55 protein-coding genes, 2 tRNA genes and 3 pseudogenes (1 of these 60 only partly in view) are annotated in these 55,920 nt (G+C 68.9%); 21 read left to right on the forward strand and 39 right to left on the reverse strand.

Annotated elements, in window-relative coordinates:
* Positions 1–30: 30 nt before the first annotated feature.
* Positions 31–645 carry a hypothetical protein gene (locus ACWGI8_RS01115; protein WP_453657433.1) on the reverse strand — a complete coding sequence of 205 codons (615 nt, stop codon included), beginning with the start codon at positions 643–645 and terminating at the stop codon, positions 31–33.
* 314 nt (positions 646–959) lie between these two features.
* On the opposite strand from ACWGI8_RS01115, the gene ACWGI8_RS01120 reads away from it, so the two are divergent.
* Complete coding sequence (locus tag ACWGI8_RS01120; protein WP_453657435.1) at positions 960–1,535, forward strand: hypothetical protein; 576 nt, start codon at positions 960–962, stop codon at positions 1,533–1,535.
* A gap of 158 nt (positions 1,536–1,693) precedes the next feature.
* Here the strand turns inward: ACWGI8_RS01120 and ACWGI8_RS01125 are convergent, their stop codons facing one another.
* The 3 genes from ACWGI8_RS01125 to ACWGI8_RS01135 all read right to left on the reverse strand — a co-directional run bounded on the left by ACWGI8_RS01125 (position 1,694) and on the right by ACWGI8_RS01135 (position 5,634).
* Entirely contained in the window at positions 1,694–3,343 is a 1,650-nt protein-coding gene (locus ACWGI8_RS01125) for a protein kinase domain-containing protein (protein WP_453657437.1), read from the reverse strand.
* Between the two features lie 55 nt (positions 3,344–3,398).
* On the reverse strand, positions 3,399–4,400 hold the full coding sequence (locus tag ACWGI8_RS01130) for a hypothetical protein (RefSeq protein ID WP_453657439.1): 1,002 nt from the start codon (positions 4,398–4,400) through the stop codon (positions 3,399–3,401).
* Positions 4,401–5,151: 751 nt separating this feature from the next.
* Positions 5,152–5,634, reverse strand: a complete 483-nt coding sequence (locus ACWGI8_RS01135; RefSeq protein ID WP_453657441.1) for a hypothetical protein — start codon at positions 5,632–5,634, stop codon at positions 5,152–5,154.
* A 92-nt stretch (positions 5,635–5,726) separates the two neighbouring features.
* Between ACWGI8_RS01135 and ACWGI8_RS01140 the strand changes: the two genes are divergently transcribed.
* Positions 5,727–5,821 (forward strand) — tRNA-Ser (locus ACWGI8_RS01140).
* A 240-nt stretch (positions 5,822–6,061) separates the two neighbouring features.
* Positions 6,062–7,223, forward strand: a pseudogene (locus ACWGI8_RS01145) (tyrosine-type recombinase/integrase); the annotation flags it as partial.
* Positions 7,224–8,526: 1,303 nt separating this feature from the next.
* Here ACWGI8_RS01145 and ACWGI8_RS01150 read toward each other — a convergent pair.
* A pseudogene (locus ACWGI8_RS01150) lies at positions 8,527–8,940 on the reverse strand (pyridoxal-dependent decarboxylase); the annotation flags it as partial.
* Positions 8,941–9,024: 84 nt separating this feature from the next.
* Between ACWGI8_RS01150 and ACWGI8_RS01155 the strand changes: the two are divergent.
* Entirely contained in the window at positions 9,025–9,867 is an 843-nt protein-coding gene (locus ACWGI8_RS01155; RefSeq protein ID WP_453657443.1) for a hypothetical protein, read from the forward strand.
* A gap of 346 nt (positions 9,868–10,213) precedes the next feature.
* Here ACWGI8_RS01155 and ACWGI8_RS01160 read toward each other — a convergent pair whose 3' ends face one another.
* The 5 genes from ACWGI8_RS01160 to ACWGI8_RS01180 form a co-directional block, all read right to left on the reverse strand.
* Positions 10,214–10,525: a hypothetical protein gene (locus ACWGI8_RS01160; RefSeq protein ID WP_453657445.1), complete on the reverse strand. Its 312-nt coding sequence runs from the start codon at positions 10,523–10,525 to the stop codon at positions 10,214–10,216.
* A gap of 111 nt (positions 10,526–10,636) precedes the next feature.
* Entirely contained in the window at positions 10,637–10,999 is a 363-nt protein-coding gene (locus ACWGI8_RS01165) for a glutamate ligase domain-containing protein (protein WP_453657447.1), read from the reverse strand.
* Entirely contained in the window at positions 10,999–12,072 is a 1,074-nt protein-coding gene (locus ACWGI8_RS01170) for a D-alanine--D-alanine ligase family protein (protein ID WP_453657449.1), read from the reverse strand. Before ACWGI8_RS01170 ends, ACWGI8_RS01165 begins: the two co-directional genes overlap by 1 nt.
* A 71-nt stretch (positions 12,073–12,143) precedes the next feature.
* Entirely contained in the window at positions 12,144–13,595 is a 1,452-nt protein-coding gene (locus ACWGI8_RS01175) for an AAA family ATPase (RefSeq protein ID WP_453657557.1), read from the reverse strand.
* A 415-nt stretch (positions 13,596–14,010) separates the two neighbouring features.
* Positions 14,011–15,408, reverse strand: coding sequence for a DUF2786 domain-containing protein (locus ACWGI8_RS01180; RefSeq protein WP_453657451.1), 1,398 nt, complete (start codon positions 15,406–15,408; stop codon positions 14,011–14,013).
* A 103-nt stretch (positions 15,409–15,511) separates the two neighbouring features.
* Here ACWGI8_RS01180 and ACWGI8_RS01185 point away from each other — a divergent pair, with 103 nt between their 5' ends.
* On the forward strand, positions 15,512–16,333 hold the full coding sequence (locus ACWGI8_RS01185; protein WP_453657453.1) for a hypothetical protein: 822 nt from the start codon (positions 15,512–15,514) through the stop codon (positions 16,331–16,333).
* Between the two features lie 274 nt (positions 16,334–16,607).
* Here the strand turns inward: ACWGI8_RS01185 and ACWGI8_RS01190 are convergent.
* From ACWGI8_RS01190 to ACWGI8_RS01210, 5 genes are all read right to left on the reverse strand, one after another.
* Positions 16,608–16,683: transfer RNA gene (locus ACWGI8_RS01190), tRNA-Arg, on the reverse strand.
* 177 nt (positions 16,684–16,860) lie between these two features.
* Positions 16,861–17,403: a hypothetical protein gene (locus ACWGI8_RS01195; protein ID WP_453657455.1), complete on the reverse strand. Its 543-nt coding sequence runs from the start codon at positions 17,401–17,403 to the stop codon at positions 16,861–16,863.
* Positions 17,385–18,263, reverse strand: a complete 879-nt coding sequence (locus ACWGI8_RS01200; protein WP_453657457.1) for a hypothetical protein — start codon at positions 18,261–18,263, stop codon at positions 17,385–17,387. The genes ACWGI8_RS01195 and ACWGI8_RS01200 overlap by 19 nt, the downstream gene beginning before the upstream one ends.
* 74 nt (positions 18,264–18,337) lie before the next feature.
* Entirely contained in the window at positions 18,338–18,661 is a 324-nt protein-coding gene (locus ACWGI8_RS01205) for a hypothetical protein (protein WP_453657459.1), read from the reverse strand.
* A 200-nt stretch (positions 18,662–18,861) separates the two neighbouring features.
* The gene (locus tag ACWGI8_RS01210) at positions 18,862–19,785 is read right to left on the reverse strand and encodes a hypothetical protein (RefSeq protein ID WP_453657461.1); all 924 of its coding nucleotides are present in this window, start codon (positions 19,783–19,785) and stop codon (positions 18,862–18,864) included.
* A gap of 216 nt (positions 19,786–20,001) precedes the next feature.
* Between ACWGI8_RS01210 and ACWGI8_RS01215 the strand changes: the two genes are divergently transcribed.
* Entirely contained in the window at positions 20,002–20,292 is a 291-nt protein-coding gene (locus tag ACWGI8_RS01215; RefSeq protein WP_453657463.1) for a helix-turn-helix domain-containing protein, read from the forward strand.
* Between the two features lie 230 nt (positions 20,293–20,522).
* On the opposite strand, the gene ACWGI8_RS01220 is transcribed toward ACWGI8_RS01215, so the two are convergent.
* The 4 genes from ACWGI8_RS01220 to ACWGI8_RS01235 all read right to left on the reverse strand — a co-directional run bounded on the left by ACWGI8_RS01220 (position 20,523) and on the right by ACWGI8_RS01235 (position 24,703).
* Complete coding sequence (locus ACWGI8_RS01220) at positions 20,523–21,149, reverse strand: hypothetical protein (protein ID WP_453657465.1); 627 nt, start codon at positions 21,147–21,149, stop codon at positions 20,523–20,525.
* A gap of 689 nt (positions 21,150–21,838) precedes the next feature.
* Positions 21,839–23,062: an MFS transporter gene (locus ACWGI8_RS01225; RefSeq protein ID WP_453657467.1), complete on the reverse strand. Its 1,224-nt coding sequence runs from the start codon at positions 23,060–23,062 to the stop codon at positions 21,839–21,841.
* A 5-nt stretch (positions 23,063–23,067) separates the two neighbouring features.
* A complete protein-coding gene (locus ACWGI8_RS01230; protein ID WP_453657469.1) occupies positions 23,068–24,441 on the reverse strand; it encodes an NAD(P)-binding domain-containing protein in 1,374 nt (457 codons plus the stop codon).
* 49 nt (positions 24,442–24,490) lie between these two features.
* Positions 24,491–24,703 (reverse strand): hypothetical protein, encoded by a 213-nt coding sequence (locus tag ACWGI8_RS01235; protein WP_453657471.1) that lies wholly within the window; start codon positions 24,701–24,703, stop codon positions 24,491–24,493.
* Between the two features lie 106 nt (positions 24,704–24,809).
* On the opposite strand from ACWGI8_RS01235, the gene ACWGI8_RS01240 reads away from it, so the two are divergent.
* The 3 genes from ACWGI8_RS01240 (at position 24,810) to ACWGI8_RS01250 (ending at position 26,739) form a co-directional block, all read left to right on the forward strand.
* On the forward strand, positions 24,810–25,868 hold the full coding sequence (locus tag ACWGI8_RS01240) for a flavin-containing monooxygenase (protein WP_453657473.1): 1,059 nt from the start codon (positions 24,810–24,812) through the stop codon (positions 25,866–25,868).
* A gap of 51 nt (positions 25,869–25,919) precedes the next feature.
* A complete protein-coding gene (locus tag ACWGI8_RS01245) occupies positions 25,920–26,288 on the forward strand; it encodes an ArsR/SmtB family transcription factor (RefSeq protein ID WP_453657475.1) in 369 nt (122 codons plus the stop codon).
* 124 nt (positions 26,289–26,412) lie between these two features.
* Positions 26,413–26,739 (forward strand): ArsR/SmtB family transcription factor, encoded by a 327-nt coding sequence (locus ACWGI8_RS01250; protein ID WP_453657477.1) that lies wholly within the window; start codon positions 26,413–26,415, stop codon positions 26,737–26,739.
* Positions 26,740–26,786: 47 nt separating this feature from the next.
* Here the strand turns inward: ACWGI8_RS01250 and ACWGI8_RS01255 are convergent.
* A pseudogene (locus ACWGI8_RS01255) lies at positions 26,787–27,212 on the reverse strand (DinB family protein); the annotation flags it as partial.
* Positions 27,213–27,566: 354 nt separating this feature from the next.
* Between ACWGI8_RS01255 and pstS the strand changes: the two are divergent.
* The gene (gene pstS / locus ACWGI8_RS01260; protein WP_453657479.1) at positions 27,567–28,640 is read left to right on the forward strand and encodes a phosphate ABC transporter substrate-binding protein PstS; all 1,074 of its coding nucleotides are present in this window, start codon (positions 27,567–27,569) and stop codon (positions 28,638–28,640) included.
* Between the two features lie 40 nt (positions 28,641–28,680).
* Here the strand turns inward: pstS and ACWGI8_RS01265 are convergent, their stop codons facing one another.
* From ACWGI8_RS01265 to ACWGI8_RS01275, 3 genes are read right to left on the reverse strand one after another with little or no spacing between them, the layout of a single operon-like run.
* Complete coding sequence (locus ACWGI8_RS01265) at positions 28,681–29,739, reverse strand: ArsO family NAD(P)H-dependent flavin-containing monooxygenase (RefSeq protein ID WP_453657481.1); 1,059 nt, start codon at positions 29,737–29,739, stop codon at positions 28,681–28,683.
* The gene (locus ACWGI8_RS01270; protein ID WP_453657483.1) at positions 29,736–30,542 is read right to left on the reverse strand and encodes an aquaporin; all 807 of its coding nucleotides are present in this window, start codon (positions 30,540–30,542) and stop codon (positions 29,736–29,738) included. The genes ACWGI8_RS01265 and ACWGI8_RS01270 overlap by 4 nt, the downstream gene beginning before the upstream one ends.
* 40 nt (positions 30,543–30,582) lie before the next feature.
* The gene (locus ACWGI8_RS01275; protein ID WP_453657485.1) at positions 30,583–30,897 is read right to left on the reverse strand and encodes an ArsR/SmtB family transcription factor; all 315 of its coding nucleotides are present in this window, start codon (positions 30,895–30,897) and stop codon (positions 30,583–30,585) included.
* A 117-nt stretch (positions 30,898–31,014) separates the two neighbouring features.
* On the opposite strand from ACWGI8_RS01275, the gene ACWGI8_RS01280 reads away from it, so the two are divergent.
* From ACWGI8_RS01280 to trxA, 3 genes are read left to right on the forward strand one after another with little or no spacing between them, the layout of a single operon-like run.
* Complete coding sequence (locus tag ACWGI8_RS01280) at positions 31,015–31,428, forward strand: arsenate reductase ArsC (protein WP_453657487.1); 414 nt, start codon at positions 31,015–31,017, stop codon at positions 31,426–31,428.
* A complete protein-coding gene (gene trxB / locus ACWGI8_RS01285) occupies positions 31,425–32,411 on the forward strand; it encodes a thioredoxin-disulfide reductase (RefSeq protein ID WP_453657489.1) in 987 nt (328 codons plus the stop codon). Before ACWGI8_RS01280 ends, trxB begins: the two co-directional genes overlap by 4 nt.
* 36 nt (positions 32,412–32,447) lie before the next feature.
* Complete coding sequence (gene trxA / locus ACWGI8_RS01290) at positions 32,448–32,771, forward strand: thioredoxin (RefSeq protein WP_453657491.1); 324 nt, start codon at positions 32,448–32,450, stop codon at positions 32,769–32,771.
* A 104-nt stretch (positions 32,772–32,875) separates the two neighbouring features.
* Here trxA and ACWGI8_RS01295 read toward each other — a convergent pair whose 3' ends face one another.
* Positions 32,876–33,244 (reverse strand): ArsR/SmtB family transcription factor, encoded by a 369-nt coding sequence (locus tag ACWGI8_RS01295; RefSeq protein WP_453657493.1) that lies wholly within the window; start codon positions 33,242–33,244, stop codon positions 32,876–32,878.
* Between the two features lie 161 nt (positions 33,245–33,405).
* Here ACWGI8_RS01295 and ACWGI8_RS01300 point away from each other — a divergent pair, with 161 nt between their 5' ends.
* Complete coding sequence (locus ACWGI8_RS01300; RefSeq protein ID WP_453657495.1) at positions 33,406–34,077, forward strand: arsenate-mycothiol transferase ArsC; 672 nt, start codon at positions 33,406–33,408, stop codon at positions 34,075–34,077.
* A gap of 105 nt (positions 34,078–34,182) precedes the next feature.
* On the opposite strand, the gene ACWGI8_RS01305 is transcribed toward ACWGI8_RS01300, so the two are convergent.
* The 5 genes from ACWGI8_RS01305 to ACWGI8_RS01325 form a co-directional block, all read right to left on the reverse strand.
* Entirely contained in the window at positions 34,183–34,968 is a 786-nt protein-coding gene (locus ACWGI8_RS01305; protein WP_453657497.1) for a response regulator transcription factor, read from the reverse strand.
* A gap of 51 nt (positions 34,969–35,019) precedes the next feature.
* Positions 35,020–35,871 (reverse strand): phosphate ABC transporter ATP-binding protein PstB, encoded by an 852-nt coding sequence (gene pstB, locus ACWGI8_RS01310; RefSeq protein ID WP_453657499.1) that lies wholly within the window; start codon positions 35,869–35,871, stop codon positions 35,020–35,022.
* Between the two features lie 62 nt (positions 35,872–35,933).
* Complete coding sequence (pstA, locus tag ACWGI8_RS01315) at positions 35,934–36,836, reverse strand: phosphate ABC transporter permease PstA (RefSeq protein ID WP_453657501.1); 903 nt, start codon at positions 36,834–36,836, stop codon at positions 35,934–35,936.
* Entirely contained in the window at positions 36,833–37,783 is a 951-nt protein-coding gene (pstC, locus tag ACWGI8_RS01320) for a phosphate ABC transporter permease subunit PstC (protein WP_453657503.1), read from the reverse strand. The genes pstA and pstC overlap by 4 nt, the downstream gene beginning before the upstream one ends.
* Positions 37,780–38,760, reverse strand: a complete 981-nt coding sequence (locus ACWGI8_RS01325) for a PstS family phosphate ABC transporter substrate-binding protein (RefSeq protein ID WP_453657505.1) — start codon at positions 38,758–38,760, stop codon at positions 37,780–37,782. The genes pstC and ACWGI8_RS01325 overlap by 4 nt, the downstream gene beginning before the upstream one ends.
* A gap of 836 nt (positions 38,761–39,596) precedes the next feature.
* On the opposite strand from ACWGI8_RS01325, the gene ACWGI8_RS01330 reads away from it, so the two are divergent.
* From ACWGI8_RS01330 to ACWGI8_RS01340, 3 genes are all read left to right on the forward strand, one after another.
* Positions 39,597–40,760, forward strand: a complete 1,164-nt coding sequence (locus ACWGI8_RS01330; protein ID WP_453657507.1) for a hypothetical protein — start codon at positions 39,597–39,599, stop codon at positions 40,758–40,760.
* Positions 40,761–41,227: 467 nt separating this feature from the next.
* Entirely contained in the window at positions 41,228–42,235 is a 1,008-nt protein-coding gene (locus ACWGI8_RS01335) for a permease (RefSeq protein WP_453657509.1), read from the forward strand.
* A complete protein-coding gene (locus tag ACWGI8_RS01340; RefSeq protein WP_453657511.1) occupies positions 42,232–42,966 on the forward strand; it encodes a TIGR03943 family putative permease subunit in 735 nt (244 codons plus the stop codon). The genes ACWGI8_RS01335 and ACWGI8_RS01340 overlap by 4 nt, the downstream gene beginning before the upstream one ends.
* A 168-nt stretch (positions 42,967–43,134) precedes the next feature.
* Here ACWGI8_RS01340 and ACWGI8_RS01345 read toward each other — a convergent pair whose 3' ends face one another.
* The 10 genes from ACWGI8_RS01345 to ACWGI8_RS01390 are packed head-to-tail and all read right to left on the reverse strand — an operon-like array spanning position 43,135 to position 54,392.
* Complete coding sequence (locus ACWGI8_RS01345) at positions 43,135–44,676, reverse strand: ABC transporter ATP-binding protein (protein ID WP_453657513.1); 1,542 nt, start codon at positions 44,674–44,676, stop codon at positions 43,135–43,137.
* Entirely contained in the window at positions 44,660–45,493 is an 834-nt protein-coding gene (locus ACWGI8_RS01350) for an ABC transporter permease (protein ID WP_453657515.1), read from the reverse strand. The genes ACWGI8_RS01345 and ACWGI8_RS01350 overlap by 17 nt, the downstream gene beginning before the upstream one ends.
* Positions 45,490–46,443 (reverse strand): ABC transporter permease, encoded by a 954-nt coding sequence (locus ACWGI8_RS01355; protein WP_453657517.1) that lies wholly within the window; start codon positions 46,441–46,443, stop codon positions 45,490–45,492. The genes ACWGI8_RS01350 and ACWGI8_RS01355 overlap by 4 nt, the downstream gene beginning before the upstream one ends.
* The gene (locus ACWGI8_RS01360; RefSeq protein WP_453657519.1) at positions 46,440–48,032 is read right to left on the reverse strand and encodes an ABC transporter substrate-binding protein; all 1,593 of its coding nucleotides are present in this window, start codon (positions 48,030–48,032) and stop codon (positions 46,440–46,442) included. The genes ACWGI8_RS01355 and ACWGI8_RS01360 overlap by 4 nt, the downstream gene beginning before the upstream one ends.
* A 57-nt stretch (positions 48,033–48,089) precedes the next feature.
* On the reverse strand, positions 48,090–48,881 hold the full coding sequence (locus ACWGI8_RS01365; protein WP_453657521.1) for a class I SAM-dependent methyltransferase: 792 nt from the start codon (positions 48,879–48,881) through the stop codon (positions 48,090–48,092).
* A gap of 10 nt (positions 48,882–48,891) precedes the next feature.
* Positions 48,892–50,151, reverse strand: a complete 1,260-nt coding sequence (locus ACWGI8_RS01370) for an MFS transporter (protein ID WP_453657523.1) — start codon at positions 50,149–50,151, stop codon at positions 48,892–48,894.
* Positions 50,148–51,203: a dipeptide epimerase gene (locus ACWGI8_RS01375; protein WP_453657525.1), complete on the reverse strand. Its 1,056-nt coding sequence runs from the start codon at positions 51,201–51,203 to the stop codon at positions 50,148–50,150. The genes ACWGI8_RS01370 and ACWGI8_RS01375 overlap by 4 nt, the downstream gene beginning before the upstream one ends.
* The gene (locus ACWGI8_RS01380; protein WP_453657527.1) at positions 51,200–52,291 is read right to left on the reverse strand and encodes a PLP-dependent cysteine synthase family protein; all 1,092 of its coding nucleotides are present in this window, start codon (positions 52,289–52,291) and stop codon (positions 51,200–51,202) included. Before ACWGI8_RS01380 ends, ACWGI8_RS01375 begins: the two co-directional genes overlap by 4 nt.
* Entirely contained in the window at positions 52,288–53,139 is an 852-nt protein-coding gene (locus ACWGI8_RS01385; RefSeq protein ID WP_453657529.1) for a Rossmann-like domain-containing protein, read from the reverse strand. The genes ACWGI8_RS01380 and ACWGI8_RS01385 overlap by 4 nt, the downstream gene beginning before the upstream one ends.
* Positions 53,136–54,392 carry an ATP-grasp domain-containing protein gene (locus ACWGI8_RS01390; protein WP_453657531.1) on the reverse strand — a complete coding sequence of 419 codons (1,257 nt, stop codon included), beginning with the start codon at positions 54,390–54,392 and terminating at the stop codon, positions 53,136–53,138. Before ACWGI8_RS01390 ends, ACWGI8_RS01385 begins: the two co-directional genes overlap by 4 nt.
* A 220-nt stretch (positions 54,393–54,612) precedes the next feature.
* Here ACWGI8_RS01390 and ACWGI8_RS01395 point away from each other — a divergent pair, with 220 nt between their 5' ends.
* The 4 genes from ACWGI8_RS01395 to ACWGI8_RS01410 all read left to right on the forward strand — a co-directional run.
* The gene (locus tag ACWGI8_RS01395; protein WP_453657533.1) at positions 54,613–54,717 is read left to right on the forward strand and encodes a hypothetical protein; all 105 of its coding nucleotides are present in this window, start codon (positions 54,613–54,615) and stop codon (positions 54,715–54,717) included.
* Between the two features lie 26 nt (positions 54,718–54,743).
* Entirely contained in the window at positions 54,744–55,307 is a 564-nt protein-coding gene (locus tag ACWGI8_RS01400; protein WP_453657535.1) for a GNAT family N-acetyltransferase, read from the forward strand.
* A gap of 75 nt (positions 55,308–55,382) precedes the next feature.
* Positions 55,383–55,553 carry a 50S ribosomal protein L32 gene (gene rpmF / locus ACWGI8_RS01405; RefSeq protein WP_266389065.1) on the forward strand — a complete coding sequence of 57 codons (171 nt, stop codon included), beginning with the start codon at positions 55,383–55,385 and terminating at the stop codon, positions 55,551–55,553.
* A gap of 5 nt (positions 55,554–55,558) precedes the next feature.
* Positions 55,559–55,920, forward strand: the beginning of a protein-coding gene (locus ACWGI8_RS01410) for a GTP-binding protein (protein ID WP_453657537.1). Its footprint extends 859 nt past the window's final position; the window shows 362 of its 1,221 coding nt (coding positions 1–362); its start codon is at positions 55,559–55,561; its stop codon lies beyond the right edge, outside the window.

The raw sequence follows: 55,920 nt of genomic DNA on the forward strand, positions 1-55,920 counted from the left end.
CTCGCGCCCTCGCTCCCGTCCGAAGGAGGGTCAGTTCTTGACCGGCCACTCCAGCGGTTCCTTGTAGTAGCCCCGGGTCAGCTCCACCGCGGCGGCCTTCTGGCCCTCCGGGATGAGGAAGGCGGTGCAGATCTTCTCCGACTGGCCCGCGGCCAGCTTCTTTCCGGAGTCCGCCGCCGGGCAGTTGGGCCACTTCGCCTCGCCCATGATGACGATGAGTGCACGGGTGCGCTGGCCCGTGTCCGTCCTGACGGCCAGGTCGCCGTCCATGTCGCCGATCTCCATGGCCTTGCCGCTCTTGTGGGTGAGCGTCGACCAGACGTAGACGGGGACCTGCGGGCCGTCCTTCTTGTCCTTCTCCAGGCCGGAGTTGTCCATGTCGGCCTTGGTGCCGGTCTGCACCTTGGTCGGTGTGACCGTGTACTTGGCACCCGACGATGCCTTCATGTCGCTTTCCTGCTCCGGGCTGGCCTCACCCAGGCGGAACGTCTTCTTCTCGTCGGACGCGCCCGAACCGGACGCGGACGCCTGGGAGCCGGAGCCGCCCCGCTTCTTCCCCGAACCCGAGTCGTTGCAGCCGGTCAGCGCCAAGGCCAGGGCCAGAGCACCCGCCGCCGCCGGTACGGCGCGAGTCCACGTACGCATCTCGTTCTCACTTTCCCCGTTGAATGTCCCGTTGCCCGGCCGGGGCAGCTCGCCCGCACGACCGGACCGTCGATCTCCCGCCGATCCTGCCAGAAAGGGATCATCGTCCTCACAAGAGGGCCGCACCCCGGCGGCCGACCGGCCGCCGGGTCGAGGCGGACGGCAGATTCCCGCGCCCACCCCGAAGCCTCCGCTCCGCTCCGCGCATCATCAGAATTGCATCCGCATTGCAGCGCCTTCCGAGATGGTTTGCGAGCGCGGCGGCCGTCCAAGGGGGAACGGCCGCCGCCCCAGTCCGTGGAAGGGGCGCGAACGTGACCGTCAGCGACCGTTCTCTCACGACGTTGCTGAAACAGCGGATGCTCTTCCTCACGCGGGAGCGGAGCGATGCCGCCGAGATCGTGTACGTATGCGTGGACGACGGGCTCCCCGGCGGCTATCCGGTCGGCTACGTCATGCCGTCCCGTGCGGGGACCTGGTTCGCGTACGCCCGGGTCCGCCCCGGCCGCGTCTTCGCCTGCGATCAGGTGGACGCCGGCCTGTTGAGCATCGATGCGGCCGTACGCGCAGTCCTCGACCACGCCCGCTACGGGGACGTCCTGTACGCCCTGGAACGGGGAGTTGGCTCCGACGCCACGTACACCACCGTGTTGCACCCGGACCATGCCGCCTGGCTCGCCGCGCTCGACGAGCCCGAAGGCATCACCCACCTCGGCGACGGCAGGGTCCGCCTCACCGGTCCCGCCGTCGCGTACCTGCGCGGTCTGCCGGAACGCCTCGGCTGCCACGTGGACGACGAGGACCGGATCTGGCTGGCGGGGGAGTCGTACCGGTTGATCCGCGAGCCCCGGCACACCGGCGAGGCGCGCCCGGGAGGCCTGCGCAGTTGAGTGCGTATCCGTGCTTCGGGGCTACGGATGGCCGGCTCCGGTCGCACCGCCTAGGTTCGCCGTACCCACAGGCGTCTGCCGCGTCTGTGAGCTGTCGAGGATCCGGTCATCGGCACCCCGCCCGCCGGGATCATCAGCTCCAGTTGAACCACCCGCGTCTATCCGTGCTTTATCCGAGTGGGGGAGAAACTCTCCCGAGCCGCATCAAAGTGTCTTCGGATACTGGGGGCTGCGCTGTCGGGTCCGGCGACCCAGAAGTCGTAAGTCCGCCCGTTCTTGGTGTATCGCAGATCGATCGAGCGACGGCGAACGCCTGAGGCGGCGTCGTACCAAGTGAACTCCCAGACAGCGGCAGGTGCGCCGTTGTGCTCGAGCCGCTCCAGGCGGACTCGCCGGTATTTCGGGTAGTCGCCGGCCGCCGAGGTGCCGGTGCCGTCGTTGTCCTGTGCCGAGAGTTCGGCATACGGGTCTCCCTTGCCGTCAGGCGGATTCAGATGGACGCCGAGCCCATAGGCTTTGTCCGCCGAGTAGTAGAAGATGCGGCGCTTGTCCGCATACGGCCCGGTCCAGTCTTTGCCGATCTCCACGGTGAATCCGGCCGGATCGCTGATCGCGCGGAACCCGGGGCGGGCGGCTGTCGGTGAAACCGGCGGTGTGGCTTGGCTGCTGGGGGGAGTCGAGGACCGTTTGGCCAGCAGGGGAGGCACGGCATAGACACCTGCGGCGGCGAGGGCGATGACCGTCGAGCCAATGAGTGCACGGGCGATCCAGCGGCGGGAGGCGCGACCGGGAACTTGTGCCGGGTCTGTGTCTTCGGGCCGGACGGGTCTGTGCCGGTCGGCCGGAGGGGCGGTGGGCCGGCGTTCCTCGGAGGCCATGCCGGTTCCGAACTCGGGTCGCCGCCGGTCGCCGGGGACACGAGCGGATGTGGCGGTATGGATCGGCGCCTTTGTGCGGAGTGTGAGTCCGTGTGGCGACGGCGCGTCGGGGCGCTCGGCGGCAATCAGCAGGGACCGGGCCGCTGATGCCGTGATCCGCTGCGCCGGGTCCTTGATGAGCAGGCCGTCGATGACCTCGCCGAGGCGACCGGCGTTCCGGGGCGGGTCGTACGTGCCGTCGAGCACGGCATGGAGGGTGGCGAACTCGCTGTTGCGGCGGAACGGGGAGCGTCCCTCGACCATTTCGTAGAGGGTTGCTCCCAGGGACCACAGATCACATGCCGGTACGGCTCTCAGACCCTGGACGCGTTCGGGCGACAGGTAGTCGAGTGTGCCGATCATCGCGCCGGGCACGGTCAGGGTGTCTGCGCCGGCCACCGCGGCGATGCCGAAGTCGGTCAGAACGGTACGGCCGTCAGGCCGGGCCAGCAGAAGATTGGACGGTTTCACATCGCGGTGCACCACACCGGACGCGTGGGCCGCGATCAGCCCGTCCAGTGCCTCGCGGGCGATGCGAGCGGCATCGCCGACCGTCACGCGACCGACCGTCAGTTCCTCCGCGAGGGAACGTCCCGCCACGAGTTCCATGATGATCCACGGCCGGTCGTCGTCCATGACGACGTCGTGAATCTCGACCACGTTCCGGTGCTGGACCAGTGCCGCAGCCCTGGCCTCCCGCAGCGCCCGCTCCGCCCGTCGACGCCACTCTTCGGGGTCGAGATCGACGCGTGCGCGGATCTCCTTGACCGCGACCGCACGCCCCAGCTTCACGTCCTGGGCCGCCCATACCGCCCCCATGGCTCCGCGTCCGATCAGCTCGTTCAGCTGATAGCGGCCCGCGGCCAAGCCCCCAACTTCCGGTTCGGCCATTCCCCGTCCCCACGCCTGCTGTGCCCCGTGGCCATGCCGGGACTGTTACCTGCCGTCAGGCCTTCGATCTGCCGAGATTCTGCCTCAATTCACCGAACCAGTATGCCCGGGGTTGTACATAAGGACCGGCTCGGCGACAGCACCCGTCGAATCCAGGAGCGGTTCGGCTCCCCACCGATTGCCGGCCTCCACTGTGGGGTTCGGGTTCGCCGCCTTCAGCGCGGCCACCGGAGTCTGATCGGCACCCGTCATGCCGGGCCTCCGCATCCGCGGGGGATGGTTCAAGCGCAACAGCGAACTTCGCCGCACCCTGGAAATTGTGTGCAGGCGCGTTGGCGCGTTGTGCCTTCTGCAGCCGCTCGACCTGCCGGTTGACCAGATCGGCGGGGAAGGACGCGCTGCCGCCGATGTTCAGCTTGTGGAACGTCACGATGGTGTTCCCGGCCCGCACGACGGTGAACTGCTCATAGCGGTCCCCGGGGTACTTAGGGCCCATGGGGATGGTCTCCCGGAATCGCACGGCTTCATCCCCGGCTCCCGGGGCCTGTTCCATCGTCACCGTGGCCTTGACCTTCCCTACCCAGCCTGTGCCCTCATACGAGCGGCAGGAGCCAAGTGCCTGCTTGAGCTGGGCGAAGACCTGCTGGGCCTTCCCGTCGTCGTAGGCGGCAAGCGTCGAGCCGCCTCCCCAGATGTCGCCCTTCCAGTTGAAGACCTGCAAGACGACGGTGGATGCGCGCTCCCCGCTGCGGATGTCGAGCATGGTCTGGCAAGCGGGTTCGGACACCGGCGGGAAGGAGCGCCTTTCGTCCTTCGGCTGGGGGTCCTGCACCGGAATCCCAGCCTCATGTGCCCCTGCAACCTCGCCGTCCTTGAAGGTGAGCGCCCTCAGCTGCTCCCTCGTCAGAGGTGCTACGGCGGCCTTGTCCGTCGCGGTCGCCCGCGGTACCACCGAGGCTGGTCGCGCATCTGGTTGTGCGGAACACCCGGAGGTCATCAGCACACCGGCAATCACAGTGACGAGCGCCGGCACAGGCCGCAGCGCGCGGACGTACATGGATGTCCCCCCAAGGACTCTGTGGATGAGGGCGCTGACGGTAGCCGTGCTGGGTCATCCATGGCCAGGGACTTCCTATGAGTTAGAAGATCCGGCCCGGTGAGGTCGGGGCGACTGCCTGCCCCTCGAGGATCGAAGACGTGTCCTTGCCGCGAAGCAACTAGGGTGTGGGCTCAGCCATGGGCGGGTGCCGCTTCGAGCTGCTGCGATGGTCCGTAGGTGTGCGTGGGCGTTCGCTGCTGTCCGCCTGCGTTGTCACGCAGTTAGACACTCAGAGCGTTGGGCTTCGACCGTCTCACCTTCAGATCCGTAGCTCTGGCCGGATCGGTCAGCGACGGCCATCCCGGTCGCTGCACGGCCCTGGAGGGACGCTACCGCACGGGAGCGGTTGCTGGGGTTGCGGTACTGCGCTGCTGTACGCCTATGGTGACTCGGTGGTCTTGCGGCTCCGGCGAGGCAATCCGCGGTAGATCACCCAGAGGCTGACCAGAACCAGTAGCGCTCCTCCGATTGGCCAGCCCACTGATCCGCCGGCGCGGTAGTCCCTGATGCCGATCACGAGCAGGAGGGCAGCCGGGATCAGCCCTGCCCAGTCGAGGGCTCTGCTCAATCTCGTGGGAATCGAAGGCTCGGTCACAGCCTGATCCTGGCAGGCGCTTGCGCCCCTCACCAGGTATGAGCGCGCCGTGCCGGTGCACCAATGACATCAACCGGCAGCGTCTGTGTGGCGCCTCGCACCTGACCAAGCGGTTCACACGAGCGGGGAGGCTGAGACGAAATCTTCGCCGCCGTAGAGAGATTCATAGCGGATCTCAAACCGCAGCCGCCGCAGGATCAAATCACCGAACTCAGCATGCTGATCTCGGTCGAAGGGAGCGAGCCTCAGCAGAAAAACGCTCTGCCCGGACAGCAGCACCGCACCACCGGACAGCGCGAACTTCTGGACACCGTCCGGCGCCTGTGCCAAGACGCGGTCGAAGATCGGCCTGGCCCACTCCCCGATGTACTCGCCGTCGAGGTAGACCAGGGTCCGGGTCACGATGGCGGGGCCGAGCCCTGCGTTGATCAGCTCGATGCCTGCTTGATGAGCGACACCATCCCGTATCTGCCGTAGCTGGAGAAGGGGACGTACGGACTGTCTGTTGTGTCGCATACTCAGGCGCGACTGGACGACTGAGACGTAGAGTGAGCCCATCGCGATCACCGTCGCTGCCCCGGCGACTATGGTTTCCACGTCCACCCTCCCCAAGGCGTCCCTATCGCAAGGGCAGAGGTACCCGATCAGCGGCCGTTTGATTCCACGCGTACTGCGACAAGTGCGGTTGGGTCGCTGGAGGTTCAATTGGCCAAGTCGAGCCGTCAGCGATCTTGAAAACCGTCGTGGCGGCGACGTCGCCGTGGGTTCAAATCCCACGGCGACGTCACCGTGGGTTCAAATCCCACACCCACCGCAAATGAACGGCCCCTGACCAGCCAACTTGGTCGGGGACCGTACTCGTGGGCGTCGCCCGCCAGCGACCGCTGTTCCCCGCTGTTTCCCGACCGAACGGGCACGGGAGGGGCACGGAACGTGGAGCATGCGCATACGTGCTCTACAACTTGTCGTCCCGCTCCAGGATCAGGCTGATCGAGCCGCCTTCGAGATTGATGCCGCCGTCAAGATGTTCGTGCTACCCGTCCCGAAGTTCCGGATCGGCGAGACCAAGGAGCCGCTCGGCCAAGTCCCCAATGGCGCGGGCACGATCACCAAGCGCAAGGACGGCCGCTATCAGGCCGCCGTCTACGTTCTCCAGCCGGACGGAACCGGGGCCCGCAAGTTCGCCTACGGCAAGACCTGGACCCAGTGCGACGCCAAGCGCCGCGAACTCCTCGACAAGGTCGACCAGGGCGTGCCCGTGCCCACTCGTTCGGCCCGACTCTCGGAGTGGCTGCCGTACTGGCTGGACAACATCGTCAAGCCCCGGCGCAAGCTGAGCACGTACGACAAGTACGAAGCTCACGTGCGGCTCCACCTGGTGCCCATGCTGGGCTCGAAGCGACTGGAATCCCTCGGCGTCGCCGATGTCCGGCGCTTCATCGTCCAGTTGGAGAACAGGACAACCGCGGCCACTGCCAAGGAGTCTCACCGCGTGCTGCGCACGGCTCTCAGCGCCGCCTGCCGCGAGGAACTGGTGACCCGGAACGTGGCCGCCCTCGTTGAGCCGCCGCGTGCCAAGTGCCGGGAGCTGAGCCCCTGGACGCTCGACGAAACCCTGGATTTTCTCGCCGCCGCCCGTAAGGACCCGCTGTACGCGGCCTTCGTGCTCGCCATCGCCATGGGCCTCCGCCGGGGCGAGATCGTCGGTCTCCGCTGGACCGATGTCGACCTGGACAACCGCGTGATCTACGTCCGGCAGCAGACGCAGCGGCGGCGCGGAGTCCTCTACGACGACGAGACCAAGAACCGCCGCCGTCGTGCGCTGCCGCTCCCGGCGATGTGCATCCCGCCGCTGCGCTGGCATCGGATGCGCCAGGCGGCCGCGAAGCAGCGTGCGGGGGAGTCCTGGGACGAGAACGGCCACGTCTTCACCACCCGCACGGGCCGCCCGGTCGAGCCGCGCAACGTGTATCGCTCCTTCACCCGCGTCGCTGACTCCGCCGGCCTCCGCGTCGTCCGGCTGCACGACGCCCGGCACGGCTGCGCCACGCTCCTCACCACGGCCGGGGTCGCGCCCCGCGTCGTGATGGAGATCCTCGGGGCACAGCCAGATCAGCATCACCATGGACGTCTACACGCACGTCGTCCACGACACGCAGCGCGAAGCGATGCAAGCTCGGAGCCGGGGAACTTGGTTATTTGGAACCGGTGTTGGACGCCGGAGCCGGGCTCCGTGGTCGGCTGCGACGCCAGCGAGCCCGGCAGCGGGCTGGACCTGGAGCTATTGCGCCGCCTGGGCACCAAGACCACGGTGGTGTCCTCCACCGGCATGCGTTCCAGGTCGGTGCAGAGCTGGACCTGGCAGCGCGCGCAGCCCGCCGGTGGCCGCACCCGCCAGGATGCCAGCCGGACATGGATCATCTGCATACACGACCTCCATCCCTCGGCCGGCGGGGGCATCGAGGCGCCGCGGTGCCCGTACACCAGGTTGGGGCCTATCTGTGCCCGACCGACAACAGTCAGTAGCGCCCGCAGGGGACCGTTTCCGACACGGTGCGGGACACTTTCACCACAACCGGTCGCTGAGGTCACTGGTCGCCGAACTGTCCAGCACCGCCCCCGGCGTTGGGATGACAAGGCACCCGCTCGCAGGCGGCGATTCCCCGCCGCAGTAGACCGTGTTTCCGGGCCGCTCCCCCCCAGGATGCCGATGGGTAAAGGTGCGACTAGCGTCTACAAGTGAGAGCCGCAACCGGGCACGTTCCGTGCGGCGGGATCTCCACAGCGGGGACCGCGGCTGCAGCGCTCACCCGCGGAACCTTACGCGGACGGCACAGCGGCGCCGGGGACCGAGACGTGCTCCTCATAGCCATTGCGGCCACGCATATGACCGTGCCGCACACTTCCTCTGGCGGCCGCGGCCATCAATTTCGCGCGTTCCAAACGACGCGAGAAGATGGGAAAGAAGGTATACCAATGCGAGCCCAGCGCGTGAAGCGTCTGTTCGCGGTGTCCGCAGCCGGTGTTCTCATGGCCGGTGGCGCGGCGATCGGCGCTACGGGGTCCGCTTCGGCCCACGACTCCAGTGGCAACTCCGACTACTACTTCAGTCGCGACTGTGACGACTCGTGGAACGACGACGGTTGCGACAATGGCTACGGCGACGACGGTTACGGCGACGACGGTTACAACGGCGACCGTGACAACGGTGGCGGCGGCAACGGCGGCGACCACGGCGGCAACGGTGGCGGCGACCACGGCGGCAACGGCGGCGACCACGGCGGCAACGGCGGCAACGGCGGCAACGGCGGCGGAGGGGGAGGGCGCTGACCATACCCAGTGAAAGCACGTTGTGCGGCTCCCTGACCAGGGCCGCACATCGTGGTGTCCGGCAGCACGCCACCTATGTGACGGTCCGTCAGTCGGCGTTGCTCGTAGTGATGGCTCGTCAGGTAGAGGTCTGCGCACGTTGCTTGTGGCCCATCGTCCGGAGGGGACCTGCCAGCCGCGCATGCGCAGCAGGTCGGACAGGTCGTACAGGCTCCAGCTGACCGAGCCGGGATCGGTCAGCGTGTAGGAGACCGCCGGCAGTGCCCCGGTGCCGTCGTACAGCAGGGTGAAGGGGCCCATGTCGGCGACCTGCCGGGCGAGGTGCTGCGCCGTGTCGGCGCATGCCTGGTAGACGCGCCGGTACCCCTCGCGGCCCAGGCGCAGGAACATGAAGTACTGGGCGATGACCTGCCCGCCGGGGCGGGAGAAGTTCAGGGCGAGGGTGGGCATGTCGCCGCCGAGATAGTCGACATGGAAGACAAGGTCCTCCGGCAGGGCCGCTTTGTCGCGCCACAGGGCCATCCCGCCCGCATGAGCCGGCCGCGCCCCGCTTCCCGCCGCCGAGACCCCTGCCGTACCGCCGCAGGCTGCAGCGACGGCTCGGCGGGTCGGCGTTGCGCCCGCCTTCCGATCCTGCCCGAGGTCTAGGCTCGGCCCGTGGGGCAGCCTGAGGAGCGCGCCGAGGGCGCGGGACCGTTCACCACCCGGCTCACCTGGCACCTTCCCGGCGGCGGCACCGCCGTGTGGGAGTCCCGGCTCGCGCGGCGGCGCGGAGTGCTTGCCGTCCGTCCCCTCGGTGCGGCGGCCACTCGGCACACCCGTGCGGACGCCGTGGCCCTCACCCGGCTGCGCAGACTCAATGCCATCGCCGCGATCGCCTTCGTCATCGGCGGGGCCCTCTTCGCGGCCGGCGCGGCCGTCGCCCAGTTCGGCTCCGGCGGCGGCACCGAGTGCGCCTCGATCTACTTCGCGGGCGGCCTGTTCTTCAACACCGGCGGGTACGTCTCGCTGCTCCAGGTGATCAACGCGCCCCGCCACGTCGGCGGCGGCGAAGGCCGGCTGGTCACTCGCCGCTGGCACTGGTGGAGTTACGAGCCGATGCGGGTGGACTGGCTGAGCACGTCCGTCCTCTTCGCGGGTACCCTCGTCTTCGCCGTCAACCTGCTGGACTCCTTCCTGCGGGGCCTGAACGTCCAGCAGGTCAACCGGCTGATCTGGGCGCCCGACGTGATCGGCTGCGTCCTCTTCCTGGTCTCCGGCCACCTGGCCTTCGTCGAGATCTGCCACGGCCGACCATGCGCCCGCCCGCGCAACCTCGGCTGGTGGATCGTCGCCGTCAACCAGCTCGGCTCCGTCCTGTTCATGGTCTCTGCGCTCGCGGCCTTCACGCGCCCCGCCACCGGCAACCTGGTCAACGCCGACATCGCCAACTGGGGCACCCTCACCGGCGCCCTGTGCTTCTCCCTCGCCGGCCTCCTCCAACTCGGCGAACACCCATAGGCAGGGACGGCTTCGGCATGGAAGACGACATGCTCCGCTCCTTCCGCGCCCACGTCAGCCACCAGCGCGCCGCCCTGGCCGCTCTGAAAGGCGAGGAGCACGAGCGCTGGAAAGCCGAGGCGCGCCACCAAGACAGTGGTGGGTCAGCCCGGCATCCGCTGGTGCACCGACCAGGCGGTGGTTCGGCTCAGACCACCCACTCCACCTCTCAGCGGACGCCCGGAGCCAGTCCGTATCGGAGAGTCCGGCGAGGAGCCCGTGCGTCTCGGCGCTACCTCCGGCGGATGCGCGGCTACTTCGAAGGGTCTTCGATGGCCTCGAAGATGTCGGCGTCGGTCTCGTTCTGTCAGTCGGGCAGGCCGGGCCAGTCGGCGACGTAGCCGGGCTTGGGGTCCTCGAGGTGTTTGTACATCTGGGCGGTCCAGCAGGTGGCGACGAAGCGGCTCTTCTGCTCGCGGGTGAGGCGGGAGGCGTGGCGGTCGCTGAGGTCGAGGAACTGGCGTACCTGGTCGTGGACGGCGCCCGCCGCCTGGCGCGCCCACTCCGGGGTCTCTTCCCAGGGGGTGACGTAGCCGGGCTTGGGTTCGCCGGGGAAGTGCTTGCGCACACCGGTGATCCAAGCCTCGCGGAACAGTCGTGCGCCCTCGGTCTGCGACATGCCTTCCCTTCTCGTCACGTCGTGCTCAATGCGTCGATCTCGGTGCCCAGTTCGACCACACGGGCATCGTGGGTGAGGAGGTCGAGGTCGGTTCGTAGCCTCGGAGCCGGTTCACAGGCCCGTGACGGCCTGCCCGGTGAGCGCTTGGGCAATCTGCCAAAGCTGCCCGCCGCGGGACCCCTTCACGAGCAGAACGTCATTGGGGCGGAGGATGGATTCGAGGTAGGCGGCAGCGATGGCGTTGTCGCCTACCATCGCAATGTCCGGAACCCCTGCCGCGCCTGCCGAGAGAGCCAGTTGCTTGCCGAGGTCTCCGCCGACTGCCACGACGAGATCGACGCCGTTCTCGGCCGCCATGCGCCCAACCTTGCGGTGAGCTTCAACGGCCTCGTCCCCCAGCTCCAGCATCTCTCCGAGTACGGCGATCCTCCGGGCGCCTGGAGCCTTGGTCGTCTCGCCGTCTGCCTCGGACATCAAGACTCTCCGTTGTGAATCAGGGGAGCGAAGGTGATCGCGCGGCCGGTGTAGGAAGGGGACAAGCAGTTGAGGCGGATGCGATCGTGCGTCTGGCCCCAGGCTGACGGGTCTCGGATGAAGATCGTCGGGTCGGGGCCGTCCTCGTAGCCGCGAAGGATGACGAGGTGGCCGCCTGAACGGCCGTCGTCGGGGAACTGCTCGGTCACGGACACGATGAGCGGCTCGCCTTCCTCGGTGAGGATGAAGTCGATACGGGCTGAACCACGCAGCCCGATCCCGTCCCACAGCGTTCGGACATCCCTTGTGATCTTGTCCAGCACATCGGGCGCCAGCTCGGCGGCGCGCACGGCGACGGTGCTCCTAGAGTCCACATCGAGCTTGGTGTCGGCGTCGTAGAACTCGACTTCGGTGGCTTCGGTGGCCAGCGGCGGGAGGACGATGACGGAGTCGCCCGGAACCTCCAGCAACCCCACGGTCAGCGGCGTGCCGCTCACGTAGTCCTCTACGAGCACGGCCGCGCCCTCGTCGCCAGCAGCGTTTGCCAGGGCGCCGGGCAGCTCGAACGGGTCGTGTACGAGGCTCATGCCCACGCTGGACCCGCCGAAGGGCGGCTTGACCATCACGGGGCGCCCGTTCGAGGTCGCCGGGCCGCCGGTCCAGACGTGCCAGCCGGGCGTAGGGACGCCGAGGGTCATCATCACCCGCTTGCACAGGATCTTGTCGGCGGCCACCGCGGATGCTCCGACTCCGCTGCCGCAATAGGGCACGCGAAGGTAGTCGAGCAGGCCCTGCAACCGGCCGTCCTCACCGTACGGCCCGTGGAGGTTCGAGAGGGCCACGTCGTACCCGACCAGATCCATGATGAAGTCCGGTTCGCACGGGTCCAACACCTTCCAGCGGGCGCCGGTCTCCTCCAGCGCCTCGGCCAGGGCGGTGACGGATCGCTGTTCGACGGGGCACTTCGAGTGGTAGAGCCTGTCCTCGGCGGACACGGGTCCGTAGATCAGGGCGACGCCGAGGCCCTGGCGGCTCTGCCCCCATGTGCGAAGCTCCTCGGCGGCCTTCTGCACCGCGAGGTCCGAGCTGGGGCGGTGGAGGCCATGTTCCCCCTACAGGGGCGGTGCCATGGCAATCCTCACTGTCAGTCGCCGCGATAGAGACGAACTGGATCGATCAGCTGGATGGCGGGGTCGTTCGCGGCGAGGTGGCGCAGTTCGTCGGTGAAGCCGGTCCCGCTGTAGCACTGCAGCCGGGTGACGTCGGTGGCGGTGCCGCGCGCGGTGAGGAGAGCACGGATGTGCTGGAGACGTTCGAGGTGGCCCTTTCCCATGACGTCGTTCCATTTGGCTTCGCCGATGGCGAGCAGTGCTTCGCGGCCGCTGTCGGTCTCGCCATGGACCGCGACGTCGACTTCGTGGCTGGTCTTCGCGGCAGGATCGTTGACGGTCCCGCTGGCGACCCTTGTGACCTGCCCGCCGTGGGTTGCGGGGGACGCGTGCCAGCGGGCCCATTCGCGGCAGACCTGTTCGAAATGCGGGCCGACAACCTTGCTGTGGAAGGTGGACTGGGCGCGGCGCCAGACGGCGGGGGCGCGTCCGGGGCGTTCCAGATCGCCCCAGGCGGGGCGCATGACCGCGTGGTAGAAGGCGATGAGAGGTTCGGCGATGCGGTAGGCGGAGCGGTTGCGGCGGAAGGCGTCGGCCTCGTGGGTGATCATGCCGACGTTCTGGAGGACGCTGAGTGGGTGGGCGAGGTCGGTGGACTTGCGGCCGAGGTAGTCGGCGATGCCGCCGCGTGCGGCGTTTCCGGCGGCGATGGCGGCCAGGACGGAGTGGTAGAGCGCGGTGTCGTGGAGTTCGGGTTCCTCTGCGAGCAGGTAGCGGGCCTCGCGGAAGAGCGGACGGGCGGGATTGAGGACGGCGCGGGTGACCCAGGCGTCGAAGTCCTGGGGCCCGGCCGGGGCGTCGCCCTGGGTGAACTCGCGGCGGTAGGCGGGGGTGCCGCCGACGATGGCATGGGTGAGCAGTGCGGTGCGCGGGTCGGTGATCTCCCAGAACTCGGCGGCGAGGCGGAAGTCCAGGGTGGGGACGACGAGTTCCAGGCCGGCGCGGCCGCGCAGCGGGGCGTTGCCGGCGAGGAGTCCGCCCATGAAGGACAGGGCGGAGCCGCACAACAGGAGCCGTACCGGGGTGTTGGTGTGCTGGGCGGCGGGGTCGAGGGCACGCTGGATGATCGAGGGGAGGGCGGGGGAGGCCTTGGCGAGGAAGGGGAACTCGTCGATGACCGCGATGGTGGGGCCGCCCCTGTCGGCGATGCGCATGAGCTCGGTGACGGCCTCGTCCCAGTGGGTGAAGCGGAACGGGGTGGGCTGGTCGCGGTGACGGGCGAGGGCTTCGCCGAACTGGCGCAGGGCGTCGGTTTCGGTGGTCTCGGTGGCGGTGAACATGAAGCCGCCGCTTGCCCGCGTGACGGCGTCCAGGAGGAAGGTCTTGCCCTGGCGGCGGCGGCCGGAGACCACGCCGAGGGTGGCGCGCGGGCCGGGCAGGGCGGCGAAGCGGGTCAGCTCGGCCCACTCGAAGTCGCGGTCGAACATCTCGGCAGGTTTGTCCACGGCACACCTCTATATGGATAGGTGCGCTTATTATATCTGGACTTATTCAAGAGTGGGCTGTCATTCGTGCGTGCGTGCCCGGCGTTGGCCCCGGACGGTGGCGAGGGCAGGGATCGGGGCGGGGGGTGGGCGGTGGTCACCGCGATCGTGGATCACCGTGGAGGCCGTCTTGCACCTTTGAAGTGCCAACCCGCCAGCGTTCGAACCGGCATCGCTGTCTCGCTGGTCGCGAACGTCGCAGCCGTTCCCTGCAGTCAGCTCACGGCGGACAGGTGATGCGCCCCGGCCGCCTGTCAGGTACGGCGGGATCCTGACGGAAGGCTGCCATTGTCATCGAGTCGGCGACCTCAGGGCGCGTGCGGACGTGTCCACGTCCCCAGTCCCACCACGGCGCGCGTCAGCGGAGCGCGTCGGCCTGGCCGTGCAGCTGCGCGCGGTTCGCGGCGACCGTACCGTGCGCCCAGCCCTCCCGGTCCCGGGCGTGGGTCTGGCTGCGGTTGTAGGACAGTTCCGCGAACCATTCGTCCACCTGGTCGTCCACCGCCTCGGCCCGGGAAGCCAGCACCGGCAGCAGCCTGGGCCCGTGGTCTTCGCCTGCCGCCTTGGTGGCCTGTCCGGTCGCCCGGCTCAGCCGCTGGGCGATCCGCGTGGCGTAGGCCGTCAGGAAGGACTGCCGGTAGGAGCGGGTGCGCGACGCTCCGTCACGGTAGGTTCGGCTTCCGGCTGCATGGAGCGCGGACTGTGCCTGCACCAGCAGCGAGGTGTACAGCAGCTCCACCGCCCGGGCGTCGGCGGCGAAGCCGACCACGGTGGAGAAGCCCAGGTTCCGCGACCACACCGTGCGGCAGCGGTTGGCCTCTGCCACCGCCTGCAGCAGGTGCACCTTCGGTTCCTCATACGGGGTGTCCACCCCGACACGCACGCCCCCCGGCACCTGCCGGGTGTCCTGCTCAGCGTCCAGCAGCGCCGCGTCGATGCTGTGCTGGGCCATGAGCTGCTGCGCCTTGGCGGTAAGAGCCTCGGCCTCCTCGGGGAACTCGGTGGACTCGGCCTTCGCCAGCAGCCCGCGGACCTTGGCCAGCACCGGAGCCTCCGCACCGCTGCCGCCGGGGGCGGTGCCGGAACCGGCCTCGCACGGGGGTGGCATCAGCTGCGGAATCTCCGGGAGGCCGCTGAGCAGGTCCAGCAGCTCCACCCATGCCCGCCCCAGTACGGTCGGCTGGCACTTCTCGCGGGCGGCCGCACCGGCCAGGTACGCGTCGTCGTCGCCCCACCACACGTCAGCGGACGGGGTTGCCAGTTGGGCTGCCCAGCGCCCGTCCAGGCCCGTGGTCGGGTACGCGCGGTGTTCGGCGGCGATCAGATCGGCCGCGAGTCGCCCGTGCCGCGCCTTGAGTTCACGCCGGGCGGTGCGCACCACATCGGCGGGCTGCCAGCCGCGGTGCCACACCGCGTGCAGTACCTCACTGCCTGCCGCCAGCACCGCGCGGCCCATGCCCGCCTTGGTGAACAGGGCGGCGGCCCGCCCCAGCGCGGCTTCGCGGCGCGCCGTGTCCGCGGGCGGGATGGCACACACCTCGTCCATGGCCTCGTCGAGCAGGTCGGCGACAGTCCGCGGGCCGCGCGGACGCGGTACGGACGCCCCGCCGCCCACCCCGCAGAAGGGATCGCCGCAGTCGCAGCCGCCGTACCCGGACGCGGCGTCGAAGGCCCGTTCCTGCTCCGCCCGGGCACGTTGCCGCGCATCGCGCTGCTTCCTCTTCGCACGCCGTCGTTCCTGGTTGCGTTTGCCCACTGCCGTACCTCATGCTCGCGGAGGTGTTGCCGTCTCCGCACCGAGCGTAGTGGCCAAGGCCGCCCGCTCGCCCACTCTCCTGGGGGTGCGCTTGAATGACCGCATGGCTGTGGTCATGGACGAGGGGACGGTGTACGCGTTCGCCGACGACACCGAGGTCACCGAGGGGCGGACCCTGCTCGCCGACGGTGCGGTGATCGAGGCGGAGAGCGAGCTCCGCGGCATCGGCGGCCTGGTGCGGGACGGCTCGGGCGCCGCTCGCGGTGTATGGGTGCAGGTCGTAGGTCGGGAACTGACGGCGGAATGCGACGGCCCGTGCGCCCTGGCGTCAGGACGCTTGTGCCGGCATGCCGTGGCACTCGCCCTGCACGCCGTCGAACGGCGCCTGCCCTGGCACGCCGCACCCGTCGACGACACCCCCTGTGCCCCCGGCGAAGCCCTGGACGCACTCACCGCCGTGGAGAAGGCCGCGGTGCTGGACCGGCTGCTGGATGCTCGGCCCGAACTGCGCGCGGAAGCAGACCAGTTGGCCGTCCACTTGCTCGCCCCGCATGCCCGCGTCGAACTGACCGCCCTTCAGGAGGGGACTGCGGCCGAGGTCGAGCAGGCCCTGCGCACCCTGGACAGCGACCATCTGAGCACCGGCTATCGCCCGGGCTTCGGGTACACCGACGTATACGAGGCCGCGAGCCGTCTGATCGAGCCGATCATCGAGCAGTACGAGGCCGATGTCCGTCGCCGTCTGGCGCTGGGCATGCCTGACGCGGCCGAGGCTGTGGCCCTCGGCGTACTCGACGGCCTGGGCGCCTGCGAAGGCGACTACGACGGCGACGAGGTGCTGTGCTACGCCGGGGAGGGTCTCGCCGAGACCTATGGGTGCAAGATCCGTGAACTGATGCGCACCGCAGGCCGAGCCGTGGAGTAGACCCGCCTTGCCCTTCATGTGTCTCACCGCGCAGCCGAGGGCTTGGCGCGGTCGCGCGTTGTTCGGGATGCACCTCGATGAACCAGGGCGGATTTCCTCGAGAACGGGCCGCGCCCCTGGCGGTCAAGACGTGGGTTGGCCATCAGATCGTTAGAGAATGTCCGAAGTGCGAATAATGTGCATTTCGATGTTCCCATGGCGTTCCCATTGCGCACCCGAAGGCCTTCCAAAGAGGTTCCCTGGAAGGCCTTCAGGGTGCTGACCTGCACTTTTGTGGTGCCCCCGGCAGGATTCGAACCTGCGACACCCGCTTTAGGAGAGCGGTGCTCTATCCCCTGAGCTACGGAGGCGGGGATCTGTCGGAAAACGTGTCTAAATCCGTTGATCGACAGTGCGGCGCCCGACCCGTGCGGGCCGGACCACCGCGGACAGTGTAGCGGGTGGCGCTTGATGGGTATCGGAGTATCGACGGTAGGTGAGGCCCCACCGGGGCCGGTCGCCGACTCAGGCCGCCTGGTGGCGGTTGATCATGACTCGGGCGACCGAATTGTTGAGCCAGGCGAAGCCGATGTAGTCAGGAGCGCCGCGTCGGCGCCGTAGGCGGGCACCCTCTTGTGCGGGTAGCTCTGGTCGAAGCGCGAGTGCTGGGACTCGCTGTCCTGGCGGAATCCCTTGAGGCGCTTGCCAGCGGGGGTGTCGGGCGGCACCTGCCGCAGGTGCTCGGTTCGGTTGAACCGCTGCCGCTTGCTGACCGGGTCCATCTGGCGATCTTCTTCGGTCTCATCGACGCGGATGCGCACCGTGTGGGGCTTCACGGCACAGGGGATGGTGAGCCGGTGGTAGAACCGGGTGCGCTTACCCGCCCGGCATTCGAGCTCCTCGACCCGTAGCGGGGTGTAGTGGGTCTGGCCATCGACGGTGATGCGGCGCTCGCAGATCCGGGCCTCGGCGACGTAGAGGTCATGGGTGCACGGCCCGTCCTGGTAGCGCTGTACTGGCTGCGGTGTGCATCCGGAGTGCTGGGTCGTGAAGACGAGCAGCCCTTCAGCGATCAGCGGAGCACGGTGCACGCCCCGCAGAGCGGCGTCGTACGTGACTGCGCGCAGGCCGGGGCGCGACGGAGGATCCTGCGGACCATCGCGACGAAGGCGCTCCCTTCGGACGCGCGGTCGGGGTCGTCTTCGGGTGACCTGTGGCGGATGGACTCCAGGGCGAGGATCACGCGACTGTGGGGCGTGTCGGAAAGCCGGATGCCTGCGGAGAGGAACTTGTTCCCGTACACCTGCCGACCGCCGCCCTCGGTGGTCGTTCCGGCGTCTTTGTCCACTCGATGGCGACGGATCTCACCAGTCACCTCGTCGACGGTTTCGTGCTCGGTGTGGGAAGAAGGGGGCGCGGCCACCGTGGCGTCTCCGTGGACGACCTGATGCCGTTCGGGTCGGACGCGGCTGACGCGGTTGCCGGTCTCCGTCATCATCCCGTGGTCCAGAGCCTGCTGGATCCAAAGATCGCGGCTGATGTCACGGACGGTGTCGTAGACGGGCTTGAGCCGGCGTTGGAAGAAGTAGTTCCAGTTGCTGCGGGAAGGGCCGACAGACTTGAGGGCGTCAGCAGTTTCGTCGCCCAGGTGGGCGCGGACCGCCTGGCGTACGGGTGCCCACCACTCCTCCTGCTGGAGATGGGCGGCGGCCGAGCGGGCGGATCCGAACAAGGAGATCGAGCGCAGGAAGATCAGGTAGATGAACGGCGGATAATGGGCAGGCCTGCCGACGCGCTGTCCTGTCGACAGAATGCGGGCCGCTGCGAAGAGGTCGGGGTTGTGGAGCAGGTACCTGAACCTCTCGCTCTGAGTGAGCGGAGGAGCTTCGCGCCCTTTGGGCGGTGGTACGTCGGCACTTGTTCCGAACGCGTCGTCCGGCACGGTACCCATGACGTAGTGCGGCCCTTTCCCGGCCGATCCGCTCTTAGAGCCCAACCGGGCCGCTCTTGTTCGCCTCCTCGAGGTCATTCGGCGTCACCTGCCTGCCCGGTGTGTTGCCAAGCAAGCCCCGCCAGTCCTGCTGCGGCATCGAGGGAAGAGAGTCCAAGCCGCCGGGCGACCTCCGACAGTTGACCTGTCTCGTCCAGGATCTGGCGGGCTACGTAGCGGGTGATGTCTCTGGGCTCGACCTTGCGTTTGCGGTTGGACAGGCCGCTGCGGCGCGCGATGTCGCTGAAGCCGGCGCCAACACTGGCTTGGGCGACGTACGGCGAAGACTTGGCGTTGGTAACGAGTCGGTGCGGGCCGTCACCGGTGCGATCGAGATAGGTGGCACGCAGCCCGAGCACGAAGGCACCCCACGTGCCCAGTGGGCAGGTGCGGGCGCAGGTCCGGGTGGCGCCCCGCGTAGTGATCTGCCGGATGGTGAGATCGAGGTCGCTGGTGGAGGCAGCTGCTGTTTCGGCGCTGTGCAGTCCGGTGAGGAGAAGGGCCAGCAGCGCGGCCCCTGGCCAAGGGATGGAGGCGCTGCCGGACCGTTCTTCCGGGGCTACGTCGTCTGGCGGCCCCTTAGCTTCGCTGTGAGTTCGGCAATGGCCCGCAGGTGACCGTGCAGGGCCAGGACCTCGTCCGCGGACAGGCGGGTCAGATCTGCGAGCAGGACGGGGGGCAGGAACAAGCTCAAAAGATCGTTGTCGTCGAAGGTCTTGTCCTGGCTCCCGAGCTTGGCAGACCTGGCGGACCCGCTCCGTGGCGGAGGAACATTGCTCCTCAGGCGGGCGGAGTCGGCAGGGCGGGTGCCATCTGCTTCATGGTCGGCTGTTGTCGGCGGATCCCGCCGTGGAGCGGATGGTGTTTCATCCGTGGGGCTGTCGAGCGGCTCGTCCTGAGGAGCTGCGCCGCCTCCGATTGTGGGCTCGCTTTCTGGCAGGTATGGCTCTCCCTCTGTATGGCGTGCACCTTCGAACCAGCCCAAGTAGCCGTCGTCTTGTGGAACGAGCATCCCTACGGCGATGAGAAGATCCAGCAGAACGTGCACCTGCTTGAGCCGACGCTCCTCGGCTCGGGCCATAAGCAGCAATTTGGCTGCCAGTCCTTCACGCGACACAGGGCCGTGGCTCAGGCGCTCGCGCACGGTGCGTCCGAACCACTGCCCCCTCCATCGTTCGCGGAGAGCCTGCAGCCCCTCCTCCTCGCTCTTCTTCCAGGCTCGGGCGACCGCCCTTCCTTTCTGGTTCGGTAGGTAGGTCGCGCGGCCGTGACCCGGCATCAATAGACCCGTGTTCATGGCGAAGATCGGGATGAGCCCGCAGTTCTTGGCCGAGAAGCCAGTGGCTTCAGCAAGTCGAACCGCATTGACGGGTACTTCCGCTGAGCATGCTGCCTTGATGACGACCAACTGCTGGTCAGCGCGCATTTTGTACGTGGGCAGTAGCTTTTCGTCGGGCCCCAGCCGCGTGCGTCCCGTCGTCATGGCCGATTACCTCCACTTCGCTGTGCCATCACCTGCTGGCCTTTCCGGATCCGGACATCGGCATGACTGCCCGCCTCCTTGCTGCTTGAATAGCATGTCGGGATGGGCTGCGCATGTCGGGGCCCCGTCCGGCACACTGGTCGCGTGCCTGGAGGAACGAGACGTGGGAAGAGGCCGTGCGAGTACGCCGTTGTCGGCGAGTGGCCGAACGCGGTGATGGACGGATACCGGCCTGCCCAGGTGGGCCAGGCGATTGCGCGGGCACTGGCGGAAACCATGGAGCGTCGGAAGCTCAGCGCAAATGCGCTGGCCGCGGCCTCGGGTGTCAACCGGCAGGTGATCTCGAACATCCTCGCCGGTACGTCGTGGCCGGACATGATGACGGTGGCCAATCTTGAAGCAGCGCTTGGCGAGATGCTCTGGCCGCAGCACGTTGACTGGCCGCTTGACGAGAACGGTGTGCGTCATCAGCCACTGCCGCCGCGGTCTTCCGGCGACGCCGACTAACTCGACGCGGACGCCTCGCAGTCCGTGAGCCGACAACGCATGCGATAACAGCATGAGTGATCGACCTTTTGGCGCAAGAGATTGGCCGAACACCCTCATCGACGCCGCAGTGAACCACTAGCGTCGAAGGTGACGGCTTGCCCGTCGTGAGACCGCCGCCCCGCGCCACGGCGCTGGCCTCCAAACCCTGCCGGGCGTGGGACGGCGGTCGCTCATTTGGGTGCACCCTTCTAGGCGGCCTCCCATGCGCCGGCCAGGCGGTAGAGCGAGCGGATGCCGTCAGCGCCGCGGATCTTCCGCAAGGCTTGTCTCTTGGACAGGCTCTCCAGCAATGTTCGAGTCCGACTCACTGCGCCTTCCGCCTCGCCCTCCAGTTCCACCGCGACATCGCGGGGACTCCAGCCGCGCTCTGGGTCCCGCTCGATGATGCGCATCGCTGCGATGGACCGTCCCCCCGCGATGCGGACGGGGTGGCCATGCGGCGTCTCTGCGGTATGCGAGGAAGGCCCTGAGGTTTCCTCCTCCGTATCCTCCACGGGCGGCGTTTCGGCAGAGTCCGGTGCAGGCGTCGAAGAGCCGGTCTCTCCCTGTCGTCGCGCTTCGCGTAGCCCTCGGCCCTCTTCCACAGCCGCTTGGAAACGGCTCAGGACCCCCTCGGCCTTTTCGCGGTCGGCGATGACCTGGGCGCGCTCCGCGCCCACGCGCTCCGCCTCGGTTTCAAGAGCCGTAATGCTGGCCTTGAGACGGCTCAGGTGCTCGTCCTTCGATGCGATCAGGGCGTCGCACTCGCGGAGCATCGTCTCCATGTCCTTCGCGACCCAGTCTGCGGACGGCGTGAGGCCATCGATCAGGCTCATGCCGCCACCTTAGGGGCGCTGTGGAGCGCTCGTACGCGTATCGAGGGCAGGTGCGCAGAGCTGGGCGAACCTGATCACACGGCGCCTCGCTACGACCGATGCTGTTCGCCCACTTGAGCGCCTGACCGCGCACGAATAGCGCTTGAAGCGCATAACTGCGGAGGGAAGCTGAGGTCCACCTGGCCGGGACAGGAGCGCATCTGAGGCCCGGTGAGCTCCTCGTACTGCTTGCTCATAGCGGCGGCTTCATCCAGCTCACAAAGGGTTTCCGGGATCAGGCCAAGTGCTGTCGCATGTTGCTGAGTTGGCCGTTAGCGGCAAACTCTGCCAGGAGCGACACGTCAGCGGGCAGGCGCACAACCTTGCGGTGCTGGTGCCACCGAGAGCCAGAGGCGACTTGGACGGACGGATGGTCGGCCTTGCATACGCGTGCAAAGGCGTGACCGAGCATCTGTCCACCTAAGGGCTGTCCCGTAATCCCCGGTGGATCAGCGCGCGGCGTCAGATGCGGTGCATCGCAAGGCGGAGGGTCGTCCTCATACTGGGCGTATTCGGGCGATCCGACAACGCAGCGAGGTGCCGTAGCTGTCGTCGTGCGCCCGCCGGGGATTACGGGACAGCCCTTAGGCGCGCATCATCGGTAAGCCAGCGCTGTGAGTTGGCAGGGAGCAGGCCACGGGGCGATACCACTAGCGCCTTGTTTGGGGTGTGTTGGTGAAGGCGGCGAAGCCTGCCGCTGCTGCGGACAGGCCGGTCAAGGTGAGGAAGAGGGCCGGGTAGCCGCCCAGCGGTCCTGCGAGGGCGGCGCCGGCGAAGGGTGCGAGGGCTGCGGCGGTGGCGCCGGGGGCGGCGAGGATTCCGGAGAGGCGGCCGTAGTGGGTGGTTCCCCAGCGGTCGGTGACGGCGGTGGCCTGCAGGAGGGTGAGGTTGCCGCGGACTGTCCCGGCGGCGACCGACAGTGCGATCAGCAGGGCGTACGGGCCTGGGGAGAGTGCGAGGGCGGCTGTGGTGATGCCGCCGAGGGTGATGAGGGCGATGGTCCGCGTCGTCACGCCGGTGTGGCGGGCGAGGGTGGCATAGAGGGTGCAGCCGAGGGTCTGTCCCGCGCCTCCGAGACCGAGGGCCCAGGCGGCTTGGGCGGTGGAGTAGCCGCGCTCGAGCAGGAGGGGGACGAGGGCGATCACGACGGCGGACATGGCGAACGCGGAGAGAGTGAGGGCTGTCGCGAGCATCCAGAAGGGCCGGCGTCGTGTGATCTGCCCGGTGTCTCTGTCGTCTGTGTGCGCGGTGACGGTATGCGGCTGCGGCCAGGGGGCCTTCAGCGCGAAGGCGTGGGCGGGCACGGTGACCACGGCCAGAATCCCCGCCAGCACGGCATAGGTGGCGCGCCAGGAGAGGTGGTCGGCGAGCAGGGCCGTGAAGGGGGCGAAGACGGTGGAGGCCAGGCCGCCGGCCAGGGTGACGATGGTCAGGGCGCGGACGTGCTCGGGTGCCCACCAGCGGGTGATGGCGGCGAAGGCGGGCTGGTAGAAGGTGCAGGCCATGGCGATCCCGGCCAGCGCCCAACCGGCGTAGAAGACAGCCAGGTTCCGGGCCGCTGCGACGACCAGGAGGCTCAGGGTCCCCAGCACCGATCCGGCGGTCATGACGAGTCGCGGGCCACGGTGGTCAAGGACGCGGCCGACGCCTATCCCGGCGAGCGCGGAGACGACCAGCGCCAGGGAGAGCGCAGCCGTTGTCGCCCCGGCGGACCACCCCGTGGCGGCGGTGATCTGCGGGTTCAGGACAGGGAACGCGTAGTAGACGATGCCCCAGCTCGTGATCTGGGTGGCGCAGAGGGCGGGCAGGGCGGCGCGAGGCCGCGACCGGTCCCCCGATCCGGTCGCGGCCACGCGGGCTTGGAGTTCGGTCACGAGAGTCAGCAGCCGCCCGAAGCGGCGGCCGGTGCACCGACGCCGATCTGCAGGGTGGCCGGTGCGGAGCAGCAGCCCCCGCCGTCGGTCCGCTCGGCCTCGGGCTCGTCGAAGAGGCCGGCTCCGCCGCAGACCCCGGTCTCGGGGAGGGTGAGTTCGACGCGGTCGGCGGCTTCGAGGTCGCCGGCGATGGCGGCGGCGACGGAGCGGACCTGCTCGTAACCGGTCATGGCCAGGAACGTGGGGGCGCGGCCGTAGGACTTCATGCCGACGAGGTAGACGCCCTGCTCGGGGTGGGCCAGTTCGCGGTGGCCGTGGGGGTAGACGGTGCCGCAGGAGTGCTGGTTGGGGTCGATGAGCGGTGCGAGCTCGATGGGTGCCTGGAGGCGTTCGTCGAGACCGAGGCGGAGCTCGGACAGGAAGGTCAGGTCCGGGCGGAAGCCGGTGAGCACGATGACCTCGTCGACCGGGTCGAGGCGGCGGCCGTCCTCGCCGACCAGCACCAGGCGGCCGTCCCCGTCGCGGTCAATGGCTTCGGTGCGGAAGCCGGTCACAGCGTCGGCGTACCCGTTGTCGACGGCTGCCTTTGCCGCAAGGCCGAGGGCGCCGCGGGCGGGGAGCTGGTCGGCCTCGCCGCCGCCGAAGGTGGAGCCGCTGATACTCCGACGCAGGATCCAGGCCGCGTGCGTCCCGGTGCCGTCCTCGGCTTGGGCGAGGTCGGCCAGGTAGGCGAGGGCGGTGAAGGCGGAGGCGCCGGAGCCGATGACCGCGGTGCGCTTGCCCGCGTACCGGGCCCGGACGGCGGGGTCCTTGAGGTCGGGGACGCGGTAGGTGATGCGGTCGGCCGCAGTTCGCTCACCGAGGGCGGGCAGGCCGCTCGCGCCGGCCGGGCTGGGTGTGGTCCAGGTGCCGGAGGCGTCGATCACGGCACGGGCGAAGAGGCGCTCTTCGCCTCCTTCGGCGGTGGTGAAGTGGACGACGAAGGGCTGCGTCTCGCGGTCGGCGTCGACGATCCGGTCGCGGCCGGTGCGGGAGACGCCGGTTACGGTGGCACCGAAGCGCACTCTGTCGCCGAGGACATCGGCCAGGGGCTGGAGGTACTGCTCTGCCCAGTCGCCGCCCGACGGATATGTGGTGGCGTCCGGCTTCACCCAGCCGGTCGGGGCCAGCAGCTTTTCCGCCGCCGGATCGGTGAGCTCGCCCCAGGTGGAGAACAGCCGCACGTGCGACCACTTGCGCACCGCGGCGCCCGCCGCGGCACCGGCCTCCAGGATCAGGGGTTCGATGCCGCGGTCGAGCAGGTGGGCGGCGGCTGCCAGGCCGGCGGGGCCGGCCCCGATCACGACGACGGGCAGCTCGGTTGCGCTGGTCTCACTCATCACATCTCTCCGGTCTTGGTTCGGATGCAGGTCTGTTGCGGGGGCGGTGTCAGCAGCAGCCGGTGCTGGTGGCGACGGCTTCTCGCTTGGCCGCCGGGTCGCAGCAGGACCCGGCCTCTTCCGCGGCCTCGCTGGTGCCACAGCAGGGGGATGCTGGCGGTGCTGCCGTAGAGGCCTGCGAGGGGGCCGGTCCGCAGCAGGATGCGGGGGCATCGGCGCGGGTGTCGCTGGACTCGGCGGCGGTGATGGCGGGCTTGTTCATGTCGACTCCCAGGTTGTTTCGAAGTTTGTCGATGCTTGCGTGATCAGCGTGGCACCTGATTCGATGAGTGTCAACATAGATATTCGTCGAAGCTAGGAGTTTCTTCATGGAGCACGCTGACGTCGTGGTGATCGGGGGCGGCCAGTCCGGCCTGGCCACCGCATACGCACTGAACCGGCACGGCCTGACGCCGGTGGTGCCGGAGGCATCCGACCGGACGGCCGGTTCGTGGACCCGCTACTACGACAGCCTCACCCTGTTCTCTCCCGCCCGGTACGGCTCCCTTCCCGGGATGCCGTTCGGCGGTGGGGATCCAGACCGCTACCCCCATCGGGACGAGGTCGCCTCCTACCTGGGCTCCTACGCCGCCCGACTCGATGCCGACGTCCGTACCGGTACGCGCGTCGCCGACGTGACTGCCGCGGGCGGCGGGTTCGTGGTCGGCCTGGACGGCGGGGGCAAGGTGGCGGCGCGGGCTGTCGTCGCGGCGTCCGGTACTTTCGGCCGCCCCTACCGGCCCATCCTTCCGGGCCCGGAGCTCTTCACCGGCACCGTGCTGCATGCTGCCGACTACCGCAGTCCCGCTGAGTTCGCCGGGCAGCGGATCGTGGTGGTGGGGGCGGGCAATTCCGCCGTGCAGATCGCTGCCGAGCTGGCCACCGTCGCGCACGTCACGCTCGCCACCCGCCAGCCAGTGAAGTTCGCCCGCCAACGCATCCTCGGCAGAGACCTGCACTACTGGCTGAAGCGCACCGGCATAGACACCGCCCCGCTCGGCCGCTTCCTGCGCACGCCGCCCACCCAGCCGGTCATCGACGACGGCCGCTACCGCTCCGCCCTCGCCGACGGCCGCCCCGACCGGCGGGCGATGTTCACCGCCCTGGACGGCTCCAAGGTGACGTGGCCGGACGGGACCGCGGAGGTGGTGGACACGATCGTGCTCGCCACCGGATACCGCCCCGACCTCCCCTATCTCGTCGGCCTGGGCGCCCTGGACGGCGCGGGACGACCCCGGCACCGCGACGGCGCCTCCCTCACCTACCCTGGCCTGGCGTTCGTGGGGCTGGAGTGGCAGCGCGCCCTGTCTTCCAACTCGCTGCGCGGCGTCGGCCGCGACGCAGCCCGAGCCGCCCGCCGCCTTGCCGCCGAGCCGGCCCGCCGTTGAGACGTGAAGCGGCCCTGGCCCCATTGGTTCGACGCATGTCAACATAGACGCATGTCGAACGTTAAGGTGCTGCCGCTGCTGGAGCCCGCCGAGTCCGTGGCGCCTTGCTGCCCGCCGCTGACCGAGCGCCCCATGAACGCCGAGGAAGCCGAGAAGGCCGCGAAGATGTTCAAGGCTCTCGGCGACCCGGTACGACTGCGCCTGTTCTCCGCTGTCGCCTCCCACGAGGGTGGCGAGGCATGCGTGTGCGACATCTCCGACGTCGGCGTCTCCCAGCCCACGGTCTCCCACCACCTGAAAAAGCTCAAAGAGGCCGGCCTGCTGACCTCCGAGCGTCGGGGCACCTGGGTGTACTACCGCGTCGAGCCCTCCGTGCTTGCCGCGATGGGCCAACTCCTCACCTCTGCAGCCACGACCTGAACCGAGCGCCCGGGGCGCGCCGCCCGACAAGGACGGCGCCCTTCGCGCGGTTACGGCACATTGCGACACCCGCCCTCACCCTTGCCTTCCAGTGAGGCTATTCATCGACTATCGTCGATTATCGATGAATGCGCCACAGAGCAAGCGTGCCTCGGAGCCGCTCACCCTCGAAGACGCCTCGCTTTATGCCGGGTGGTTCAAAGCCCTGGCCGACCCCATGCGCGTGCGCCTGCTGAACCTGCTCGCCACCGAACGCCGCGCGATGGCCGTCGGAGAGATCGTCGAGCACGTGCCGATCGGCCAGTCAACGGTCTCCCACCACCTGAAGGTCCTGGCCGACGTCCGCTTCGTACTGGCCGAGCGGATCGGCACCTCGACCCGGTACCAGGTCAACAGCGCGTGCCTGGAGTGCTTCCCGGCCGCCGTGCGCGCGATCATGGCCCAGTCGTGAACATCACGCCGCTGACAGAGGCCCACGTCGGCCAGGTACTGCCAACTCGGCGGGTAGTGCATGCCGCGCGCCAGGCCGGCCTCGGACTCCGATGCGAGCCGGCGGTGGAGAGAGGCCACCACGCGGTCGAATGTCGCCGTCATCCAGCGAGGCCCGCAGACCTTCGCCGCCGCCACCGGCCCGAGGTGGTTGACGAAGTGGAACGGCACGGTCGCCGCGTCAAGTGACCGGGCAAACGCCCTGCCGATGCCGCGGGGAAACCGCGCGACGACGCGCACCAGAACGAGCAGTACACGTACCAGCATGTAGCCGAAGAGCATGTGCCCCAGCAGCTGCTTGTTCGTCCACCGGGTGCCCTGAGTGGCCCTGCCCAGGTCGGCGTCTGATGCTGCCCCGAGCAGGCTGTGGAAGGTCTGTCGGGCACGCTCGTAGCCGTCGTACACGGCCTGCCAGTTCATCGGCTCGCTTGCCATGGCTTGCTGCTTCCGCTCGACACTGCGTGGCCGTGGTGATGCCCCCTGACGAGCTGGGTGCCAACCGCCGACGCATCACGGCCTCGGTCAAAGGGTCCCCCGTGAATCCGAACAGCGCCGCGCCACTGCGAGGCCAGCGATGCGACACTCACTGTTCGCTCCGGCTTCGCCCTCCCCGCTCAAATATCGGTGACCATCTATGCACCTGACGAGGCGTCGGCGTGCCTCTCGGACCGGTGCCCGGCACTGGGTCGCGCGCCACCGAGGACTGGGGAGTGCAAGGTGCAGCATCGAGGCAAAGGCCGCAGACGTTTCCTGCCAGTCGCAGCCGCTGTCGCCGCGGCCGCGTGTGCCATGACAGGCGCCGTGCTCATCGTCGTCAATCAGCTCGGCGATTCCAGCGGAAGCGATGACCGTGCGCTGCCGGCCCCGCCCCCGGCCCGGATCGACTGTGCCAAAGAGGGGCAGGTGGCTGGTTCCGGATCGACGGCACAGAGCAATGCGGTGGAGCACTGGATCAAGGAATACCAGCGGGCGTGCCCGTCGGTGCAGATCGCCTACAACCCCGTCGGTTCCGGCGCCGGCGTGGCCCAGTTCATGCGGCAGGCCACGGTTTTCGGCGGTACCGACGGTGCGCTGAAGCCTGCGGACGTCGAGCAGTCGAAGACTGCCTGCCCTGGGGGCCGGGCGATCGACCTGCCGATGGTCGGTGGCCCCGTAGCCCTCGGCTACAACCTCATGGGCGTCGACAATCTCGTGCTCGACGCTCAGACGCTCGCGAGGATCTTCGATTCCGAGATCACCAACTGGGACGATCCGGCGATCCGCAAGCTCAACCCGGGGGTCAAGCTGCCCGACCGGACGATTCAGGCGGTTCACCGGTCCGATGACTCCGGTACCACTCAGAACCTCAACGCCTATCTTTCCGGCGCTGCCCCTGAGGACTGGCCATATCCGAAGGAGAAGGCGTGGCAAGGCAAGGGCGGCCATTCCGAGTCCGGCTCCAGCGCGGTAGCGGGCAATGTGCGTGCCACCGAGGGGGCGATCGGCTACTTCGAGCTCTCCTTCGCCGAGAACATGAAGATCCCTACCGTCAAGATCGACACTGGAGCCTCGAGACCAGTCGAGGCCAGCCCGGACACCGCTTCGGCTGGTATCGCCAGCGCCGAAGTGGTCGGCAAGGGCAAGGACCTGTCTCTGAAGCTCGACTATGCCACGAACGCCGAAGGCGCCTATCCGATCGTCCTGGTCACCTACGAGATCGTCTGTGACAAGGGGAACCAGCGCGAGACACTTCCCGCGCTGAAGTCCTTCCTCACCTACACGGCCAGCGAGGAAGGGCAGAAGATCCTCCCCGGCATTCACTACGCGCCGCTGCCCGAGAACGTCGCTGCTCGGGTGCGACAGGTCGTGGGCACGCTTTCCTGACGGCGTCTTCAACTTTGGCGCCGTGACGGGCCGGGCTCCGTCAGTCCCGCAGAAGTTCGGCGATCTCCCGGGCGGCTTCGCGTGCGGGGCGGCCGACACCGATCAGGGTCGCCGAGGCGGGACCGGTCCAGTCGCCGTAGCCGAGCAGATGCAGGCGGGGTTCAGCTATGGCCCGTGTGCCGCCGGTGGGGATGTGGCCGCGTACCCCACGCAGACCGAGCGGGGCGAGGTGCGACAGCGCAGGCCGGAAGCCGGTGCACCAGACGACGGCGTCCACGTCCTCGCAGGCTCCGTCCGCCCATTCGACGCCGTGCCGGGTGAGCCGGGTGAACATCTGTGACGCCCCGAGAAGTCCTGCCTCACGCGTCGCACGCACCGTCTCCACGGCCACGATGTCGCCGAGGGAGGCGACCCCGCCGGTGTCGGCACGGCCGGCGTCCAGGGCGCGGCGGCGGGCGGTGGCCACATCGAAGAGGGCACGGCCGTCGATGTCGTCGGGCAGGAAGCGTGGCGGGCGTTGCGTAGCCCAGGTCAGTTCGGTGTGCGGGGCGAGATCCGCGGCGATCTGAGCGCCCGAGTTGCCGCCGCCGACCACGATCACGCGCTGCCCGGCGAAATCCTGCGGACTGCGGTACTCGACCGTGTGGAGCTGGGTTCCTCCGAAGGCAGAGCGACCGGGGACAGCGGGCAGGAAGGGGCGGGACCAGGTGCCGGTCGCGCTGATGACAGCGCGGGCGCGCCATTCTTCGGTGTCGGCCTCGATGTGCAGAAGCCTGCCGTCGCGGTGGACTGCCTCCACGCGTACGCCGTGCCGTACGGGGAGCTCGTACCGCTTCTCGTAATCGGCGAGGTACGCGACGACGTGCTGCGCGTCCGGGTAGGTCCGAGCCTCCTGGGGCGGCATGAGCCGTCCCGGCAGTGACGAATAGGCGGCCGGCGAGAACAGGCGCAGGGAGTCCCACATGTGTTGCCAGGCGCCGCCCGGCGTGACATCCGCGTCGAGAATGACGAAGTCCACGCCCAGGCGGCGCAAGTGGTAACCGGCGGCGAGCCCGGCCTGGCCGCCGCCGATCACCACCACCTGCGTCTGCTGGGTCATGCGGCGGGCTGCGCCTCGTTGGCTCGGCCGGGAATGAAGATGAGCGCCACCAGGGCCAGGCCCACGACGGCTCCGGCCAGTTGGGCGCCGATGAACCCGGGGACCGAGGCAGGGGCGATCCCCGCGAAGGTGTCGGTGAACGCGCGGCCGATGGTGACGGCCGGGTTGGCGAAGGACGTGGACGAGGTGAACCAGTACGCGGCGCCGATGTAGGAGGCAACGGCCACGGGAGCGAACCGGAGCCGGTCGGTGCGGGCCAGGCCGAAGATCAGCAGGATGAGACCGGCGGTGGCAACCACCTCACCGAGCAGCAGGTTCCCGGCGGAGCGGTCGTGCGTGGACCACTTCACCAAGGGCTCGCCGAACATCGCATCGGCCAGCACGGCACCGGCGATCGCACCGACGATCTGAGCCGGGACGTACACCGCCGTCTCGCGGGCGGTGACTCCGGCACCGCTACGGCGGGAGGTCCACCACTCGGCGAGGGTGACAGCGGGGTTGAAGTGCGCTCCGGAAACGGGACCGAGCAGGGCGATCAGCACCCCGAGGCCGAAGACCGTGGCGATCGAGTTGGCCAGGAGCTGGAGGCCGACATCTTGCGTGAGTTCGGTGGCCTGGATGCCGGAGCCGACCACGACCGCGACGAGGGCCGCAGTACCGACCAGTTCGGCGGCAGCCCGGGCCACGAGCGGGGTGCGGGGCGGAGTGGCGCCCGGCGCCGACTGCACCTCCGTGCCAGCTATGGGCGAATCCGCTGTGGTCTCGACAGTCGTCTGGGGAGAAGCGGCCTCGGTGGCGCTCAACAGAACTCCTCGATGCGTGCAGTCGCGCGGTGCGCGGTGATCAGGGGCAGGACCGCTTGAGGTTCGCTTCGGCGGTGGCGCGCGCGGTCTTCGCGAGATCGGCGAACTGGCCTGCGAGTGAGTCGATGACTTCGGGCTTCAGCCGGTAGTACGTGAACCGCCCGCATGGCTCGGTCTCGACCACGCCCGCTTCGCGCAGCACCTTCAGGTGGTTGGAGAGGTTGGTCTGCCGCGCGCCGGTCTCTTCGACCAGGTGCGTGGTGCAGAGCGTCTCCTTGGCGAGGAGGGTCACGATCTGGAGCCTGAGCGGGTCGGCCAGAACCCGAATCAGGTCAGTGTCGACTGACGTCATCATGGAGTGATACTTTCACATCAGTGGCCGCTGACGCCACCAGGTGCTGATGTCATTCGTGCCTGATGTTCCCCGCGTGACGTGGCACGACACGGTTCGCGAGACTAGAGAGAGACCTCCATGGCCGAGAAGCCCTCCGTTCTGTTCGTCTGCGTCCACAACGCCGGCCGCTCCCAGATGGCTGCCGGATGGCTGACCCACCTGGCCGGTGACCGCATTGAGGTGCGCTCTGCGGGCTCCGCTCCTGCCGACCAGGTCAACCCGGCTGCGGTCGAGGCCATGCGCGAGGTCGGCATCGACATCTCCGCTGAGACCCCCAAGATCCTGACCGTGGACGCGGTCAAGGAGTCGGACGTCTGCATCACCATGGGCTGCGGCGACACCTGCCCGGTCTTCCCCGGCAAGCGGTACCTGGACTGGCAGCTGGAGGACCCGGCGGGCCAGGGTGTCGACGCCGTACGGCCGATTCGCGACGAGATCAAGAAGCTCGTCGAGGGACTGATCGAGGAGCTCGCCCCGGAGAAGACCGCGTGAACTCCGGAGCGGAGATACGGAACGTCATCGTCATAGGTTCCGGACCCGCCGGATACACCGCCGCTCTGTACACCGCCCGGGCACAGCTCAAGCCCCTGGTCTTCGGCGGCGCGATCTTCGTCGGCGGCTCCCTCACCACGACCACCGAGGTCGAGAACTTCCCCGGATTCCCCGAAGGCGTCGACGGCCCCGTCCTCATGGAGAACATGCGGGCCCAGGCCGAACGCTTCGGCGCCGAGATCATCGAGGACGACGTCGTCTCCGTCGACCTGACGGGCGACGTCAAGGAAGTCACCGACACCGAAGGCACCGTCCACCGGGCCAAGGCAGTGGTCGTCGCCACCGGCTCCGGCTACCGCAAGCTCGGCCTGTCGAACGAGGACGCTCTCTCCGGCCGAGGGGTGTCCTGGTGCGCCACCTGTGACGGCTTCTTCTTCCGCGACCGCGACATCGTCGTGGTCGGCGGTGGAGACACCGCCATGGAAGAGGCCACCTTCCTCACCCGCTTCGCCCGCTCCGTCACCGTCGTCCACCGCCGTGGCACCCTGCGCGCCTCGCAGGTCATGCAGAACCGCGCCTTTGCCGACGACAAGATCTCCTTCGCCTTCAACAGTGAGGTCGCCGCCATCCACGAGGAGAACGGAACCCTCTCCGGGGTGACCCTGCGCGACACATCCAGCGGCGAGACCCGGGAGCTCGCGGCCACGGGACTGTTCATCGCGATCGGCCACAACCCGCGCATCGAACTGTTCAAGGGGCAGCTGGACCTGGACGCAGAGGGCTACCTGAAGGTCGCCTCGCCGTCGACCCGGACGAACATCCCCGGAGTCTTCGCTGCCGGTGACGTTGTCGACCACACCTACCGCCAGGCAATCACCGCAGCCGGCTCCGGCTGCGCCGCGGCCTTGGACGCGGAGCGGTACCTCGCCGCACTCGGGCACGCCGCGGCCGGGGAGCCGGAGCTGACTTCGGTCACCGCCTGACCGACAACACCTGCAGGAGAAGGAAGGAGGCCGCACGTGGCCCTCAAGAGCGTGACGGACGATTCGTTCGAGGCGGACGTCCTCAAGAGCGACAAGCCTGTCCTGGTCGATTTCTGGGCGCCGTGGTGCGGTCCCTGCCGTCAGCTGGTGCCGTCACTGGAGAAGATCGCTGAGGAGCACGGCGACAAGATCGAGGTCGTCAAGCTCAACATCGACGAGAATCCCGACACTGTCGCAAAGTACGGCGTGTTGTCCGTCCCGACGATGAACCTCTACGTCGGCGGTGAGGTGACCCAGACGATCGTCGGCGCCAAACCGAAGGCGGCCATTGAGCGGGAACTCAACGGCGTCATCGGCTGACGTGCCGTTCTTGGCGGGAGTGCGTCAGCGCATCCCCGCCATGAGCCGGCGAGCAGGCGTGGCGAGCGCCGGTCGCCAGCGGATGAACGCCTGATGAAAGAACGTCAGGCCGTCGAGGGGTCGAGGATGTCGCGCACCCGGCGCAGTCCCTCCGCGTTCACGGAGTACCAGACCCATGTGCCGCGGCGCTCCCGGTCCAGCAGGCCGGCCTCTGTCATGAGCTTCAGGTGATGGCTGACGGTCGGCTGGCGCAGGCCGAGGCACTCGGTCAGGTCGCAGACGCATGCCTCGCCGCCGGGGGCGCGCTCGATGAGCCGCAGCAGCTGCAGCCGGGTCGGGTCCGCGATGGCCTTCAGCATGACGGCAAGCCGCTCGGCCTCCGCGCGGTCGATGAGCAGGCAGGACAGACCCGGACCGCAGGTCTCCGCCTTCTCCACCGCGGTCTCGGCCCCGCCGTACGTAGTGATAGCCATCTATTCACCATAGGCGCGGCACCAGTGACCGCCCGGGGATCGAAGGCGCATTCGATCCGTTGTTCACCAAGGGTTCACCTTCCCTGCCCGCCTGGGCATGACATAGATCACTGCCTATAGTTCGAGGCAGGGTCTGGTGCGGATCCTGGAAGGAGCGAGCCATGGATGATCTGGGTCCGCTCGGTCCGGCCATGCCTGCCCTGCGTGATGCCCACGCGGTGATTGACCGCATCTCTCGGCGTCTGTGTGCTCGATACGGCCGTACGTTCTCCCAGCAGACCGTGGAGAGCTACGTGGACGACTGCGCGCTGCTGCTGGCATGCCGGGCCCGCATCGGCAAGCACCTGCCGGTACTGATCGAACGCTTCGCCGACCAGCGCTTGGGCGCGCTCGCCAAAGCATCGGGCCTGACATCGAAGCCTGTGCCGGAAGTCCTCTTCGTGTGCACGGAGAACGCCGGGCGATCCCAACTGGCGGCAGCTCTGCTGCGGCGGCGCGAGGGCGTCGCGGTGTCGGTGCACAGCGCGGGATCCGAACCTGGTGCGGACATCTCTCCGGTCGTTCGCGCACTGCTGAGTGAGCAGGGGCTCAGCACGGGCGAGGAGTTTCCCAAGCCCATCACCAGCGAGGTCGTTGCCGCTGCCGATGTGGTCATCACTCTCGGCTGCGGGGATGCCTGCCCGGTATTGCCCGGCCGCCGCTACCTGAACTGGGATCTGCCCGACCTGTCGGGCCTGGACCTGGAGAGCGCACGACAGGTGCGCGATGCTTTGGAGGCCCGGATCGGTGCTCTGGTGGACGAGCTGACCGAGGCCCGTCCGGCCATTGCATGACCTGCCTCCTGACCTGACTGCCGCGGGCTCCAGCCGCGCCGTCTGCCGTGGCCTGCACATCGGAAGTTTCTGCAGGGCTGCTCCGAGCAGTGGGTTGGCCCGGTCTCAGGGGGAGGATACGGAGTCGGACGGCCGTTGCCGGCCGGGACCAGGGTTGCACTCGAGGCGGTATCCCATGCCGCGGATGGCGTCGATGGTGCAGCAGCTGCTGGGCCCCTCGCGGAGCTTGTTGCGCAACCTGCGCACGTGCACGGTGAGCGTGTTGCTCTCCAAGTGCTCGGTGCCCCAGAGAGCGTGGGTGAGTTCGCTGCGGCTGACCACACGGTTGGCGTGCTGCATCAGGTACCGCAGCAGCATGAATTCACGTACCGGCAACTGCAGCGAGCGTCCGCGTACGTAGACATGTAAGCCTGCGGGATCAAGCTCGATGTCACCGACGGTCAGCGTCTCGGCCGGTCCGTCCCCCTCGGCGCGGCTCGCTGTGAGCAGGGGCAGGATCTCATCCGCGCGATAGGGACGGGCGACGAAGGCCACGGCCCCGGCCTCCACCGCGGCGGTGGCCTCCGTGGCACCGTCGGCGCCCACGCCGACGATGACGGGGACCGGGTGGAGCTTCGCGATCAGTTCGGTGACCTGGGCTGCGCCGACCACTGGCAGGGGCGCAGCGAGGAGCACCGCGCCGGGGTGGTGTGCTCCCACCTGCAGCAGTGCCTCGGCTCCGTCGTGGCAGACGATCGTGCTCACGCCTGCGGCAGCGAAGCGGGCCGTGACGCGTTTGGCGAGTGCCGCGTCCGGCTCGGCCAGCAACAGGTCCGGCGGCCGGCTGGCTTCTGGGCCTCCGCCGCTGCGCTGTTGCGCAGTCACCGGCCGCTGATGTGCCTCTTGGGTCACCCGTTGTACTCCTTCACGTGATGCGCAAAGGGGCGGACATCGGACGTGGTCTCAGCCGAACCGGCCGGAGATGTAGTCCTCGGTCCGCTGGTCGGAGGGATTGCTGAAGAGCGTGCCCGTCTCGTCGTACTCGACGAGACGCCCATGCCGTACCCCCTTGGCGTCGACATCGGCCGAGAAGAAGGCGGTGCGCTCGGAGACCCGGGCGGCCTGCTGCATGTTGTGCGTGACGACGATGATCGTGAACTCCTGAGCCAAGTGCTCCATGAGGTCCTCGATCTTGGCGGTGGCGATCGGGTCGAGCGCCGAGCAGGGCTCGTCCATCAGGATCACCTCGGGCTTGACCGCGATGGTGCGCGCGATGCACAGGCGCTGCTGCTGGCCTCCGGAGAGAGCCAGGGCGGAGGTCTTGAGCTTGTCCTTGACCTCGTCCCACAGAGCGGCGTGGGTCAGGGTCTCTTCGACGAGGTCGTCGAGGTTGCCCTTGAAGCCGCCGACACGGGGGCCGTAGGCGATGTTGTCGTAGATGGACTTCGGAAACGGATTGGGCTTCTGGAAGACCATGCCGATGCGTCGGCGGACCTCGATGGGATCGACCTCGCGTCCGTAGAGGTCCTCGTTGTGGTAACGGACCTTGCCGACCACTCGGGCACCCGGAACGAGATCGTTCATCCGGTTGAAGCAGCGCAGGACGGTGGACTTCCCGCAGCCCGAGGGACCGATCAGCGCGGTGATCTGACGGTGCCCAATGTTCATGTTGACGTCGCGTACGGCCTCGTGGTCGCCGTAGAAAACGGACAGGCTGCCGACTTCGAAGACCGGACTCGCCAGCGGCGGCGGCACCTCGCGGTGGGCGACATGCGGGGGCCGGGTGCCGCCGGAGAGATCGGAGGGAGGGGGCATGGGGCTCTCCTGCTCGGAGTGGGCAGTCGGTTCGGTGCGGTCGGGTATCGGGGACACGGCGCTCACCACCGGCGGGCGAAGTGGTTGCGCAGCCAGATCGCGAGCGAGTTCATGGCCAGCAGGATCACCAGCAGGATGACGATCGCTGCGGATGCCAGTGCGGTGAACTCGGCGCGGGACTGGCTGATCCAGTTGAAGATCTGGATCGGCAGGACAGTGAACTGGCTCTGCACTCCGGTCGGGTTGAACGTGATGAACGTCAGTCCGCCGAGCAGGAGGAGCGGTGCGGCCTCGCCGATGGCTCGGGACAGCGCGAGGATAGAGCCGGTCGCCATGCCGGGCACGGCGGCGGGCAGGACCTGACGCCAGATGGTCTGCCACTGGGTGGCGCCGAGGGCGAGGGATGCCTGCCGGATGGACTGCGGCACAGCACGGATCGCCTCCCTGGAGGAGATGATCACGATGGGCAGGACGAGCAGCGACAGCGTCAGGGACGCGGTCAGCACGGTCTGGCCGAAACCGAGGCCGCGCGCGATCACACCCAGGCCGAGGATGCCGTAGACGATCGAGGGGACCGCCGCGAGGTTCTGGATGTTGATCTCGATGGCCCGGTTCCACCACCGGTGCGGATCGGCGTACTCCTCCAAGTAGATCGCGGTGAGAACGCCGGTGGGCAGGCAGTAGATCGCGGTGAAGGTGATGACCCAGATCGTGCCCATGATCGCCGACTGGGCGCCGGCGTTCGAGGGGTCGATGATGTCGGGGAAGTTGGTCCACAGCTTCGAATTCAGCCGGGGCCAGCCCTCGACGACGACGTAGGTGAGCAGGCCGACGAGGAAGACGACACCGATGGCCAGCGAGGCCCAGAGGCTGAGCTGGAAGAACCTCTCCCGCAGCGGCATACCGCGTCCCTTGAGGCGCGGGACGTCAGGCAGGTCCGTCGTGGTGGCGGTGTGGGAGCTCATTCGTACACCTCGCGGTACTTGCGCACCAGGCGGATGCTGATCAGGTTCATCACGAGCGTCATGGCGAACAGGAGCAGGCCCACGGCGAAGATCGTCTGGTAGCCGGTGGAGCCGGTGGGCAGGTCACCGATGCCGGCCGCTGCGATGAACGCGGTCATCGTCTGCATGCCTTCGAGCGGGTTGAAGGACAGATTCGGACGTCCACCGGCCGCGATGGCGACGATCATCGTCTCGCCGATCGCCCGGGAGATGCCGAGCACGACCGCCGCGACGATGCCGGACAGCGCGGCCGGGAACACCACCCTGGTGGAGACCTGCATGCGTGAGGAGCCGAGCGCGAACGCACCGTCGCGCAGGGAGCGGGGCACGGCGTTCATGGAGTCCTCAGCGAGCGAGGCGATCGTGGGGATGATCATGATGCCCATGACGAATCCCGCCGAAAGCGCGTTGAAGACCTGCGGGGGGTCACCCGCCGGCCAGAAGTCCTGCAGCAGCGGCGTGATCGCCTTGAGCGCGAAGAAGCCGTAGACCACCGTCGGGATGCCGGCGAGGACCTCGAGTACCGGCTTGAAGACGCCGCGTACCCGGCGGCTCGCGTACTCGCTCAGGTAGATCGCGGCGCCGAGCCCGAGCGGGACGGCCACGAGGAGGGCGATGAGGGTGACCATCAGCGTGGCGGTCACCAGGGGGAGGACGCCGAAGTGCGGCGGTTTGAACAGCGGCGCCCAGTCGGTGCCGGTGATGAAGTCGCCGAAGTTCACCTTGCCGAAGAACTCAGCCGCGGGCGGGATCAAGGCAACGACGATGCCGATCGTCGTCAGTACCGAAACCAAGGAAGCGGCCACCAGAAGAACCCTGATGACCCTTTCGCCATAGCGCGGCTGGGACCGCTTCAGGAAGCCGGGGCTTCCCGAAGCGGCCCGCCGCCCGATGCCCGGGGAGGTCATGACTTGTGCTGCTCCCGCAGCGTCTCGAGGTCCTTCTTCAGCTCGGCCTCCTGCTGCGCGTTCAGCGGCACGAATTGGGACTTCTTGGCGATGTCGGCGTTGTTGGCGACGTAGTACTCGACGAACGCCTCGACTTCCTTCCTGTCGAGCGCGGTGGCGTTCGGGTAGATGAACAGCGGGCGGGACAGCGGCTTGTAGGTGCCGTCCTGGACGGTGGCCTGGGTGGGCTCGACGCAGCCGTTGCCGCCGTCGATCTTCAGGACCTTCACCTTGTCCTTGTTCTCCTCGTAGTACGACAGACCGAAGTAACCCATGCCGCCCTTGGAGCCGGAGACGCCCTGGACGGTGACGTTGTCGTCCTCACTGGGCGAGTAGTCGGTGCGGGACTTGCCCTCTTCACCGTTGATGGCCTGGGTGAAGTAGTCGAACGTGCCCGAGTCGGTGCCCGCGCCGAACAGCTCCAGCTTGACGTCCGGGAACTTGGGGTCGATCTGCTTCCAGTTGTTGACCTTGGAGCCGGGCTCCCAGATCTTCTTCAGCTGGTCGACAGTCAGGCACTCGGCGAAGTCGTTGTCCTTGCTCACCACCACGGACAGACCGTCGTTGGCGACTTGGAACTCCTCGTACTTGATGCCCTTCTTCTCGCAGGCCGCTTTCTCCTCGTCCTTGATCGGCCGCGAGGCATCGGAGATGTCCGTCTCGCCGGCGCAGAACTTCTCGAAACCGCCGCCGGTACCGGACGTGCCCACCGTGACCTTCACGCCCGGATTCTGCTGCTGGAAGAGCTGAGCCGCCGCCGTGGACAGGGGAGCCACTGTGCTGGAGCCGTCCACCTTGATCGTGCCGGCGAGCTTGTCACCGCCGCCGCCACCCTGGGAGCCCGCGTCGGCACCGCCGCACGCGCTCGCAGCGAGGATGACAGCTGCCGTCAGAGCCGCCGGAGCCGTGGCCCGGCGCAGCGAAAGGGGGATGTTCACGTAACTCTCGATCCTCGTGAATGCCGGGGGCACCGGCCGGATGGATGAGGTGTGCTGCGCGCGTCGCTTCGGACACCTGAATCGAAGCTCGTCTATGTGAATGCGAGGTGTACGGACCCCTGCCGCGTGATGAATATAGCAATCCATCTATATAGAGGGATCTTGATTTAATCTGCCTCGGGTGCTCTCTGGCCCGTGGAAACCAATACCTGGCCATGCGGAGCTCTTCAGGGCGCTGCGAGTCGGGTGGGGCTGCACGGCGTCTGACGCCTCTCGCGGTCCACCTGCCGGCGGGAGGGCGTGCCCGATTCGTATTCGCCTCTCGCCCGCTTGCGTACGGCCGGGAGCGCCAAAGCGTCACTCACCGATGATCGCCTATATTTCTGCGGGCGAAAACCCCGAATTGCCCGGATTGGGGGTGTCGTGCCGTACCTCGTGTGGGAGGCGCTACGCGACTCCCGACTTGTTGCCGCGGATGGCGTGAGGAGCTCTCATGGCTCCGACCGGCTCGCGTTCACGTTGTCTCAGTGGGAGGGAGCAGTGATCGCCACGTACCAGGTGACCGCAGATTGGTACACAGGCATCACAGCCCTCTGCGTGCCGCATGGAATCGCTGAGCGACTCTTGGCCACGCTCGGAACGGACGCATGGGAGCCATCGGCTTCGCCGGACGACTGGTCCGAGCCGTTGCCACCCATCCTCGGTCGTCAGACCGACCCACGTGGCGACCGGCCTGACCTTGCAGGTGGGAAATGATCTAGTCGTTCGCGGGAAGCGGTCCACTGTGGCAGGGCCATCGCCGCTGGCCAGCGCATTTCGTCGGTTCCCCGCGGGTGGTGGCAGCACTCCGTCTCACCGAGGGTGTCGCCGAGACGACCCGGCAGAGGTTTGAGCAACTGCGGACCGCGTTCATCCACGGCGTGCTCTGCTACGAGCTGTTCACCCTCGTCGAGGACAGCACCCGGCTGGCGCTGGAGCAGGCGCTGCGCGACCGCTTCGCCGCCCATCACAAGGATCAGGAAGTCGAGGTCCGGGACTTCCGAGGGCGCATCCACCGGATCCCGGCCTCGAGCTACCCGGAGTTCTTCCAGCTGCTGCGGAAGATCCGCAACCCGGAGATCCGCATGGGCGGCTCGCACGACTGGACGCGGTTCAACGGCATGCTCGCCGGACTGCTGACGTGGGCCCGCAAGGAAGGGCTGGTACCAGGCCAGCGCAACCGCAGCCGCGACCCCGCCCGCCAGGCACTACGCAACATGGTCGCGCACGGCACCTACCACCTCACCACCCCGGTGGACGCCGCCCGGAGCCTGTCCGACCTCGCGGAGATCATCAACCACCTGTGGGGACAGCCCACCCCCGGAGGACGCCTGTACCCGGCGCCCGTCGACAGGCCCGTCATTGCCATCGGCTGGTCCGCTGAACGGGCCATGACCGTCATGGGACTCGCCGACCAGCTTGCCGACACCCGCGACGACACCGAGCTCACCTACATCCTCGTCCGTGCCGTCCACGGCGACCCCAACCTCATGGAGTTCGACAGCCGAAGGGCGACGACCGCATTCCCCGCGCAGTACATGTGGGGCCCGGGCACGCGGGATGAGGCCCTCGCTTGGCTGGACTGCGAAGATCCCTCTCCCGACCAGTGCGACTACCTCGACCAGGTCGTGCTGGTGCGGACGCTCGATGGGCAGGTCGACCTGCCGTCCTACCCCGTCATCGCGGCCGGGCTACCCAGCGACGAGCAGACGGGCACCTGGTACGCCGTGCGCGTCGACCGGCCTCTAGACGCGCTCGGCCATGTCCGCGCTGTCGTGGGAACCGAGTCCGGACATGCGCCGGACGGAGAATGCAGGAGCTGCCCGGCGGACACTCTGGCCAAGGGCGACATCGCCGCGGTGCTGGAGGCGGCGCGACGCGCCGGTGCGGACACCGAGCCGCTGTATGTCCCGGACGTCCGCACACCCATCGCCGCGTCCTTTCCCCGGCCGCTGCCGTAGGCGGGTATCTGTGCTAAGGGCTGTCCCGTAATCCCCGGTGGATCAGCGCGCGGCGTCAGATGCGGTGCATCGCAAGGCGGAGGGTCGTCCTCATACTGGGCGTATTCGGGCGATCCGACAACGCAGCGAGGTGCCGTAGCTGTCGTCGTGCGCCCGCCGGGGATTACGGGACAGCCCTTAGTTCCAGGGATGACCCGCCAGGCCGTGAGGAGTACGGAAAGATCGGCTGTCATGGACTCGAGAGAAGACTCGGTGCCGTCGGCGAGGGTGGCATAGAGGGTGCGGCCGAGGGTCTGTTGCGTCCCTCCCAGGGGGTGCACACAGCCCTGGCCGAGCATCCCGCCGGCCTGTCGTCGTCGACGCACCAAACGCGCACCGGAAGAGTGAGCAGTTGTGCCGGAGCCGGCGTACTGAAGGTGGAGGGGAACCGACCCACGAAGCCTTTCCGTACCGGAGGTACCTCACCCGTGACCACCAAAGCAGCCCCGGCGCGGGTTGACGACCGCGAGGCGGACGACGCGCAGGGTTGGCAGTTCAACTCATCCCTCGTGCTGACGATGCTGCTGCTTCCGGTGGTTGTGCTGCAGGGGCCGATCCGCCGGGCACTGGCCGCGCCGGTGATGCAGAGCTGGATGACCGTGTTCGTCGCGGTGGTCGTCCAGGCCCTGCCCTTTCTCGTGCTCGGCGTGCTGCTGTCGGCGATCATCGCGGTGTTCGTCCCACCATCGTTTTTCGCCCGCGCGCTGCCGAGGCGGCCTGCCCTGGCGGTGCCGGTGGCCGGGATGGCCGGGGCGGTCCTGCCCGGCTGCGAGTGCGCCTCCGTGCCGGTGGCCGGGGCGCTGGTACGCAGGGGCGTCACCCCCGCTGCGGCGTTGACGTTCCTGCTGTCCGCCCCGGCGATCAACCCGATCGTGCTGACCGCCACCGCCGTCGCGTTTCCCGGCAACCCGCGCATGGTCCTCGCCCGGTTCGTGGCGAGTCTGCTCGTGGCGTGCGCGATGGGCTGGTTGTGGCAACGGCTGGGCCGCGCCGACTGGCTGCGCCCACCGACCCATCCGTCGCTCGAGGGCCTCGGCAAGGGGGCGGCATTCTGGGGATCCATACGGCACGACGTGATGCACGCAGGCGGATTCCTCGTCGTCGGCGCGATGGCCGCGGCCACGCTCAAGACCGTGGTACCGGCCGGCTGGCTGCACACCGCGGCCAACAACCCTCTGGTGTCGATCCTCGCCCTGGCGGCGCTTGCGGTGGTGTTGTCGATCTGCTCCGAGGCCGACGCGTTCGTGGCCGCGTCCCTGTCCCAGTTCTCGCTCACCGCCCGGCTGGCATTCCTCGTCGTCGGGCCGATGATCGACCTGAAACTGTTCGCCATGCAGGCCGCCACGTTCGGCCGCGGATTCGCGCTGCGGTTCGCCCCCGCCACCTTCACCCTGGCCGTCCTGGTGTCGGCCCTGGTCGGGGCGGTGCTGCTGTGAACCGGCAGGCGCAAGCAGCCGTGCTGTTCCTCGTCGGCGGCGCGGTGCTGCGTGCGGGCCTCACCGACCTCTATCTGCGCTACGTCAAGGCCGGGCTGCGCCCGTTGCTGCTCGTGGCCGGCATCGTCCTGATCGTCACCGCCGTGGCCACCGTCTGGTACGAACTGCGACGGCCACGCGCGGCCCAGGAGGACCAGCCCGAGCGTGAGCCAGACGACCGGCGCGGCCATGCCCACCGCGAACCACGGATCTCCTGGCTCCTCCTCCTGCCCCTGTTCGCCCTCATCCTGGTCGCCCCACCCGCACTGGGCTCCTACAGCGCCATGCACACCGGCACGGCCCTGCAAGAACCCCCGGGCTTCCCCGTCCTCCCCGCCGACGACCCCCTCCCGCTCGACGTCGTCGACTACGCCGGCCGCGCCGCCTACGACCACGGACGCTCCCTCGGCAACCGCCGGATCAAGGTCACCGGCTTCATCGCCCTCGACCGCGGCGGCGCGCCGTACCTCACCCGCATGGTCCTCAACTGCTGCGCCGCCGACGCTCAACCCGTCAAGATCGGCCTGTCCGGGCGGATTCCGCCCATCCTGCAGCCCGACTCGTGGTTCGAAGTCACCGGCACCTACACCGGCAAGCGGACCAAAGACCCCGTCAACGGCGGCGTCATCCCGTTCATCAACGTCATCCAGGCCAGGCCGGTCCCCGCCCCTCCCAACCAGTACGGAGACTGAAGAGGGCGAGTGCGCCATCTGCCCGAGCAGCCGCCAATGAGTGCGCCACGTCGAACTTCCGGGGAGGCGTACTACTGGCGGCTGCTGCACTGGATGGTCAGGTCCAGCGCTTCGGAGATGCGGCAAGCGGAGGGAGCTTCCACGGCTTCCTCCTACTGTGGCCGACCGTCAGGGACGCGTATCCGCTGCCGGGCGCGCCGAGCCTCGCACGAGTGAAGCGGTGAACCCGTGCCGCGGCGCGGTGAGTACCTGCTGCGCCGGTCCCTGCTCGATGAGCTCGCCGGCGTCCAGTACGGCGATTCGGGCGGCAGCCGCTGCGGTGTCGAGGTCGTGGGTGATCAGGACCAGGGCCAGTTCGGGTCGGTCGCGCAGCAGGACGGCGAGCGTGTCCAGGAGGCCGCGCCGGGTGACCGTGTCGAGGCCGGAGGTGATCTCGTCGCAGATCAGCACCCGCGGCCGGGCGAGCAGGGCCCGGGCGAGCGCGGTCCGCTGCAGTTCGCCGCCGGACAGCTGACCTGGCCTGCGGCGTACCAGCTCTTCCGTGAGGCCGAGGCCGGACAGGGTGTTCAGGGCTTCGGTGAGAGCCTCTCGCGGGTCCGCTCCGCGCAGGCGGACCGCCGTGCGTGCCACCTGGTCGACAACCGGCCGGTATTCGTCGAACGCGGCCCTCGCGTCCTGGAAGACGTACTGGACCGCGGCCAGTTGTTCACGGGTCCGGGCGCGCAAGCTGCGCGGGAGCGGGGTACCGTCGAGCAGGACCTCGCCTTCGTAGTCCCGGTGGAGTCCGGCGAGGCAGCGGGCGAGCGTGGTCTTGCCGCTGCCGGAGCGGCCGACGACGGCCACGCACTCGCCCGCGCGAACGGTGAGTTCGGGGATACGCACCACTTCCTTGGTACTACGGGGGCCGTCGCGGTGCCGCGCAGTGAGACCACGTACTTGGAGTGCTGCGTGTCCTTCACGCGCGGGTGGACGCTCACCCATGTCCCCTTCCGATGCCAGTAGTTCGACGGTCCAGGGATGCCGCGGAGCGAGCCACAGCTGCTCCGCGGGAGCTGCCTCCACCACTCGGCCGCCACGCATGACCAGAACCTCGTCGGCCAGCGCCCGGACGACGTCCAGGTCATGGCTCAGCAGGACCACCGCGATGCCCTGCCGGGCGATCGCCGCCAGCTGGTCGACAATGCGCCGCTTCGTCACCACGTCCTGCCCCGTCGTCGGCTCGTCCGCGACCACGGCCCTCGCACCCAGCAGCAGAGCCTGTGCCAGGACGAGGCGCTGCTGCTGGCCACCCGAGAGCTGGTGCGGATAGCGGCGCAGCAGGGACTCTCCCTCCGGGAGCTGGGCGACGGCGAGGGCCTGCTGGATGCGCGCTCGAGCCGCTGCCCGACGCTCGGGCCCGGGCAGCGTCCGCACCTGGTCGCGGGCGATGTCCCGCAGCAGTAGGCCGACCCGGCGTGCCGGGTTGAGGACGGCGCCGGGGTGCTGGGGTACGTATCCGACGAGACTGTCGGATACGCGCACGTCGCCGGTCACCCGGGCACCCGCCGGGTACTCGCCGAGCAGCGCGAGGCCCGTGGTCGTCTTGCCACTGCCGGACGCGCCGACGAGCGCGGTGACCTTCCCGGGCCGGACCTGAAAGCTGACCCCATCGACGATCGCCCGGCCGCCGATCTCGACGCGTAGGTCCTCGACCTCAGCGACCGCGTCCACGCCCGATTCCTCTCTTCCGGTGAGGCTTTTCCAGTACGGCGTCGAAGAGCAGGTTGCTCCCCATGGTCAGGGCGACGATCAGCAGGGCCGGCACCACCACGGCCCAGGGCTGGACGAACAGCCCCGTACGGTTGCGGTCCACCATCACCGCCCAGTCGGAGGCGTCCGGCGCGACACCGACGCCGAGGAACGCCGCGGTGGCCACGAGGTAGAGGACGCCTGTCAGCCGTACGCCCGCGTCGGCGGCGAGTGTGCGCGTGATCGACCTGCCGACGTAGCCGACGGCCAAGCGCCACCACGTCTCTCCCTGCATACGCAGTGCTTCGACGGCCGGGCGTGAGGCCGCCTCGGCCGCGGCCGCGCGGACGATCCGCCCGGCGTCCGGGATGTTGACCAGGGCCACCAGCAGTGACAGGCCCACTGCCCCCGGCGAGAAGACGGAAGCCACCAGCAGGATCAGCAGCAGCGACGGCACGGCGAGCAGCACGTCCAGGGGCCGCATCAGCAGCTCTTCGAGCCATGTCCGGTGGGTGAGCGCGCTGATGAGTCCGAGCGGAAGGGCCACCAGGTAGGCCAGAGCCGTCGCGGCGAGGGCGACGAGGACCACGGACCGCCCACCGAGCAGTATCTGCTGCCACACATCCCGGCCGACGAAGTCGGTGCCGAGCCGGTGTCCACCACCGAGCGTGAAGGAGGGCGCTCGTGGCCCGGACTCGCCCGCGAAAAGCGGCCCGAGCAGCGCGATGGCGAGCGGTACGACAACGATCACCAGGCCGAGCATGAAGCGTCCCGGCCGGACGCCGGCACGCTTTTTCATGCCGCCACCCCCGCCCGGGGCGCGAAGCGGCGGGCAACCAGGTCGGCGCCCAGATTGAGGACGACAGCGGTCAGCCCGAAGACCACCGCGAGGCCCTGCACCACGGGAACGTCCCGTTCCGCGACAGCATGCATCAGTACCGTTCCCAGCCCGGGGATCACATACAGCGCCTCCACGACGATGACCCCGCACAGCAACCAGTCGACCGTGCGCGCGAGCTGCTGGGCGGCAGGCGCGATCGCGTTGGGCAGCGCGTGCGCGTAACGAATACGGACGCCGGAGATGCCGTAGCGGCGAGCCTGGGCGACATACGGCGAGGCGAGTGCGTCGATCATGCCCGCCCGTACCAGGCGCGCCAGCGAACACACCGGCCGCGACAGCAGGACGAGAACGGGGATCACCAGCGCCGCGGGGTGCGCGAGCAGGTCGGTGCCGTAGCCGACGGCGGTCGGCGGCAGCCAGCCAAGACGCAGAGCGAACACGGTGACCAGCAGCACGCCGAACGCGAACTCCGGGACCGCGTACACGCCGAGCGTCACCGAACTGACGAGCCGGTCCACGAGCCTGCCCTCGTGCCGGGCGGCCAGCACACCGAGGCCGACTCCCACCGGCACCAGCAGCACCACCGTGAGCACGGCGAGCAGCACGGTCGGCCCGAAGCCGTCCGCGATGTACGTACTGACGGGTCGCCCCGAGGCCAGGGAGGTGCCGAAGTCGCCGTGCAGCAGCCCGGCCGCCCAGTCCGCCAGGCGTTCGTGGGCGGGCCGGTCCAGGTGCATCGCCGCACGGATGGCGGCGATCCGCTCAGGGTCGGGCTGGTCGCCGGCGAGTGCCACGGCGGCGTCGCCCGGCAGCGCCTCGGTGAGGGCGAAGACGAGCAGCACGACGGCTGCCGTCTGCGCCCCACCGAGCAGCAGCCGCCGGGCGACCCAGGACCGGGGTCCGATCACGCCAGCCAGACCTTGTCGAAGCGCGCCCAGTCGAGAGAGTTGGCAGGCGCCTTCTGCTCGACGCCCCGGACGCCCCGGGCGGTGCCGAGGATCCAGTCGGCGAAGCCCCAGATCAGGAAGCCGCCCTCGGTGTGCAGGCGGCGCTGCATGCGCTCGTAGACCGCGGCGCGCTCCTCCTTGTCCTTGGTGGACTGTGCCTGCTGGTACAGGGCGTCGAAGTCCTTGTGCCGCCAGTGGGTCGCGTTGGTGGTTGACCCCGTGAGCAGGCGCTGGGAGATGTGGGACTCGATGGGCATGGCGCCGGAGCGGTAGGAGGCCAGGGTCCCGGAGTCGAGGATGTCCTTCCAGTAGCTGTCCTTGCTGCCCAACTTGATCTCGATGGTCACTCCGGCCTTGGCCGCCTGGTCACGGAAGATCGCCGCTGCCTCGGTGAATCCGGAGGCGACGGGGGAGGTGTCGAGGGTGACCTTGAGCTTCTCGGCGCCGGCCTCCTTCAGCAGCTTGCGGGCCCGGTCCAGGTCCTGTTCGCGCTGAGGAAGGCTGCCGGCGTAGTACTCGTAGCCCTTGCCGAACAGGTCGTTGCCGATCTCACCGGCGCCGGACAGGGCGCCGTCGACCAGTTCCTTGCGGTCGGCGATCAGGAAGAACGCCTCGCGGACCCGCTTGTCGTCGAACGGCGGCCGGTCGGTCTTCATGACGAAGCCCTGCATGGCGCTGCCCGGCAGCCGGACGATCTGGATCTGCCCCTTGTTCTCGTGGGCGCGGGCGGTGGCGGGGTTGAGTTCATGGGCGTACTCGACCTGCCCGCCGAGCAGGGCGTTGGTGCGTGCCGATTCCTCGTTGGCGACGACGAATTCCAGCTCGTCGAGGTACGGGGCGCCGTCCCAGTAGGCGTCGTTGCGCTTGAAGACGGCGGACTTGCCGGGCGCGAAGGACACGAAACGGAACGGGCCGCTGCCGACGGGCTTCCTGTCGAAGTCCTGAGCGCCCTCGGGGACGATGTACGCGCCGAACGCGGCAAGTACGTTGGGGAATTCGGCAGTCGGGCGCTTGAGGACGAACTCGACGGTCCGCTCGTCCAGGGCTCTGCTCGCCTTCAGGTCGATGGGCTCCAGTGATGCCTTGGCCCGGAACGCCTTCGCCGGGTCGGCGATGCGGCGGTAGCTGTAGAGGACGTCCTGGGCGGTCACCGGCTTGCCGTCGTGGAAGGTCGCCTTGCGCAGGGTGACCTTCCAGCGGTCCAGGCCCGCGTTCGGCTGCCAGGCCGAGGCGAGCCGGGGCTGTGCGGAAAGGTCGGGTCCGTAGTCGGCGAGCTTGTCGAAGAGGGCCTTGGCGCGGGCGGCGTCGGCGAAGAGGTTGCTCAGGTGCGGGTCGAGGGTCTCGCTGGCACCGCCGCCTGCGAAGGCGGCGCGCAGCCGTCCGCCGCGCTTGGGCTTGCCCTCTGCCTTGGCGGAGGCAGGGGTGGTGCCGGAGCCGGCGCACCCGGCGAGGGCGAGTGCGCCGAGTCCGGCCGCGCCTCCGGCTGCGGCGAGGAAGCCCCGGCGGCGCAGGCCGGGAAAGCGGGAGTCGTCGACGGGGACGTCGTTCATGTGGGTGTCCTTGCTGTGCGAGCGGATATCGGCGTGGGGGGCGACGGCGTGTGGGGTTCAGCGGGCGCGCGTGAGGCGGGCGACGAGATGGAGCCGGTCGGCATCGGCCGTGGCGGCGGGCAGGTCGCCCTCGTGCCAGGGCGGATCGGTGCGCGGACCGGGCCGGTCGTACAGGGCGAGCACCTCGAAGCCGTGAAAGGCGAGGACGTGTCGCAGTTCCTGGGGGAAGAGCAGCCGCCACGCGGAGCGCTGCTCGACGGGTGGCGATCCGTCGTCGGCGGTCCATACACGGGTGCGGCGCAGCAGTTGCGCGGCCCGGTCGACGCGCAGGGTGGTGGTGGACCGGTAGGCGGTGCCCTGCCAGGTGAAGCGGTTGACGGACGGACTGTCGAGGAGTTCCGTCCGGCCGAGGAAGAAGGCCCCGTTGCGCATCTCCGCGACGAGCAGCCCACCGGGTGCCAGGGAGCGTCCGCAGGATGCCAGGAAGCCGTCGAGCTCCTCGTTGGTGTGGCAGTACAGCAGGGCGCTGTCCAGGCACACCACGGCGTCGAAGCACCGTTCGCCCAAGTCGAATGCGCGCAGGTCGGATCGGAAGTAGTCCGGTCCGGGGTGGTGGGTGCGGGCGTACTGCAGCATCGCCTCGGACAGGTCGGCGGCGGTGACCGTACGGCCCGCGCTGTGGAGATACGCGGCGTCGCGGCCCGTACCGCATCCGATGTCCAGGATCCGTGAACCGGCCCCGTACCGGCGCAGACAGTCCTCGGCCCAGCGCCCCGCCAGCCGCGTCTCGTCGGGGAATCGGGCCTCGTACAGGACCGGGTTGTCGGTCAGCAGGTTTGCGTTGCTCATCTGTGTCTCCTCACGCCGGCACCGGTACGGCCGCCACGGGGGCGGGAAGGACACGGAGGCGGTGCAGCCACGCGACGCCCGCAGCCGAGGCGATCCCGAAGGTCAGGCAGCACGCCCAGGGCAGCCACTGCGCTCCCGTGCGCTCACCTGCGTCCATGGCCCAGCCGACGACCGTGTTGCCGACGGCCGCGGCGATGCCCGAGACCGCGTAGAACAGCCCGAAGTAGGTGCCGGTGAGCTCCGGGCGGCCGAAGCGGGGGATCAGCTCCATCACGAACGGCTGGGCGATCATGACGCCCACGTAGAGCAGCACGGCACCGGCCAGGACGGGCAGCGCGCGGAGCACCGCGCCTGCGGCATCGCCGTGCTCCGTCCCGGCGTCCGCCACCACCATGGGCGGTACGAAGGCGAGTCCCATCAGCGCCAGACCGGCGCTGATCCATCGCGCCCGGCTGCCCCGCTCCTTCAGCGCCCGAGTGATGCGCAGCTGCAGCCAGAGGTTGGTGAGGGTGCCGACGAGGAAGACCATGCCGGCCGCGCCGTCCCAGCCAGTGGCCTGGCGCGCCCCTTCCGGTAGCAGCAGATACAGCTGGTTCTCCATGGTGAACATGCCGACCATGGCAACGGCGAACGCCACGAAGCCACGATTGCCGACCACCTCTCGCCAGTCCGCAAGGACGCTGTTCGTGGACGGTGTGACCTCGCGTGCCGGAAGCACAATGGCCTGGGCGACCGTGAGCACCGCGAAGATCCCGGCCGCGGTGAGCGCAGAGGCGCGGAAGTCGACCAGCAGCAGTGCGCTGCCGAGCAGCGGCCCTATCAGGGCGCCGGTGGTCGCGAAGACGTTGAACAGGGCGAAGGCCTCGGCCTTGCGCTCCCCGGCCTCCAGGGTGAGATACGCGCGCACAGCCGGGTTGAACAGCGCCCCGGCCAGTCCGCTGAGTACGGAGGCGGCCAGCAGCACCGGCAGCCCGTCGCCGAGAGCGAAGAGTCCGAAGCCGACGGTGCGCAGCGCGCATCCGGCGATGATGACCCCGCGTGCTCCCAGCCGGTCCGCTGCTGATCCGCCGATGAGGAACAGGCCCTGCTGGCTGAGGTTGCGTATGCCGAGCACGATGCCGACGACAGCGGCCGACAGCCCGAGGTCCTCGCTCAGATGCACGGCGAGGTACGGGATGAGCAGGTAGAAGCCGGTGTTGACGCCGAGCTGGTTGACCAGGAGGAGCCGTATCGCGAGGGGGAAGCTGCGTATCTCGTGCCACGTCCTCACGCGTGTTCACTTTCCGCTTCGGTGCGCGGGCGCACACCTAGGCCGGGGTAGCGGCTCGTCCGTACGGTGCCGTCGGCGCCGCCGATGCCGGTCCACGGATCGTGGGCGAGCAGCAGATGCCCGTCGAGGTCGATCCATCGGGCGCGATCGGCGAGATGTACGGCGGGGGCGATGCCGAGCGTGCTGGCGGTCAGACAGCCGAGCATCAGCTCGGTCCCGGTGTCCGCAATCAGTTCGGCGATCCGCAGTGCTGCGCTGACGCCGCCGCACTTGGCGAGCTTGACGTTGATGCCCTGGACACGTCCGGCGAGGCGGCGGGCGTCCTCGTGGCCGATCGCGTCCTCGTCAGCGATGACCGGCAGCGGCGAGCGTTCGGCGAGGCTCGCCAGCGCCTCGGGGTCGCCGGGTGCGATCGGCTGTTCCACGGCCTCGATTCCCAGCTCTGCGAGGCGGGGCAGCAGCCTCTCGGTCGTGCTGACCGTCCAGGCTCCATTGGGGTCCAGAAGCAGGCGCGCGTGGGGAGCCGCGGCACGCACGGCCCGGACGCGCGTCAGGTCGTCCTCGGGTTCCGGTGCCCCGGCCTTGATCTTGAGAACCGAGAAACCGTCCCGTACCAGGCGGGCGGCCTGGGCTTCGGCCCGGCTCGGCGACGTGATGCCGATGGTGCGGGCGGTCGCGGCGGACGGCGCGACGGAGGCGCCGAGCAGTGCGTGGACCGGGATGCCCGCCTGCTTGCCCAGGAGATCGAGCAGAGCGGACTCGACGGCCGCGGCCACGGCCGGCGGAGTACTCTCGCGGCCTCCGTTGCGCAGGGCCTCCAAGGCGCTCTCCGGTTCGGCGAAGCGGGCCAGCCACTGGGACTCCGCGTGCAGCAGTCGCCCGAGGGTGTCGGCATCGAGGCCGTAGTACACGCTGGTGACGGCCTCGCCGCGGCCGAGCTGGCCTTCGCATTCGATGAACAGCCAGACGGCCTCGCGGGCCGCCATCGTCGAGCGGGATATGCGCAGCGGCTCGGCGAGTTGGAGACGCACGGTGCGCTGACTGACCTTCACGGGTTCTCTTCCAAGCGTGGGGTTTGGCTGTGCAGCGGGTCGGTGACGGCGCTGCACCGCGCCCATCCGGTGGCCTCCACGGCCCGCGGATGCGGGATCTCGACCGGGCGAGTGGCGGCGGTGGCCAGATCGAGACCGTGTGCGGCGGTGAAGTCGTCGTCGTAGACGGTGGAGAGGTAGCGGTGCGGCCCGTCGGGAAAGACGGTGGCGACGACGGCTCCCGGGTGGACACGGGCGGCCCAGGCGGCCACCAGCGCCACAGCTCCGGTGCTCCATCCGCCGCTGACGAAGTTGCCGACGGCCAGCCGTCGGCATGCGTCCGCGGCCTCCGCCGGCCCGACCCAGTGGACTTCGTCGAACGCGTCGTAGGCGACGTTGCGCGGATGGATGCTGCTGCCCAGGCCGCGCATCAGACGCGGTCTGGCGGGCTGGCCGAAGATCGTCGAGCCGGTGGCGTCCACGCCGATGAGCCGGAGCCCGGACCAGTGACGGCGCAGTGGGCCGACGACACCGGCGCTGTGGCCGCCGGTGCCGACGCTGCACACCAGCACGTCCAGGTGGTCGAGCTGTACGGCCAGCTCGGCGGCGAGGGAGGCGTAACCGGCGACGTTGTCGGGATTGTTGTACTGATCGGGCCAGTAGGCGTCCGGCAGCGATGTCAGCAGTGCACGCAACCGGGCCAGCCGGGCGGCCTGCCAGCCGCCCTCGGCAGCCGGGCGGTCGACCAACTCCAGCCGGGCGCCGTACGCGCGCAGCACCTGTCGCATCGAGGGCTCCAGCTCGGTGTCGCCGACCAGCACGATCGGATGCCCCAGGGCCTGGCCGGCGAAGGCCAGCCCGATACCGAGTGTTCCGGAGGTGGACTCCACCACCGGAGCCCCGGGCCGCAGTTCGCCGCGCTCCTTGGCTCCGAGCAGCATGGAGACGGCTGCTCGCGCCTTCATGCCGCCGACGCCGAGACCTTCGAGTTTGGCCCAGAAGCCGGGCTGCGGGCAGGGCAGATCGACGGTGACGCGGGCGAGGGGGGTCCGGCCGAGCAGGGCGAGCAGCTCCCGGTTGCCCGCGGGGCTGAGGACGGCTGTGGTCACAGGGCGGCTCCGGAGCGCTCGCTGCCGCCGTAGCGGTGGACAATTCCGGGCCCGCCGTCGAGCCAGAAGAAGGGATACGGCTCGGCGGACACCGCGCTGACTCCGGCGCCGATGAGGCGCGGCAGCACCGCGCTGCCGGTCTGGGCGAACATCACCAGCGGCTTGCCGTGCCGCAGTGCGTGCTCGCGCAACGGCTCGAAGCTGCCGTTGCCGAGTGTCATGCCCGAGGCGAGGACGGCGTCACAGCATTCCAGTTCCGTGAGCGCGTCGGTGCGTACCGGCTCGCCCCACTCCGTCGTGCCGCCCTTGAGGTCGCAGGGTATGTACGCCAGACCGCGTGCGCGCAGCGCCTCCAGCAGCGAATTGACCACGCCGACGACGAGCACGGTGCGCCCCGGCGGAACATCGAGCAGACCGGTGACGGCCGCGGCTCTCGCCCGGGACTTCTCCAGTGAGCTCCCGGCGGGGAGCGGACGCGGCCGTGCGCCGCTCGCGGAACCATGGGGAAGCACGTGCATCAGGTAGGCATCCAATGCGGCCACCCGTACCGGCAGCAGTTCGTGCGCCAGCAGCCGGGCGATGTCCGCGCCGACGCAGTCGTCGACGGCGCTGTCGGGGAGCCCACCGGGCTCGACCGCGCACGAGCCCACGGCCTCGGCCAGGCGCAGGCTGAGCACTTCGTTCCGGTAACCGCCGCTGCGCCCGTCATGCCGTACGGCCTGGCGCGTGGTGAACGCCACGGCGATCCGCTGGGTCTTCGGGTCGGGTCCGAAACCCCCGCGGAGCACGCGGTCGACGAGTTCGTCGTACGAGCCCGCGGTGACGTTCGTGTGGGTGATGGCGGTCATCGGCCGACCACCTTCGGACAGAGTGCCGAGATCAGGGCCTCGACCCGGTCGCGGGCCCCGAGGCCCTCGGCGTCGGCGGCCATGACGTGGCCCAGGTACTCGTTGTTGCTGCCCGCCGCCTTGACGACCTTGCCGGGCTCGGCGAGCTGGAGCTCCAGCAGGCCCACTGCCGTGCATACGTCGTCGGCGCCGTCGATGGACTCCAGTACTCCCCCGCTGTCCGGCACCAGGAACCCGATGGCCGCGCTGCGCAGGCCAGTGGCTCGTCGGCGCAGGTCCGGTTCGCGGCCGAGGGCCACGTCGACGCAGGCGGCTGCGAGGTCGATCCCCGTCACATGACGGACCAGTTCGGTGATGCGGTTGCCGGCGGGGCGGGGGTTGACCTCCACCACACGTGGCCCGCCGGGCGTCAGCTTGATCTCGGTGTGCGCCACGACCCCGTCCAGTCCGAGGGCCTTCAGCGCCTGAACAGCCGTCTCCGCCGCCGCCTCGGCGTCAGCGGCATCGAGCGCCGCGGGGAACATGTGGCCAGTCTCGATGAACGCCGGCGCCCCACCGATGCTCTTGTCGGTCACCCCGACCACCTGCGCCGTTGCGGCGAACGACACGGTCTCGACGCTGACTTCCGGCCCCCGGAGCAGCTCTTCGAGCAGGACCACGGGCTCGCGGCGCTGTCCTCGCGCGTTGACGGGGAAGTCCGCGAGCGCCCTGTAGGCGCGGGTCAGCTCCGACTCGTCGTCGACGCGTCGGACGAACATCCCGGCGCACAGGTCCACGGGCTTGAGCACCAGCGGGTAACCGATCTCCCGCGCCGCATCGGCGGCCTCGGCCCAGTCCGCGCAGACCGCGAACCGCGGCCCCGGCACTCCGGCATCGGCAAGGACACGACGGGTCGCGTCCTTGCGGCAGGCGTTCTCGACCGCTGCGGAGGAGGGGCCCGGCAGCCCCAGGCGTCCGGCGATCCGCGCGGCCGTCGGAAGGTAGTAGTCGCAGGAGGTGATCACCCCGTCGAAACCCAGTGCACCGTGGGCGCGCTCGACGAAGGGCAGCAACGCCTCGATGTCGTTGGTGTCGGCAGTCAGCACGTTGTGTGCCGCGAGCAGCGGATGCCCGGTCCCCTCAGGGGCGGAGCGCAGGTAGTGGTGCAGATCGCGGGTGAGGAAGGTGAACTCGTGCCCGCCCTCGCGGATCGCTCTCGGCAGCAGCCTGCTCATCGATCCGACCCAGCTCTCGACCATCAGCAGATGGGCCACAGCTTCCTCTTCTCAGAACGCGGGTTGGACTCATGAGGCGTCGATGGCACCCGTCCGGGACGGCCCGCCTTGACGGAGCCACACGGTATCGACAATCGTTTTCATTGTCATCTGATCCAGCGCCGATTCTCTGAATGCGAGACCCGTGACTCCCGCTGCATGCCACCGGGGGCGCGCTGTGCGCCCTCGTGGTCCCTGCCGCCCTGGTCGCAACGCGTGCGTGGACAGCGCCGCGGCCGCGTACCTGGTCAACGGGACCGTCCCCGCGATGGATGTGCACTGCGTCGGCCCCGGCCTGCCGACGCCCCGAGTCCCCGACGAATGAGTTCTCAAGCGAATAAGGAGTCAGCGATGACCGATGCCCTGCAAGACGCACCGCACCCCTCGTACACCGTGCGCCCCGCCACGGTCGCCGACGTGGAGGGAGCGCGCCGCGTGATGCTCGAGACCTTCTACCGGGAATTCGGCTACGGCTACGTACCCGAATGGCACCGCGACGTCGTCGACGTCGTGGGCACCTACCTGGACGACCCCCGGCATCTGCTGCTGGTGGCCGTACACGGCGGTGAGGTGGTGGCCACGACCGGCGTGCGATCGGTCGGTCCCGCTCATCCGCCGCACCCGCGCTGGCTCGCCGAGCGCTACCCGCCGGGAACGACCGCGCAGATCGTCCGTGTCTACGTCAAAGCCGAGCACCGGCGGCACGGTCTGGCGCGGACCCTGGTGCGCAGGGCATGCGACTTCGCCGCCACCACCCCGGGCTACGACAGCATCTATCTGCACACCAATGTCCATGTGGAGGGAGCTGAAGCTTTCTGGCGGAGCATGGCCAAGGAGGTCTTCGACGCCCGGACGACCGGTGAGCACGGTCCCGGTGTCGGCACGGTGCACTTCGAGATCCCGATGCCTCAGTGACGCAAAGCCTGCATTAGAAATGGAATCCATTTTCATGTAGCGTCTGCGTCGCGCCGCCCAGAGAGGACCCGAACCATGGCTGTACCCAAGCGGAAGATGTCCCGCAGCAACACCCGTCACCGCCGCGCTCAGTGGAAGGCGATTACGCCGCAGCTCGTGCCGATCACGGTCGACGGCGTCGCCTATCTGGTGCCGCAGCGGCTGGCCAAGGCGTACGAGCGCGGTCTGCTGCGCCCCGAAGGCTGACGGGCATGGTCGGACGACTGCCCGTCACCATCCTGTCCGGCTTCCTCGGAGCGGGCAAGACCACTCTGCTCAACCATGTGCTGAGCAACCGTGAGGGCCTGCGCGTCGCGGTCATCGTCAATGACATGAGCGAGATCAACATCGACGCCGCACTGGTGCGCGGCGGCGAGGCCGCCCTGTCGCGGACCGAGGAACGCCTGGTCGAGATGACCAACGGGTGCATCTGCTGCACCCTGCGCGACGACCTGCTCGAGGAGGTCGACCGCCTCGCCCGCGAGGACCGCTTCGACTACCTCCTCATCGAGTCCAGCGGCATCTCCGAACCGATGCCCGTCGCAGCGACCTTCGCCTTCCCCCGCGACGACGG

Source organism: Streptomyces sp. NPDC054841 (genome assembly GCF_053611045.1).

Coding starts and splice junctions, on each gene's coding strand:
- ACWGI8_RS01115 (WP_453657433.1), bottom strand. CDS start 645: ATGCGTACGTGGACTCGCGCCGTACCGGCGGCGGCGGGTGCTCTGGCC.
- ACWGI8_RS01125 (WP_453657437.1), bottom strand. CDS start 3,343: ATGGCCGAACCGGAAGTTGGGGGCTTGGCCGCGGGCCGCTATCAGCTG.
- ACWGI8_RS01130 (WP_453657439.1), bottom strand. CDS start 4,400: ATGTACGTCCGCGCGCTGCGGCCTGTGCCGGCGCTCGTCACTGTGATT.
- ACWGI8_RS01160 (WP_453657445.1), bottom strand. CDS start 10,525: ATGTCGCAGACCGAGGGCGCACGACTGTTCCGCGAGGCTTGGATCACC.
- ACWGI8_RS01165 (WP_453657447.1), bottom strand. CDS start 10,999: ATGTCCGAGGCAGACGGCGAGACGACCAAGGCTCCAGGCGCCCGGAGG.
- ACWGI8_RS01175 (WP_453657557.1), bottom strand. CDS start 13,595: ATGTTCGACCGCGACTTCGAGTGGGCCGAGCTGACCCGCTTCGCCGCC.
- ACWGI8_RS01185 (WP_453657453.1), top strand. CDS start 15,512: ATGGCTGTGGTCATGGACGAGGGGACGGTGTACGCGTTCGCCGACGAC.
- ACWGI8_RS01200 (WP_453657457.1), bottom strand. CDS start 18,263: ATGGGTACCGTGCCGGACGACGCGTTCGGAACAAGTGCCGACGTACCA.
- ACWGI8_RS01210 (WP_453657461.1), bottom strand. CDS start 19,785: ATGACGACGGGACGCACGCGGCTGGGGCCCGACGAAAAGCTACTGCCC.
- ACWGI8_RS01215 (WP_453657463.1), top strand. CDS start 20,002: ATGGACGGATACCGGCCTGCCCAGGTGGGCCAGGCGATTGCGCGGGCA.
- ACWGI8_RS01220 (WP_453657465.1), bottom strand. CDS start 21,149: ATGAGCCTGATCGATGGCCTCACGCCGTCCGCAGACTGGGTCGCGAAG.
- ACWGI8_RS01230 (WP_453657469.1), bottom strand. CDS start 24,441: ATGAGTGAGACCAGCGCAACCGAGCTGCCCGTCGTCGTGATCGGGGCC.
- ACWGI8_RS01235 (WP_453657471.1), bottom strand. CDS start 24,703: ATGAACAAGCCCGCCATCACCGCCGCCGAGTCCAGCGACACCCGCGCC.
- ACWGI8_RS01240 (WP_453657473.1), top strand. CDS start 24,810: ATGGAGCACGCTGACGTCGTGGTGATCGGGGGCGGCCAGTCCGGCCTG.
- ACWGI8_RS01245 (WP_453657475.1), top strand. CDS start 25,920: ATGTCGAACGTTAAGGTGCTGCCGCTGCTGGAGCCCGCCGAGTCCGTG.
- ACWGI8_RS01250 (WP_453657477.1), top strand. CDS start 26,413: ATGAATGCGCCACAGAGCAAGCGTGCCTCGGAGCCGCTCACCCTCGAA.
- pstS (WP_453657479.1), top strand. CDS start 27,567: ATGACAGGCGCCGTGCTCATCGTCGTCAATCAGCTCGGCGATTCCAGC.
- ACWGI8_RS01265 (WP_453657481.1), bottom strand. CDS start 29,739: ATGACCCAGCAGACGCAGGTGGTGGTGATCGGCGGCGGCCAGGCCGGG.
- ACWGI8_RS01275 (WP_453657485.1), bottom strand. CDS start 30,897: ATGATGACGTCAGTCGACACTGACCTGATTCGGGTTCTGGCCGACCCG.
- ACWGI8_RS01280 (WP_453657487.1), top strand. CDS start 31,015: ATGGCCGAGAAGCCCTCCGTTCTGTTCGTCTGCGTCCACAACGCCGGC.
- ACWGI8_RS01295 (WP_453657493.1), bottom strand. CDS start 33,244: ATGGCTATCACTACGTACGGCGGGGCCGAGACCGCGGTGGAGAAGGCG.
- ACWGI8_RS01300 (WP_453657495.1), top strand. CDS start 33,406: ATGGATGATCTGGGTCCGCTCGGTCCGGCCATGCCTGCCCTGCGTGAT.
- pstB (WP_453657499.1), bottom strand. CDS start 35,871: ATGCCCCCTCCCTCCGATCTCTCCGGCGGCACCCGGCCCCCGCATGTC.
- pstA (WP_453657501.1), bottom strand. CDS start 36,836: ATGAGCTCCCACACCGCCACCACGACGGACCTGCCTGACGTCCCGCGC.
- pstC (WP_453657503.1), bottom strand. CDS start 37,783: ATGACCTCCCCGGGCATCGGGCGGCGGGCCGCTTCGGGAAGCCCCGGC.
- ACWGI8_RS01350 (WP_453657515.1), bottom strand. CDS start 45,493: ATGAAAAAGCGTGCCGGCGTCCGGCCGGGACGCTTCATGCTCGGCCTG.
- ACWGI8_RS01360 (WP_453657519.1), bottom strand. CDS start 48,032: ATGAACGACGTCCCCGTCGACGACTCCCGCTTTCCCGGCCTGCGCCGC.
- ACWGI8_RS01365 (WP_453657521.1), bottom strand. CDS start 48,881: ATGAGCAACGCAAACCTGCTGACCGACAACCCGGTCCTGTACGAGGCC.
- ACWGI8_RS01385 (WP_453657529.1), bottom strand. CDS start 53,139: ATGACCGCCATCACCCACACGAACGTCACCGCGGGCTCGTACGACGAA.
- ACWGI8_RS01400 (WP_453657535.1), top strand. CDS start 54,744: ATGACCGATGCCCTGCAAGACGCACCGCACCCCTCGTACACCGTGCGC.
- rpmF (WP_266389065.1), top strand. CDS start 55,383: ATGGCTGTACCCAAGCGGAAGATGTCCCGCAGCAACACCCGTCACCGC.